The following is a 57671-nucleotide window of genomic DNA, read 5'->3' on the forward strand; positions in this document are numbered from 1 at the left end:
GGAAGGGAGCTTTCCTGGACAAGCATCGAGTTCAAAGCCAGGTGCCTTTCCTCTCCCCCGTCGATCGGGGGAGAGGTGGCTCGGCGAAGCCGAGACGGAGTGGGGGTCGACCGGCGCTGCGCCACACGGTGCCGGTGCGCGCCCGTACGCCACAAGGTCACCCCCGCTCGGCCTGGATCCTGTTGTAATCGTGGATCGTCCGGCTCAACCTCCGGCGCAGGAAACTGGAGATGTTGTCGAAGATGAAGACGACCAGCAGGATCAAAAGCACCATGTAGAAGACGTTGGCCCAGTTGGAGTTGGTGCGCATGGCTTCCCACAGTTTCAGGCCGATGCCGCCGGCGCCGACGGCGCCGATGATGGTGGCGCCTCTGGTGTTGGATTCCCACTGGTAGAGCGTCTGGCTGATGAAGATCGGGATCACCTCGGGCATCACGCCGTAGCGCTGCACCAACAGGCCGTTGGCGCCGGTCGAAAGCACGCCCTCGCGTGGCTTGTCGTCGATGTTCTCAAGCGCCTCCGAGTAGGTTTTGCCGAGCGTGCCGATCTCGGTGAAGAAGATCGCGGCGCTTCCCGCCAGCGGGCCGGGGCCGAAGGCGCGCGTGAAGAACAGCGCCCAGATCAACATGTCGACCGAGCGCATGAAGTCGAAGAAGCGCTTGAGCACCTGGCTCAGCACGCCGCTCGGCGTGATGTTGCGCGCGGCGAAGAAGGCGAGCGGAAAGGCGACGATGCCGCCGAGCAGCGTGCCGAGGAACGCCATGACGATGGTCTGCAAAAGCTTCGTCCAGACGTCGCCGTGCTGCCACTGGGCATTGTTCCAGATGTTGTCGGCGGCGAGCGCGAGGTTCGATGTGCCCGGCTTGAGTTCAGGGCCCGACATGATCAGCGAGATCACCTCGCCCGCCGGCTTGCCGAAGAAGGGCGAGCGGGTGTCGAAAACGAAGTTTGCCCAGCCGAGGAAGCGCTTGCGCACCTTGACGCGGTCGACGGTGACACGGACCTCGCCGACGAAGCCCATCTTGGCGACCACCTCGTCGTCATGCGCGGTGACCCAGTCCGGCACCGGGCCCTGGACGAGCGGCTTGCCGCTTGCCAGCGAGACGGGAACCGTCTGGCCATTGGCGGTGATCGTCGCCTGCGTCTTGTCGAAGACGACGGATTTCGCCGGCCCGTCGATCAGGATCGTAAAGGTGCCGTCCGGGTTCTTGATCACCCAATCCGGGTTCGGGTTTTCGCCCAGTGCCGAGAAGCGCGGATATTTCGGCGTGATCTGCGGCTGGTCGAGGCGGAATTCCGGCTGCAGGTCGTAGCTGATCCACTGCGTCAGGAAGAGCGGCAGGCGCTCCCAATGCGATTCCCGCAGCACCTGGGGCAGGTTGAAGAACCAGAGGACATAGACGAGGTAAAGCAGAATGCCGGTAAACAGGAGCAGCGGCGAGAAGCGCTTGTACAGCGGCCGCCGGAACACTTGCGGGTAGCGCTCTTCGATCGACAGGATCTCGTCGGCGGTCATCGAAGCCATGTCAGGCACTCATCAGGAAGGCTTGCTCGCCAACCAGTTTGCGGCGCAGCCAGGCGGAAAACTGGTCGATGATGAAGATGGTCGTGAACAGCAGCAGCACCAGCGCCAGCGTCTTGGCGCCGAAGCCGCGCGAGATGGACAGTTTCAGTTCCTCGCCGATGCCGCCGCCGCCGACGGCGCCGATGATGGTCGAGGCGCGGACGTTAATCTCGACGCGCAGCAGCGTGTAGGACATGAAATTGGGCAGCACCTGCGGTAGGTCGGCGAACCGCACCCGCTCGAACCAGTTGGCGCCGACCGCCCGCAGACCTTCCTCGGCGCGCATGTCGATGTTCTCGTTGATCTCGTAGAACAGCTTGCCGAGCGCGCCGATCGAATGCAGGCCGATGGCGATGATGGCCGCGATCGGGCCGATGGAGACGATTGCAGCGAAAAGGCCGGCGATGACGATCTCGGGAAAGGCGCGCAGCAGTTCCATGAGACGTTTGACGATGAGCCTCAGCGCCGGATGAGGCGTCAGGTTGCGCGCGGCGATGAAGGAAAACGGCACGGCGAAGGTGAAGCCGATGAAGGTCGAGACCAGCGCCACGTTCACCGTGGTCAGCATCAACTCGAAATATTCGGGGACGTAGAAATCACCCCAGACATAAACCCGCCCGAGCGGGAAATTGTATTCCTGGGTGCCGGTGTCATGCGGCGAGGCAATGTCGAACAGCGCCCGCCAGACGTCGTTCCAGTCCTTGGGGACCAACCAGCTCAGGAAATCCAGGATATGCGGCAGCCGGTCGAAGAAATGGCCGGCATTGGCTTCGTCGGCGAACCACATGCTGGCGAACATGGCAGCGAGCAGCAGGCCGATGCCGAGCACGGTATAAAGGCGACGCAGCGACGTCTGGCGTCGCCAGGCATCGGCCATCTCATGAGTGGTGCCGGAGGGGGCTGTCACGGAAAGGGTCATGATGGGAGATGCAAAAAGGGCGGTACCTCAGGTACCGCCCCTTGCGATTTCGCCGTTAGCCGCCGATGGCTGCCTTACGAGCTTCGACGATGACGTTGTAGAAGTCTGGCTTCACCGGCACATAGCCGGTAAAATCGCCGCCTTCGACGCCTTCGAAGCAAGCCTTGTCCTTGGTGGGCAGTTCGGTGAAGAAGGCAGCGAGCTTGGCGGTCATGTCCTCGCCGAGCGCCGTGCGCACGACCAGCGGGCCGTTCGGGATCAGGCCCGAGCGCCAGACTTCGACGAAGTCGTTCGGGTCGACGGCGCCCTTGGCGACGACCTTGTGGAAGGTGCCGGAGGTGAAGCCGTTCTTGAAGTCGCCGATGCCGGAGGAATCGTCCACCGCCACGTCGACCTTGCCGTCGCGCACGGCCAGGATGTTGTTCTCATGGCCGCCGTTGAACTGGGTCGAGGCGAAGAAGGTCTCGTTCGAGGCGCCGGTGTCCTTCGGAATCTGGGTCAGCGGGATCAGGTAGCCCGAGGTCGAATCCGGATCGGCATAGCCGAGCTTCTTGCCCTTGGCCGACTTGATGTCGGTGATGCCCGAGGTCTTCAGCGCCAGGCCGATCGAATAATAGCCGGTGGAGCCGTCGGTCTGCTTGGTGGTGAGGATCGGGGTAACCGCCTTCGGGTCCTTGAGATAGACGCTGGCGTAGCCGGAGGCGCCGAGTTCGGCGAAGTCGAGCGTGCCGCCAAGCAGACCCTGGATGACGCCGTCATAGTCGGCGGCCGGGAACAGCGAGACCTTCTCGAAGCCGAATTCGGCCTTCAGGTGGTCGGCCAGGCACTGGTAGTTGCGCAGGCGGTCGGATTCGTTCTCGCCGCCGAGAATGCCGACGCGGAATTCCTTCATGTCGGCCGCGTGGGCCATGCTGGTGGCCATCGCGAGCACCGAAACGGCGCTCAATACCATCTTCCTGAACATTGATGTCTCTCCTGTAAGTTCCGGCCCCGCGCCGGAGACGTTCTTGATCCTGACGATTGCCCTTGACGCGGGCGGACGATCCAGGCTGCTCGTTATCGGCCCATACGGGCTCAGTATCCCGGAAATGCGGGCTCGAGCGGTCCGGCGGATGCGGCGATTTTCTGCTTGAAGGAAACGCTGGTGGAGGTGATGGCCTCGGAAATGTCGGTGCCGCTGGCATCGGCGCCATAGACGAGGCGCACAGCCTCGCGGTCGAGCGCTTCGGGCGGTCCGTCGAAGACCACCTTGCCGGCGGCCATGCCGATGATGCGGTTGCAATAGGCGCGCGCGGTATCGAGCGTATGCAGATTGGTGACGACGGTGATGCCTTCGCGCAGGTTGATGTCCTGCAGCGAGTCCATCACCACCTTGGCGTTGAGCGGGTCGAGCGAGGCGATCGGCTCGTCGGCCAGGATCACCTTGGGCTGCTGCATCATGGCGCGCGCGATGGCGACGCGCTGCTGCTGCCCGCCCGAGAGCGTGCCGGCGGGCTGAAGCGCCGTGCGGGCGATGTCGAGCCGCTCGAGGGCGGCGACGGCTTCCGCGCATTCAGCGCGGGAAAACATGCCGAGAAGGTTGGACAGGGTCGAGCGGTGGTTCAGCTTGCCGAGCAGCACGTTGGTCAGAACGTCGAGGCGCGGCACCAGGTTGAACTGCTGGAAGATCATCGCGCAGTCGCGCTGCCAGCGCCGCAACGGCGAGCCGCGCAGCTGGGAAACTTCGGCGCCGTCAAAAAAAATCGACCCCTGGCTGGGGTCGACGAGACGATTGATCATGCGCAGAAGGGTCGATTTGCCGGCGCCCGAACGGCCGATGACGCCGACCATCTGACCCTGCGGGATCGAGATGTTGACATCGCTGACGGCAGTGTTCTTGCCAAATCGTCGGCTGACACCGCGGATTTCGAGCGTTGCAGAGGCTGCTGACATAGGCAGGTTCCAGTCCGGACCATATTGATCGTCAGCTTCTCGCCTATCGCAGCCACATGAACCTGCCGTGTCGCGAGCGTGTCAGTTTTGTTACGCTCCACAGACGCGGCGGACCCCGCCTGCGAACGGTCATGCGAGCACGAGCAGTTCCTCGAAATGCTTCATGTCGCGGAAAGCGCAGAAGGCGGGTGCCTTGATCTCGATCACAGGAGCCTGACGCTGGAAAAGCGCCAGGCAATCCTCGAACAGCGCCTGCCATGCGGCGGCCCTGTCATCGGCAAGGCGCTGAATCTGGTAGGCGAAGGTGATGTGGAAGACGTAGGTATCGTGATCGGGATGCCGGTATCCGAACGGCACCGCGAGCGCATCGCGCCATTGGCGCATGATGCGCACATCCTCATCGGTCGCCCCGGCAACGGTGAGGCCGGTCGGAACGACCTCCACCACCCTGATGTTGAAGGGGCCGGCCCCCTGGAAACCTTCGAGGCGCTTGAGATAGAGACGCGTCATGGCATCGATGCCGGTATCCAGCGGCACGTCGTGCGGCCAGTAGGGCAGCCGGCGGCGGTATTCGATAATGCCCTGGAACAACGTCATGTGCAGGCTGGAGACGGGCGTGAAGGCGAGCCGGTCGGCATCGGGCATTGCCATCATCCGATCGCGCACGGCAAGCACCACGGCCTCGGACGGCGAACCGCCGACCAGGTGGCTGACGACGGTGTTGCCCGGCTCGGTCAGGAAATTGCCCGAAGTGTCGTAACGCGTACCGAGATGCACCGGCGCGGTCGGATTGGACCCGGCAAAGAATCCGGCGAGCGAAGGTTTGATTACATCGGGCATGGCAATCTCCTTGGGGAGATGGCGTCCTGTCCGAGTCCTGTGTCAGGGATATGAAACAGACTGCCCACTGACAGGCATAATGGGCCTATCCGGCGTGCTTCTCCAGGAACGCCTCCGCCGAAAGCTCGCGAAAATCATCGAGCGAAGCGCGCAGCCTGTTATGGTCCCAATCCCACCAGGCGAGCGCCTGGTAGCGTTCGGCTGTGCGGCGGTCGAAGCGTTCGCGGATCGGCTTGGCCGGCACCCCCGCAACGATCGTGTAGGGCGCCACGTCCTTCGAAACCACCGCCCCTGCACCGACCGCGGCGCCGTCGCCGACGGTGACGCCGGGCAGGACAGTCGAGCCGTGGCCGAGCCACGTGTCATGGCCGATGGTGACGCGCTTGGCGCGGCGTTGAGCGAAGAACTCGCTTTCGTGTTCGGCGTCGTCCCAGTAGTCCGAGGCGCGGTAGGTGAAATGGTGCAGCGTCGGCCGCCAGGTCGGATGGTTGGTGGCGTTGAGGCGCACGCTTGCGGCGATGTTGGAAAACTTGCCGATCGTCGCGCACCAGACGGCGCAGTCCTGCATCATGTAGGAATAGTCGCCGAGCTCGCTTTCGGAAACGCGGCTGCGGTCGGCGATCTCGGTCCAGCGGCCAAGCGTCGAATTGTGGACCTCCGCCGTCGGATGGACCAGCGGTGTCTCGGACAATTTCCTGGTCATGCGGCGAGTTTTCCCGGTGCGAAGGCGGTGACGTCGATGACGCGGTCGGCAACCGCCTCGCGCACCTCGTGGTCATGGAAGATACCGAGCAGGGCGACGCCGGCGGCTTTCTTGGCGGCGATGAGCTCGATCACCACGTCGCGGTTGGTGGCGTCGAGCGAGGCGGTCGGTTCGTCGAGAAGCAGGATCGGGTGCCCGGTGATGAAGCCGCGCGCGATGTTGACGCGCTGCTGCTCGCCGCCGGAGAAGGTCGCCGGCGGCAACGCCCAAAGCTTTTCCGGCAGGTTGAGCCGCGCCAGCAAGGCGCGCGCCTTGCCTCTCGCCGCCTCGCGCTCCTCGCCGCGTTCCACCAGAGGCTCGGCGACGACGTCGAGCGCCGAGACACGCGGCACGGTGCGCAGGAACTGGCTGACATAGCCGATCGTTTGCCGGCGTATGGCAAGGACCGTGCGTGGGCTGGCATGAGCGAGGTCGACAAGCCCGTCCTCGTGCTTGACGATGATCTGGCCTTCGTCGACGGCGTAATTGCCGTAGAGCATCTTCAGGATCGAGCTCTTGCCGGCGCCGGACGGGCCGCCGAGCACCGTGCATTCGCCGGCCTTGATCGAGAAGGAGACGCCGGCCACGACAGGAAGCTTGATGCCGTCGCGCAGATGCATGGTGAAGCTCTTGGCGACGTCAGAAACAACGAGGGGGGTCGGCATCGTCAAACCTGCAAGATCGAGGAAACAAGCAATTGCGTGTAGGGCGCCCGCGGATCGTCGAGCACGCGGTCGGTGAGACCGCTTTCGACGACGCGGCCATCCTTCATCACCATCATGCGCTGCGACAGAAGCCGCGCCACGGCGAGGTCGTGGGTGACGACGATGGCCGCGAGGCCGAGATCGGTGACCAGTCCGCGCAAGAGGTCGAGCAGGCGCGCCTGCACCGAGACGTCGAGACCGCCCGTCGGTTCGTCCATGAACACCAGCCGCGGCCCGGTGACGAGGTTGCGGGCGATCTGCAGGCGCTGGCGCATGCCGCCCGAGAAGGCGCGCGGCTCGTCGTCGATGCGGTCCTCTTCGATCTCGACGCGCGACAGCCAGTCGACGGCGGTGGCGCGGATCTTGCCGTAGTGTCGGTCGCCGACCGCCATCAGCCGTTCGCCGACATTGGCGCCGGCCGACACGGTCATGCGCAGGCCGTCCGCCGGGTTCTGGTGGACGAAGCCCCAGTCGGTGCGCATCAGGAAGCGGCGTTCGGCCTCGCTCATCCGGTAGAGCTCGCGGAACTGGCCATCGCGCATGCGGTAGCTTGCCGTGCCGGAAGAAGGCAGCAGCCGCGTCGAGAGGCAGTTGAGCAGCGTCGTCTTTCCCGAGCCGGATTCGCCGACCACAGCCAGGACTTCGCCCGGCCACAGGTCGAACGAGACGTTGTCGCAGCCGACGCGTGAGCCATAGAATTTCGACAGCGCCGAGACGCGCAGCAACGGTTCGTCGGTCATTGCGCCGGCTCCATGTTTTCCGAGGCAGGATGGGTATCAGGGGCAAGATGGCCGCGATGGCCGTCGGCGCGCCGCTTCTCGCAATGATCGGTGTCGGAGCAGACGAACATGTGGCCGCCATGGTCGTCGAGGATGACCTCGTCGAGATAGACGTTCTCGGCCGCGCACAGCGCGCAGGGCTGGTCGAAGGTCTGGACCTCGAAGGGGTGGTCCTCGAAGTCGAGGCTGACGACATCGGTGAAGGGCGGCACGGCGTAGATGCGCTTCTCGCGGCCGGCGCCGAACAGCTGCAGGGCCGGCGAACGGTGCATCTTGGGATTGTCGAATTTCGGCGTTGGAGAAGGGTCCATGACATAGCGGCCCTCGACCTTCACCGGATAGGCGTAGGTGGTGGCGATGCGGCCGTGCTTGGCGATGTCCTCGTAGAGTTTCACATGCATGAGGCCGTATTCTTCCAGCGCATGCATCTTGCGCGTTTCGGTCTCGCGCGGTTCGAGGAAGCGCAGCGGTTCGGGAATCGGCACCTGGAAGACCAGCACCTGGCCAGCGGTCAGCGGATGCTCGGGGATGCGGTGGCGGGTCTGGATGATGGTGGCGGTGGCGGTGTCGGTGGTCACCGCGACATTGGCGACCTTCTTGAAGAAGGCGCGGATCGAGACGGCGTTGGTGGTGTCGTCGGCGCCCTGGTCGATGACCTTCAGCACATCATCGGGACCGATGATCGAGGCGGTGACCTGGACGCCGCCGGTACCCCAGCCATAGGGCATCGGCATTTCGCGCGAGGCGAACGGCACCTGGTAGCCGGGAATGGCGATGCCCTTGAGGATCGCGCGGCGGATCATCCTTTTGGTCTGTTCGTCGAGATAGGCGAAGTTGTAGGTGGCGATGTCGGTCATGATGCGACCTCAAATCCCTTGGCGTAGCGCTTCAGCCGCTCATCGAGCGTGCCGGTGTGCAGTTCGAACATGTGGTTGTCGTCGTCGTAGAAATAGATTGATCTGCCTTCGCCCTCGACGCGCGGACGCGGCGGACGCATGCCCAGCCCGAGCTTGGCGACACGCTCGGCGTAGCGGTCGAAATCGGCGTCGTCGATCTTGAAGGCGATGTGGTTGTAGCTGCGCTCGGGAAGCCTCTCGCCCTCCATGATGGCGATCCAGATGTCGCCGATCAGGAAGAATTTCTCACGCGACAGCGAGAATTGCGTGGCGTCGCTGGCATAGACCTCGCGGGCGTCGAACACGCCCTCCAAAATCTCGGTCATCCGGTCGAGGTCGCGGACGATGAAGGTCATGTGGGACAGGCCCTCGATCATTCGGCGGCCTCCCGCTCTTCCTGCGCCTTGGGGAGATTCTCGCGGGCCTCGTATTCGGCGCGCATGCGGCGCACGAGGTCGAGCTCGGCCTGGAAGTCGACATAGTGCGGCAGCTTCAGGTGCTCGACGAAGCCGGTCGCCTGGACATTGTCGGAGTGCGAGATGACGAACTCCTCGTCCTGGGCGGCGGCGACGATGTCCTCGCCGAGTTCGGAGGCGCGAAGGGCCCGATCGCACAGCGCCATGGCCATCGCCTTGCGCTCGCTCTGGCCGAAGACGAGACCATAACCTCGGGTGAATTGTGGCGGCGCCTTGGCAGAGCCCTTGAACTGGTTGACCATCTGGCATTCGGTGACCCGCACCGTGCCGAGCGGCACCGCGAAGGGGAGTTCGGGGACGTCGAGCTCCAGTTCCACCTCGCCGATGCGGATCTCGCCGACAAAGGGGTGGTTGCGGGCATAGCCGCGCTGGGTCGAATAGCCGAGCGCCAGGAGAAAGCCCTCGTCGCCGCGCGACAGCGCCTGCAGGCGGATATCGCGCGCCATCGGGAATTCCAGCGGCTCGCGGGTGATATCGCCCGGGACGTGATCCCCGGGCATTTCGCCATCCGGTTCGATCAGGCCTTCGCGGGCGAGGATCGCCGAGACGCGGGGCATGGCCTGCGCTTCCGCCTCGCGCCGCAAGGGTTCGGCGACATCGGCGCCGGCGGCAAGCTCGGGGTCGAGCAGGCGGTGCGTGTAATCGAAGGTTGGGCCAAGCAACTGGCCGCCGGGCAGGTCCTTGTAGGTCGCCGACACGCGCCGTTCGACCAGCATGGCGCCGGTATCGATCGGCTTGGTGTAGCCGAAGCGCGGCAGCGTGGTGCGATAGGCGCGAACGAGGAAGATCGCCTCGATCATGTCGCCGCGTGCCTGGACGATGGCGAGTGCCGCCAGTTCCCGGTCATAGAGCGAGCCTTCGCTCATCACCCGGTCGACGCCGAGCGCCAGCTGCTCGACGATCTGGTCGAGGCGCAACGCCGGCACCGAGCGATCGCCACGCCGGCGGTCGGCAAGCAGGCTGTGGGCGTTGGCAATGGCGGCCTCGCCGCCTTTAACCGCGACATACATTCTATGCCTCCAACATCTTGATGCGCGTGGTGCGCGGCAGGCAGGCCAGCGCTTCTGGGGAGGCGAGGATGATGTCCACGCCGCGCGGAAAACGCTTGTTGTTCTGCTTCCACTGCTCGACGAAGTGACGCGGCATCTGTGCCGGCGCGATCGTGGCCGTGGTTTCGATACCCGGGCCTTCGAGCAGCAGCGGGGTGCCCGAGGTGAGATCGGCGACCTGCAGGATCAGCGTCGTCGAGCGGTCTGGATAGTCCTGCGTGCCCTGCGAAAAACCGTCCAGCGCCATCATCTCGGCGGGCGTGGCGACAAACGCGAAATGCGCGTCGGCGGGCGTGTTGGCCAGCGGCGCGCCGGAGTGAAAGCCGAGCCAGGAGATGACCGCGGCCGAGGCGTGCAGGGCCGGGTCGAGCCACACCGGCGCGTCGTTGTCGCAAAGGGCGAGCGCGATGGCGCCCGATGTGGCCGAAAGCGGCGCCGGCGGTCGGGCGAGGGCGGGCAAGGGCTGTACGCTGCCTGGCCGCGCCATGGCGTCCATGACCGCGCGGAACACGGCCTGGGCGTTGAAGACCGGATCGGCGAAACCGCCTTCGATCGATTGTACCGCGATATCCATCAATCCTCTCCGCGAACCATGGTGAAGAAGTCCACCTTCGTGGCCGCCGTTTCCGCGCGGCGCTTCTCCTGGGCCGAGCTCAGGGCCGACCTCAAAGGCGCGATCAGCCCGGCTTCGACCTGGGCGCGCCGGGCAGGGTCCTGCCACAACGCGTCGGCGATGGCCGCCAGCTTTGCCTTCTGCCAGTCGCGGCCAAGCGCGTAGCAGTGGCCGACCTGTCCGGACGGCACGCGCACCGTGGCGCGGGTGACGGTCGCCTCGCCAACATTGAAGGGCGCGCCGCCGCCGCCGATACGGCCGCGCAACGTCACGAGCCCGGTCTCGGGACCGCGCAGCAGCTCGGCTTCCGCCGGCAGGCCGGCCTCGTTCCAGAGCCGGACGATGTCGTCGCCGCTGGATTGCGCCAGCGTCGCCATCGCGGCCTTGCGCTCGGCCTGTTCGCGGGCTTCCTGTCCTCGCATCGCTTGTCGTCCTCTTTGCCAAACTTGTCTATTGATATAGACAACTATACAAATTATACATACTACGTAGCGCGAGTCCATGACGGGTGCATGACAGGCGCGGAATGCCGGGGGCGGCACAGGCCGGGGACAATTCATGATCGGGCGGCAAGGCGTGGACAGCATCGAGAGGCGCAGCGGCGTATCGCTGTGGCGGCAGATCGCCGACAAGATCCTGCATGCGATATCGACCGGCGACTTCGCCGAGAATGCAGCGCTGCCGCCGGAAATCGCGCTGGCCGAGCGCTATGGCGTCAACCGCCACACGGTGCGCAGCGCCATTGCGGCACTGGTACAGGAGGGTGTGCTGCGCGCCGAACAGGGGCGCGGTACTTTCGTTCTGTCGCGCAAGCGGCTCTCCTATCCGATCGGCGCGCGAACGCGCTTTTCGACTGGCCTGCAAGGGCAGACGTCGGAACGGCACATCGTGCTGCTCGCTTCATCGATCGAGCCGGCCGGCCAGCGGGTCGCCGAGGGGCTGGGACTGACCCGGGGCACCGAGGTGATAAGACTGGAGACACGCGGCGAGGCCGATGGGCGGCCGATATCGCGCGCCACTGCGTGGTTCGATGCCAGGCGCTTCGCCGGCATCGACAGGGTGATGGCCGAGACCGGATCGATCACGGCGTCGCTCAGCCGCCTGGGTGTAGACGATTATCTCCGGCAATCGACCGTGCTGTCGGCCCGCCATGCCGATGCGTCCGACCTGGCCGATCTCGACCTGCAGCCGGGCGCCATCGTGCTGGTCACGGTCGCCGTCAACGTCACGCCGGACGGCCAGCCGATCCAGTTTTCGGAGTCGCGCTTTCCGGCCGAGCGGATCGAGTTGAAGCTGTCAGCGCTCTGAGCCAGCCTCATACGAGACCGTGGTTTATCTGAACTCACGCTGATATCAGACCAGCCCTGTTGCACTTACTTGTCAGCGACGGCGCATTCGAGGACCGGCTTCCCCCCACTCCGTCTCGGCTTCGCCGAGCCACCTCTCCCCCCTCCGGAGGGAGAGGAAGCGAGCTAGCTGGAGTAAGCTCGCGCCTTTCCTCTCCCCCGTCGATCGGGGGAGAGGTGTCGAGCGAAGCTCGGCGGAGTGGGGGTCGACCTACGCTGGTTGTCACCGCATGCCATGTTATGCCCCGATTTCGATGACAGCCTTGATCAGCCCGGCTTTCTCATGCGCCCAGCGGGCGAGGTCGCGCGGCGCGCCAGCGAGCGTGGTGCGGTGGGTGACGAGCTTGTCCAGCGGCACGGCGCCATTGCGGATCGAGGCGGCGACGTGGTCGAAGTCGGCGCGCAAGGCGTTGCGACTGCCGACCAGCGTCATCTCGCGTTTGTGGAATTCCGGATCGGAAAAGACGATGTCGTCCTTGACGACGCTGACCAGAACCAGCGTGCCGCCATGCGCCACATGGGCAAAGGCCGACTGCACCGACTGCGTGTTGCCGGTGGCGTCGAAGACCACGTCGAAACCTTCGCCCGCGGTGGCCTCCCTGACCAGGTCGGGCGCGGCAGCGCGCGAGCCGTCGAGGATGTTGAAACCGAGCTCAGCCGCCGCGAAGTCCAACCTTTCGCTGCTCATGTCGAGGAGTGTCACGTCGAGCCCGGCAATGCGGGCGAAGATCGCGGTGCCGAGCCCGATCGGACCGGCGCCGACGACCAGTGTGCGGGCGCCTTGATCGGCGCGGGCGCGGCGCACGGCATGCGCGCCGATGGCCAGGAACTCGACCGCCGCGGCGTCGGCCAGCGACAGGCCGTTGGCCGGGTAGAGATTGCCTGCCGGCACCAGGATCTGGTCGCACATCGCGCCGTCGCGATGCACGCCCAGCACCTCGATCCTGACGCAGCAATTGGGCTTGCCGTGCCGGCAGGCGATGCATCTGCCGCAGGCGAGGTAGGGGTTGATGATGACAGGCTCACCGATCGCGAGATCGACGCCGTCTCCGGTCCCAACGACGGTCCCCGACACTTCATGGCCCATGATGCGGGGGTAGGCGAGGAACGGATGCTTGCCTTCGAAGATGTGGTAGTCGGTGCCGCAGATGCCGACATGGCTGACCGCGACCAGCGCCCAGCCGTGGGGCGGCGACCCGGGCGCGGGGCGGTCTTCCAGGACAAGGTCGCCGGGTGAACGGCAGACGACGGCTTTCATGTTCGATCCAGTTCTGTTCATGAAATCGCCGGTCCGCATGAGGTGGCGGACGGGTGATGGATTTGAGGTGGCTACTTGCCGCCGCGCCTGCGCAAGCCATCGAAATAGACGATGACGATGATCAGCACGCCGGTGATGATGCGCTGCCAGAAGGCGTTGACGTTGAGCAGGTTGGCGCCGTTGTTGATGGTCGCCAGGATGAAGGCGCCAAGCAGCGGACCGTGCACGGAGCCGACCGCGCCGAACAGCGAGGTGCCGCCGATGACCGACGAGGCGATCGCCTGCAGTTCCCAGCCCTCGGCCTGCGTCGGGTTGCCGATGCCGATGCGCGAGGCGAGCAGCACGCCGACGAAGGCGGCGCACAGGCCCGACAGCGTGTAGGCCATGTAGATGGTGCGCTGGACATTGACGCCGGACAGGCGCGATGCCTCGGCGTTGGAGCCGACCGAAAAGAGATAGCGGCCCCAGCGGCTGTGGTGAAGGAAGACATAGGCCGGAATGCCGACCAGGATGACCATCCAGAACAGGTTGGGGACGCCGAGGAAGGAGTTGCGCGAGAATTCCTGGAATGCGTCGTTGTTGATCGAGATCGAATTGCCGTTGGTCATCAACAGGCCGATGCCGCGCAGCGAGGTCAGCGTCGCCAGTGTGATGATGAAGGGTGGCAGGCCCATCTTGACGATGCCGAAGCCGTGGAACAGGCCGATGGCGACACCGACCAGCAGCGTGAGCAGGATGGCCAGGAAGACCGGCACGCCGGCATTGATCAGCATGGCGGCAATGACGGTGGCGAAGCCCACGACCGCGCCGACGGACAGATCGATGCCGCCGGTGATGATGACGAAGGTCTGGCCGACCGCCAGGATGGCGATCATCGATCCCTGCCGCAGAAGGTTCGAGATGTTGTTGGCCGAAGCGAAGCTCGGCGTCGCCACCGACAGGATGACCCAGAGCAGCACCAGCAAAGCCAGCAAAGTCAGTCCGAACAGGGCGTTGTAATTGCGCTTCGGCTTTTCGGCGGGGATAGCCTCGATGCTCATGTCTTTCCTCCCAGCTTTTCTTGTTTCTCGGCCAGCGCCTGTGTGAGAATTTCCTCGTGGTCGGCGGTGCGGAAGCCGTGCGTGGCCACAAGCTTGCCGCGGCGGAACACATGCAGCGTGTCGGCGAGCTCATAGACCTCGGGCAGGTAGGACGAGATCAGGATGATGCCGGCGCCCTTAGACAGGAGAGTGCCGAACAGGCGGTAGATCTCGGCCTTGGTGCCAACATCGACGCCGACCGTCGGCTCGTCGAAGATGAAGAGCTTGGCGCCATGCGCCAGCCACTTGCCGATGACGATCTTCTGCTGGTTGCCGCCCGACAGGCTGGAGGCCAGTGCGTTGCGTGTCGGCGTCTTGATCCTGAGATCGGCGATCTGGCGGTCGGCCTGCGTCTTTTCCTGCGCGCCGGAGATCAGCAGATTGTTGGAGATGCGCTTGTAGATCGGCAGGTTGAGGTTGAGGCCGACAGGCAGGTTGAGGCAGAGGCCCTGATCGCGGCGGCTTTCCGGCGCCAGCGCCATGCCGAGCTTGATGGCGTCATGCTCGGAATTGACCTGGACTTCGCTGCCCTGCCACAGGATCTGGCCCGCCGATTTGCGGTGGCGGCCGTACAGTGTGGTGACGAACTCGCTGCGGCCGGCGCCGATCAGGCCATAGAGGCCGACGATCTCGCCGGCGCGAACCGTCATGGAGACATTCTCGAAGCCCTTGCCCGACAGGTTCCTGGCCTCCACGATCGCGGCGCCCGGAGTGAAGTGCTCCTTGTGGTAGACCTGCTCGATCGAACGGTTGATCATCAGCTTGACCAGTTCGGCGTCGTTGGTCTCGGCGATGTTCCTGGTGCCGACCAGCGTGCCGTCGCGCAGCACGGAGACACGGTCGGCGAGCTCGAACACTTCCTCCATGCGGTGGCTGATGTAGATGATCGTCACGCCTTCGCTCTTGAGCCGGCGGATCAGGGTGAAGAGCTGGTCGGCCTCCTTGCGGGTAAGGTAGGCCGTCGGCTCGTCGAAGATCAGGAATTTGGTACCGCGCACGGTGGCGCGGGCGGCGGCGATCAACTGCTGCTGGCCGATGGTGAGGTCGCCGAGCACGACATGGGCGGGCAGGTCGAAGCCGAGATCGTCGATGATCTTCTGCGCCTGCCTGACCATGGCGCGCTGCTGCAGGATGCCGAAGCGCGCAGTCTCCTCGCCCAGGAACATGTTGGCGGCGACCGTCAGGTGACGGCACAGCACGACCTCCTGGTGAACGGCGTTGATGCCAAGCGCCATCGCCTCATGCGGGGTCGCAAGCGCGGCGGGCCTGCCTTCCCAGACAACCTCGCCCGAGGTCCGCGGCATGACGCCGGTCAGGAGTTTTATGAGGGTGGATTTGCCGGCGCCGTTCTCGCCGACGATGGCGTGGATCTCGCCGGCCCTGAAGGCCAGCGTCACTGGTTTCAGCGCATGGGTGCCGGGATATTTCTTCTCCAGGCCGCGCAGTTCGAGGATCGTCCGGCCGGGCTCCAGCACGGGGGCGGGATGCAGGTCTTGCGCCGTCGATGTCATGACAATCCTCCCAGATTGATCTCCCGGCTTGGCTCCCACGAGTTGGCCACGACTTGGCACCAAGACGAGGCTTTCGAGGCGCCTGCCGGCAGCCTAGTCCAGACCGCCGGATTTCCAAGCGATATGATGTTTCCGGGGCACGCGGCCCCGGAAACCGTGCGACGCGACGATGCTCAGTTGAGCTTCGGGTTGAGCAAGGCGTCGATCTTGGGGTCCTTCATGTTGGCCTTGGTGACGAGATTGGCGCCGGTGTCGACATTGGCCTCCACCTTCTCGCCCTTCGAGGCGGCGAGCGCGGTCTTGATGCCGTCATAGCCCATCCGGTACGGATCCTGGACGACAAGGCCGGAGATGACGCCGTCATTGAGGAACTTGATCAGCTTCTCGTCGCTGTCGAAGCCGATCAGCGCGACCTTGCCGGCAAGCTTGTTCTCGGCGACCGCCTGGCCGACGCCCTGCGCCATGATCAGGTTGGAGGCGAAGATGCCCTTCAGGTCCGGATTGGCGGTGATCAGGTCGGTGGCGATGTTGAGACCGGTGGTGGCCTGGCCGTCGGCATATTTGTCGGCGATCAGTTCGAGGCCGGGATATTTGGCCTTGAGCTCTTCCTTGAAGCCCTGGGCGCGCTGCTCGAGCGAACCGGCGCCGGGAAGGGCGGTGATGAGCGCAACCTTGCCCTCGACCTTGCCGCCATTGGCCGCGCCGATGGCCGCTGCGAGACCGTCCGCCGCGACGCGGCCGCCCTGGACGTTGTCGGTGGTCAGGAACGAGGTGAAGGCCTTGGAGTCGGCGCTGGAGTCGATGCCGATGATCTTGACCTTGGCCGCGGCTTCGTCGATCGGCTTGCCGAGCGCCTTGGCTTCGGTCGGCGCGATGACGACGGCGGCCGGATTGCCGGCGACGGCGTTCTCGAGGATGGAGATCTGGCCGTTGACATCGGTTTCAGCCTGGGCGCCGAGCTCCGGCACGTTGACGCCGAGATCCTTGCCGGCCTTGCGGGCGCCGGCCAGAACGATCTGCCAGTAGAAGGACGTGGTGTCCTTGACGATGATCGGGATCGTCACATCCGCCGCCGATACCGGTGCGGTGTGCATGACGCCGGTGAGCATAGAGGCAGCCGCGAGTGCCATGACGGCGCGGCGGTTGAGAATGCTGGTCACGAATTTCATTAGGATCCTCCCTAAGTCGCCCTGTGAACGTTACGGAAGCTCTGTCCGGTCAGGCGCGGCCCAAACAGAACTTTATCAATAAAAAACATTTACCGTATTTTGATAGTGCATCGGCCTAACCGATGCAAGCGGTGTTTCGGGCCACTCCTCTCGAGGCCTCACGGGTCCGCGGCGCTGCTCCTCCCTTGCCCGTGGCCAACACTTCCGTTCCGTTCGACAAGATAATGGAATGTTAATTCCACCAATTAGTCAATATGGAATGTTCATTCTTTTTTTGGATCGCGCTTTTGTGAAGCCGATCTCCGCCTCACCCCAATTCCTGCTCCACCGTGAAGGGACGATATCTGGCGTACTCCGTCGCCGGTATGTCTATGTCGAGCAATTCCAGGTTACGTGTCAGGTTCGCCAGTTTTGCGGTGCCGGTCAGGACGGTGGCGACGGCAGGCTCGCGCAAGGGGAACTTGAATGCGGCGGCGGCCAGGGGATAGCCGCCTTCGCCGGCGATCTTCTCCATCGCGTCGACCCGGTCGAGCATGTCACGGCTGGCGGGCTGGTAATCGAAATGCGCGCCTTGGACCGGGCCTGTCGCCAGGATGCCGGAGTTGAAGACGCCGCCAATGACCAGCGAGGTCTGCCGCTCCCGGCAAAGCGGCAGCAGTTCGGCTTCGGCGCTGCGGTCGAGCAGGGAATAGCGGCTGGCGAGCAGGATACAGTCGAGCGGCGCGCGGCGCATCACGTCGAGGCAGATCCGGACCTCGTTGACGCCCAGCCCGTAGGCGGAGATCGTGCCGGCGCGCTTCAGCTCCTCGAGCGCCTTGAGGCCGCCATCCATCAACTGGCGAAAGTGCAGCTTGGTCTTCTCGACGCCATGTGTGTAGGCGCCGATATCGTGGACGTAGAGGATATCGATCCGGTTCAGGCCGAGCCGCGCATAGCTGAACTCGACCGAGCGCATGATGCCATCATAGGAATAGTCGTAATCGAGCGTGAAGGGCAGCGGATCGACATAGGAATGGTCAGGCACCTGGTCTTCCGGCACCGGGCGGAACAGGCGTCCGACCTTGGTCGACAGCACGTAGGATGAGCGCGGCTTGTAGCGCAGGAAATCGCCGAAGCGCCGCTCCGACAGGCCAAAGCCGTAGAACGGAGCGGTGTCGAAGTAGCGCAAGCCAGCATCCCAGGCGCCCTGCAGCGTCTCCATCGCCGCCTCGCGCGGACAGGCCCGGTAGAGGCCGCCGATCGCGGCGCCGCCGAAACTGACTTCGGTGACTTCGAGCGCCGTCTGGCCGATGCGGCGTTTTTCCATGCAAAGCCTCCCCGTTGCCAGCCGCTTTCCGGCCGGGCCTTTCTACCAGATATCAGTTGTATTTAGAGCGTCGCGCCGAGATGCCAGGGCACGAACTCGTTGTCGCCGTAGCCAAAGTCCTCGCTCTTGGTCTTGCGGCCGGAAGCCGTCTCGACGATCAGTTCGAAAATCTCGCGGCCCATGCCGGCGATGGTCTTTTCGCCCGAGGCGATGACGCCGCAATTGACGTCCATGTCTTCTTCCATCTGGTGGTACATGGTCGAGTTGGTGGCGACCTTGATCGAAGGCGTCGGCCGGCAGCCGAAACAGGAGCCGCGGCCGGTGGTGAAAACGATGACATTGGCGCCGCCGGCGACCTGGCCGGTGGCCGAGACCGGGTCGTAGCCGGGCGTGTCCATGAACACCAGTCCGTTGCCGGTGACTTTCTCGGCATAGCCGAACACACCGTTGAGCGGGGTCTGGCCACCCTTGGCCACGGCGCCCAGCGACTTTTCGAGGATGGTGGTCAGCCCGCCGCGCTTGTTGCCCGGTGAGGGGTTGTTGTCGATGGAGGCGCCGTGCTTGGCGACATGATCCTCCCACCATTTCACATAGCCATCGAGCTTCTTGGCGATTTCGGGCGTCGCCGCGCGATAGGCGAGCAGGTGCTCGGCACCGTAGATTTCAGTCGTCTCGGAAAGGATGCCGATGCCGCCGACGCCGGCCAGGATGTCGACCGCCGCGCCGAGTGCAGGATTGGCGGTGATGCCCGACATGCCGTCGGAGCCGCCGCACTGCAGGCCGACGACGATTTCGCTGACCGGGATCGGTTCGCGCTTCAACTGGCCGACCTCCTCGGCGATCTCGGCCAGCACGCCCATCGCCTTCTCGACCGATTTGCGCGAGCCGCCGGCGTCCTGGATGTTGAAGTGGCGTTTGCCGGCGGCGGCACCCTTCTGGCCGTAGAGGGTGAGCTGGTTGACCTCGCAGCCGAGGCCGACCATCAGCACGCCGCCGAAATTCGGATGGCGGGCGTAGCCAGCCAGCGTGCGATGCAGCACCATCATGCCGTCGCCGGTGCCGCTCATGCCGCAGCCCTGGCCGTGGACGATCGGCACGAAGCCGTCGATACCGGGATATTTGGGCAGCAGGGTCCGGTTGGCCGTGTCGGCGATGGAATGGCAGACGGTGGCCGAACAGTTGACGCTGGCGATGATGCCGATGAAGTTGCGCGTGCCGGCTCGGCCGTCGGCGCGGCGATAGCCCATGAAGGTGCGGGCGCGATCGGCCTCGGTCGCGTGCTCGGCTTCGCTCGGCGGCACCACCGGCAGGCGGCCGGCCTCGAAGACCAGATTGTGCGAGTGGACATGCTCGCCGGGCGCGATGTCCTGCGTGGCGCGGCCGATCGCCTGGGCGTACTTCACCACGGCTTCACCCGCGGCGATCGGCTTGATCGCCACCTTGTGGCCGGGCTCGATGACCGCCGTGGCGGTGGCGCCGCCCGGCAGCGCGGTGCCGGTCTCGACGCGGCCGTTGGCGACGGCGACATTGTCGGCGGGGGACAGGAGGATGGTGTTGGAGGCGTTCACGGGCGTTTCCTGGGTGATCCTGGGATGCGCGCGGATTGACACGCGCCTGTTAAGAGTTAATGTCTTTTATCGTGAAAAAACATTTTTGCGTCAATTGTTTTTTCGCAGGCGGTTGCGCGTGCTCCCGGGCATGACGGCGCTGCTGACAACGAACCAGGCCGGCGAAAGCGATTCCTGCTTCTCAGGGGCATGGGAACGTCATATTGCGCTTCGAGCCGGCCGCCGCAAGCGCCGGCATGGATGGGGCAGGGGATGTCGAAGAGCAACAACGTCTACAAGGATGCCTACAACAGGTGCCTCAGGCTGCTTGACGAGACGCGCAGCCTGCCATCCGAACCGGAACTGGGCGCGCTGCTCGGCGTCAGCCGCACGACGGTGCGCAGCATCCTGGCGCGCATGGAGGAGACCGGGCTCATCGCCTGGAACAAGCGCGCCAAGACGGTGCTGCGCGATCCGCATCCCGACGACTTCTTCCCCGAGGAAGAGACCGATACGCTGGCCGAAATCATCGAGCGGTCCTTCATGCGGCGGCTGCTCGCAGGTGGCGCGGAGGCCGGCATGCAGATCAACGAGCTCGAACTGGCGCGCGAGATCGGCGTCGGCACCACCAGCGTGCGCGAATTCCTGATCCGGTTCTCCCGCTTCGGCCTGATCGAGAAACGCCGCAACAGTCATTGGGTGCTGAAGGGCTTTACCCGGGCCTTCGCGCTCGAACTCACCGAGATCCGCGAGATGTTCGAGCTGCGCTCGGCGGCTGCCTTTGCGGCCCTGCCGCAGGACAGCCCGGTCTGGGCCGATCTCGACCGGCTTGAGGATGAGCATCGCCAGCTGGCCCGCGACATCGCCACGCGCTTCAACGAGTTTTCCGAGCTGGACGAGCGCTTCCACAGGCTCATCCATCGTGCCTCGCACAACCGCTTCATCGTCGATTTCTACGACGTCATCGCCATGATCTTCCATTACCACTACCAATGGAACAAGGCGCAGGAGCGCCAGCGTAACGAAGTCGCGGTCGGCGAGCATCTTGCCTATATCGAGGCGCTCAGGTCGCGCGACCTCGGCAAGGTAGATGCCGCCTGCCGCAAGCATTTGAAGTCGGCGCGCCAGACGCTGCTGACCTCGATCCCGGAGAGCAGGCAGCCGGCGCGCGCCTGATCGCGCCGCGTTGCCGCAGCATCGATTTGGCGATTTTCCGCCTCCCTTTCGCGTGATAAGTATCGCGCCAGTAGCTTGAAGAGGCCGATCGTTTGAAAAGCCGGGGGAGACGCTGGAGCATGCCGGCCGCACTTGTCGCGGCCTATTTGCTGTTGCTCCAGTCGACCCTTGGCGCCTTCGCCTTCGGCGTGCCGAACGCGGCGCAGCTCGATGCTTTCGGCAACGTCATCTGCACTCACGACGGCGCCACCCAGCTTCCGGACGGCGACCAGCATCCCTCGCATCCGCCGGCCTGCTGCACGCTTGGCTGCAGCATGTTTTCATCGGCCTTCGCGCCGCCACCCGATGCCGGGATCGCGCTGGGCAATTTTTCCTTCCAGACGGTCGCCTTCGTCTTTCCGGCGAGCATCCATCTCGGCTTCGCGCGCGAACGTTCGCCGTCGAACCCGCGCGCGCCGCCGCTCGCGGCCTGAGCCGGCGCGCCCGGCGGACCCTTTTACGGGCGCACCCATCCAAAGATCAAAACGTCTCGCGGCCGGCGACGGCGCGATCGTCATTTCATGGAGCAACCATGTCTCATTCTTCCTCTATGGCGGCACGCAATATGTTCGGCCGTTTTCTGTCCCGCTTTCAGCACCTCGGCGCTTTCGCGCTGGCCCTTGCCCTGGCATTCGTCGGCGTCCACTCGGTCACCGCGCATGAGTTCAAGGTCGGTGATCTCGAGATCGAGCATCCCTGGTCGCGCGCCACGCCTGTCGGCGCCAAGGTGGCCGGCGGCTATTTCACCATCATCAACAAGGGCAGTTCGCCGGACCGGCTGCTGTCGATTTCCTCCGATGTTTCGGAGAAGGCCGAGCTGCACCAGATGGGCGTCAAGGATGGCGTCATGACCATGCGGCCGGTCGAGGGCGGCCTGGACATTCCCGCCGGCGGCAAGGTGGCGCTGGCGCCCGGCAGCTATCACCTGATGTTCATCGGGCTGAAGCGGCAGCCCAAGCAAGGCGAAAAATTCGCGGCCACGCTGACCTTCGAGAAGGCCGGCACAGTCAATGTCGAATTCGCCGTCGAAGGCATGGGTGAGACGGGCGGCATGGACATGGATCACGCCAACTGATCGCGCCAGCCCGCAATTTTTGAAATCAGAGGGACCATCATGAACAAGTATCTTTTGACGGCCGGCGCGCTTCTCGTGCTGGGGACCAATGCCGCCTTTGCGCATATCACGCTCGAAACCCAGGAAGCGGCGGTCGGCTCGACCTACAAAGCGGTGCTGCGCGTGCCGCACGGCTGCGACGGCAAGGCGACGACCGCCGTGCGCGTGCAGATCCCGGAAGGGGTGATCGCGGTGAAGCCGATGCCGAAGCCGGGCTGGACGCTGCAGACCAAGAAGGGCAAATATGAAAAGTCCTACCAGCTTTACGGCCAGGCGGTGACCGATGGGGTCAAGGAGGTCGACTGGAGCGGCGGCAATCTGCCGGATGAGTTCTACGACGAGTTCGTCTTCCGGGCGACGCTGACGGCGGACCTGCCCGTCGGCCAGAAGCTCTACTTCCCGGTGGTGCAGGAATGCGGCGATGCGGCCGAGCGCTGGATCGAGATTCCCGCGGCCGGACAGGATGAAGACGCGCTGGAGACGCCTGCGCCCGGCATCAAGCTGACGCCCAAGAAATGATCTTCCGGCGGCGCGCCCGCTGCGAACGGCGCGCCGCCAGTTCTCCGGCGATGACATGAACGCGATGCTCGAATTCAACAAGGCCTTCATGGCCCGCAGACGCCGCGGTTGGGCCGCAGGCGGGTTGCTGGCCATGATCATGGGGCTGATGGTCATGGCCTCGACAGGCCACGCCCTTGCCCATGCGGCGCTGATCAAGACCGATCCGGCCGACGGTGCCGTCCTGGCGCAGGCGCCGGCGCAGTTTTCATTGACCTTCAGCGAACCTGTCTCGCCGCTGGTGCTGACCTTGGTGAAGCCCGACGGGACACCTGTCGCCCTGACCAGTTTCCGCCTCAGCGACCAGACCGTCGAGATCGACAACCGCCAGGCGCTCAAATCCGGCACGCATGTGTTGAGCTGGCGCGTCATTTCCGCCGACGGCCATCCGGTCGGCGGCTCCTTGCTGTTTTCGATCGGTGCGCCAAGCGAGCCGCCCGCCGTATCCGAAGCGGTCGACTGGCCGCTCCGCTCGGCGATCTGGATCGGCAAGATCCTTCTCTACACGGGGCTTTTCCTCGGTATAGGCGGTGCCTTTGCGCTTGCCTGGCTGGCGGGGAATGGCCGTGACGGCCAGCGCTTCGTGATCGCCGCCATCTTGTGCGGGCTGGCGGCGGCGCCAATGTCGTTGGGTTTCCAGGGATTGGATGCGCTTGGAGCTCCGCTGTCCCATCTGGCGCAGCCGGTGGTCTGGCGGACCGGCCTTGGCACCAGCTTCGGCTGGACGGTGCTCGCCGCCCTGATCGCCTTCGGGCTCGGCCTGCTGTCGCTGGCCGGACCGCGTGCCCTGGCCAGGACGTTTGCGCTCGCCGCCATGGCCGGCGTGGGCGCGGCACTTGCCGCCAGCGGCCATGCCAGCGCGGCCGAGCCGCAATGGCTGACGCGACCGATGGTGTTCCTGCACGGCGTCGGTATCGCCTTCTGGGCCGGTGCCCTGGCGCCGCTCGGCCTGGCGCTGAAACGTCAAGCAGCCGGCGCCGTTGCCTTCCTGCACCGCTTCTCCTTGGCGATCCTGCCTGTCGTGGCGGTGCTTGCCGCGGCCGGCATCGTACTGGCGGTCATCCAGGTGCAGACGCCTTCGGCGCTTGTCGGCACGGCCTATGGCCGGCTGCTGCTGATCAAGCTCGCGCTGCTGGTCTTCCTGTTCACGCTGGCCGCCGTTAATCGCTGGAGGCTCACGGCCTCGGCCGAGGCGGGCGCGACCGAGGTGCAGCGCAGGCTCACGCGTTCGATATCCGTCGAGGTGCTGATCGTGCTGGCGATCTTCGGCATTGCCGCGGGCTGGCGCTTCACGCCGCCGCCACGTGCGCTGGCGATCGCTGCCGCGCAGCCGGTTTCGGTCCACATCCATGCGCTGCAGGCGATGGCCGATCTCAGCATCACGCCCGGCCATGCCGGGCCGGTCGCCGCCTCGATGATCATCATGACCGGGGATTTCGGGCCGCTCGACGCCAAGGAGGTGACGCTGGTGCTGTCGAAGCCCGATTCCGGCATCGAGCCGATGAAGCGGGCGGCGACGAAGCCGGGCGACGGAACATGGCGCGTCGACAACCTCGTCATTCCCGTGCCCGGGCGGTGGACGGTGCGCATCGACATCCTGGTTTCGGACTTCCAGATCGTGAAGATCGAAGCGCCCGTGGACATCAGGCCGTGATGGTCTATATGGCCGCTTGCGAAGCGAGGCGGTTGACGTGGCGCTGAACGCTCGTCAATCATCCGACAAATCGCGAGCTCCACAACAAAATCCGGAAGCAGGGAAGAAACGATGGAAAAAGCCGAAATCGGCCTGATCGGCCTTGGCACGATGGGCTCCAATCTGGCGCTCAACATCGCCGAGCACGGGCACCGCATCGCCGTCTTCAACCGCAGCAGGGCGCGTACGGACGCCTTTGTCGAAAATGCCGGTGCCCTGAAGGACATGGTTGTCCCCTGCTACAGCCTCGAAGAGCTTGCCGCCGCGATCCGGCCGCCGCGCCCGATCATCATCATGGTGCTGGCCGGCAAGCCGGTCGACGAGCAGATCGAAGCGCTGCGCGGCGTCCTGTCCAACAACGACATCGTCATCGATGCCGGCAACGCCAATTTCCGCGATACGATGCGGCGCTTCTCGGAGCTTTCCGGCTCCGGCCTGACCTTCATCGGCATGGGCGTGTCCGGAGGCGAGGAAGGCGCGCGCCACGGGCCGTCGATCATGGTCGGCGGCACCGAAGACAGCTGGAAGCGTGTCGAGAAGGTGCTGACCGCCATCTCCGCCAAGTTCAAGGACGAGCCCTGCGCGGCGTGGCTCGGGCATGACGGCGCCGGCCATTTCGTCAAGACCATCCATAACGGCATCGAATATGCCGACATGCAGATGATCGCCGAGATCTACGGCATCCTGCGGGACGGCCTTGGCATGGGGCCGAAGGAGATCGGCAAGGTCTTCGACACCTGGAACAAGGGTAGGCTGAACTCCTACCTGATCGAGATCACCGCCAAGGTTCTGGCCGCCGACGATCCGAAGACCGGCAAGCCCGTGGTCGACATCATCCTCGACCGCGCCGGCCAGAAAGGCACCGGCAAATGGTCTGTCATCGAGGCGCAGCAGCTCGGCATTCCTGCGACCGCCATCGAAGCGGCGGTCGCCGCGCGCGTGCTGTCGTCGATCAAGGACGAGCGGCAGGCTGCCGAGAAGGCGTACGGCAACATCGCCGTCGAGAAGATTTCGGGCGACAGGGCGGCGCTGCTGAAAGATCTCGAACTGGCGCTGTTTGCCGGCAAGATCGCGGCTTACGCGCAGGGTTTCGCGGTGATGAGCGGCGCTTCGAAGGAGTTCAACTGGAGCCTGCCCATGCCGACGATCGCCAAGATATGGCGCGCGGGCTGCATCATCCGCTCGCAGATGCTGGATACGATGGCCGAGGCCTTCAGCAGCGGCGGCGCCTCGACCAATCTCCTGATGGCGCCGGCGTTCATCAGCCTGATGCAGGAGGCACATCCGTCGCTGCGGCGCATCGTGGCGAGGGCTTCCGAAGCCGGTTCGCCGGTGCCGGCGCTGTCTTCCGCGCTCGCCTATTTCGACAGCTACCGCCAGGGCCGCGGCACCTCGAACCTCATCCAGGCGCAGCGCGATTTCTTCGGCGCGCACGGCTTCGAGCGCATCGGCGAGCAGGGGGCGTTCCACGGACCGTGGGGCAGCGGCGCGGGTCACTAGAGCGGTTCAGCGTTTTACGGAAACGCCGAACCGCTCTAAACCTTTGTTTTTACGCAATTCCGGACGGAAAACCGCTACGCACTTTTCCTGGATTGCTCTAGCCCCGATAGGGCAGAACCTCTCCCGGCTTGCTCAGTGACTGCAGCGAGCCGGGCTCCGCGCCGCCCACCCAACCCAGCACCGCACGGGCGAGTTCGGAGCCGGCCAGGCGAAAACTCTCGTTGACGACGAGCAGTTCCCGCCGGAACAGATGCAGGAATTCCGACGATTGTTTCGACACCACGTCGACATCGCGGCCGAGCTTCAGGCCGGCATCCTCGATGCCGGCCACGATGGCAAGCGTGGACGCGGCGGCGCTGCTGACGAAACCGTCCGGCCGGTCGCTGCGTCGCATCAGCTGCGCGGTTCGCATCCGGATCTGCTCGATGGATTGGTCGATGGTGACGGTGTTGAATGGCACCTCGCTGGCGCCGACCTCGCTCAAGGCGTCGGTAAAACCGTTGACGGTGTGGCCATGATAAGTCAGCCCGATGGGCGGCGCCAGCAAGGCAAGCCGGCGTCGGCCGATGCCGGCCAAATAGCGCACAGCTTCGCTGGCGAAGGCATAATTGTCGAAGTCGTGATAGGGATGCACCAGGCCCATGTCGGTGCGGCCGTGGGTGGCAAAAGGAACGCCGTGCTCCAGCAGGTAACGGGCGCGCGGATCGTTGGGCTGCGTGCGTGAGATGATGATGCCGTCGGCCGAACCCGTTTCCACCAGATAGCGAACCGGGTCGAGCGGATCCTGCGAGCGCGAGTAGGGCGTGACGATCAGGTGGTAAGGCGTGTCGGCAATCACGGCGGTAACGCCATAGATGATGTCCGAGACGAAGCTCATCAGCTCGTGCTCGGTGTTGAGCACCAGGCTGATGACATTGGTCTTGCCGGTCCTGAGACGGACGCCGGCGCGGTTGGGCCGATAGCCGATCTGCTTGGCGACGAGCTGGACGCGGCGCTTGGTCTCGGCGCCGATCTCGGGCGCATCCTTGAGGGCGCGCGAGACCGTGGTGACGCCGAGCCCGGTCATGAAGGCAAGCGTCTTCAACGTCGGCCGCTCCCGCGCCGACCTTTCATCGTCCATTTCAGTGCGCTGTCTGTTCATTGGTCCCGCCCGTCAGGCGCATAGCAGCCACAGGCCGGGTCGGCAATCGCCGCACTCCGCAACATGATGTGATTTCAGGCCCGGTGCCGGGCCAATATACTGAAACGTTACAGGTTGCCAATACCGCGATATCGCCCTGCCATATCGCCAGGGGAGGCGGTCGCCGAATTCCCTCAGGAATTCAAGGCGAAGTGCCGTTTTACAATTGCCTTGCCGGCTTTTGTTAGCAGATCGCTATTTTGCAGTGCGACGAAGGCGTGTTGCGGCGCAATACGGAAGGTTGGGTATGTGAATTTATTCGCGCCTCGAAAAAATCTGAATGCATCGAAGCGCCCGGGGTTGCACCATCGGCGCAATTGCCGTATCGAAAATCTGTAACGTTTCAGATTTCTGGGAGGAAGCCGAAATGCGATACAAAGTCCTGACCGCCGCCTTTGCCGCGACGGTTGCGCTCAACGTTGCCGGGCCCGCGGCCGCGACCGATCTCGAAGTCACCCACTGGTGGACCTCAGGCGGCGAAGCGGCAGCGGTCGCCGAACTTGCCAAGGCATTCGACGCGACGGGCAACCACTGGGTGGACGGCGCCATTGCCGGATCCGGCGGCACGGCAAGGCCAATCATGATCAGCCGCATCACTGGCGGCGACCCGATGGGCGCCACTCAGTTCAATCATGGCCGGCAGGCCGAGGAACTGGTGCAGGCGGGCCTGATGCGCGACCTCACCGACGTCGCCACCAAGGGCAAATGGACGGAGGTCGTGCGGCCGAAGAGCCTGCTCGACAGCTGTACCATCGGCGGCAAGATCTATTGCGTGCCGGTCAACATCCATTCCTGGCAGTGGCTGTGGCTGTCGAACGAAGCCTTCCAGAAGGCCGGCGTCCCCCTGCCGAAGGACTGGAACGAATTCGTCGCCGCGGCTCCGGCGCTGGAGAAGGCGGGAATCGTTCCGCTGGCGGTGGGCGGCCAGGCCTGGCAGTCGTCCGGCGCATTCGACGTGCTGCTTGCCGCCGTCGGTGGCACCGATACCTTCCTCAAGGTCTACAAGGACAAGGATGCGAAGTTCGCCGCCGGTCCCGAAGTCGGCAAGGTGTTCAAGGCCGCCGACGACGCGCGCAAGATGGCCAAGAACACCAATGTGCAGGACTGGAACCAGGCCACGAACATGGTCATCACCGGCAAGGCCGGCGGCCAGATCATGGGTGACTGGGCGCAGGGCGAGTTCCAGGTGGCCGGCAAGGTCGCCGGCAAGGATTACACCTGCCTTCCGGGGCTTGGCCTGAACGAAGTCATCGCCACCGGCGGCGACGCCTTCTACTTCCCGCTGCTCAAGGATGCCGACAAGTCCAAGGCGCAGGAAGTGCTGGCCGAGACCTTGCTCGATCCCAAGACCCAGGTCGCCTTCAATCTCAAGAAGGGATCGCTGCCGGTGCGCGGCGACGTCGACCTGAACTCGGCCAATGACTGCATGAAGAAAGGTCTCGCCATCCTTGCCAAGGGCGCCGTCATTCCGTGGACGGACCAGCTGCTTTCGCAGGACAGCCAGAAGCAGAAGGAGGATTTGTTCTCCGAGTTCTTCGCCAAGCCCGAGATGACGGTGGAGGAGGCGCAGAAGCGCTTCGCCGATATCATCGCCTCGGCCGATTGATATCAGGCGCCCCCGCCGGCTCCCGGCCCTCCCGTCGAGGGTCGGGGGCGTGATGTTTCTCATTGTCCCAGCCCGATTGCCGAGATGAGCAAGAGCGAACGTCCAAACCAGATATTCCGCAATCTCAACGCGAAGATCGCCTCGATCCCGATGGTGCTCACCGCGCTGGTGGTTTTCGTCGGCGGCACCGCGTGGACGGTGCTTTACTCCTTCACCAATTCGAAGCTGCTGCCGAGGCTGAATTTCGTCGGCCTCGACCAGTATTACCGGCTGTGGGCGACGCCGCGCTGGCTGGTCTCGATCGAGAACCTGCTGATCTACGGGGTGCTGTCGCTGGTGTTCTCGCTGGTGATCGGCTTTCTGCTTGCCGCGTTGCTCGACCAGAAGATCCGCTTCGAGGACACGTTCCGCACCATTTTCCTCTATCCCTTCGCGCTCTCCTTCATTGTCACCGGCCTGGTCTGGCAATGGCTGCTCAATCCCGACTTCGGCGTTCAGAGCGTGGTACGCGCCCTTGGCTGGACAAGCTTCAGCTTCGATCCGCTCTACAATTCCAGCATCGTCATCTACGGCATCCTGATCGCCGCGCTCTGGCAGGGCACGGGACTGATCATGTGCCTGATGCTGGCCGGCCTGCGCGGCATCGACGAGGACATCTGGAAGGCCGCGCGCGTCGACGGGATACCGACCTGGAAGACCTATCTGTTCATCATCATCCCGATGATGCGGCCGGTCTTCATCACCACGCTGGTGATCATCGCGTCGGGCATCGTCAAGGTCTACGACCTGGTCGTCGCCCAGACCAGCGGCGGGCCCGGCATCGCTTCCGAAGTGCCGGCCAAATACGTCTACGACTACATGTTCTTCGCCCAGAATCTCGGCCAGGGTTTCGCCGCTTCGACCATGATGCTGTTGTCGGTGATGATCGTCATCGTGCCGTGGGCCTATCTCGAATTCGGAGGCCGGAAACGTGGCTGATCATGCCGTTCCCGCCGCAACGCCGTCCGGCGTCGCCCGTGCCGACGCTTCGGGACCGAGCGGGCCGAAGCCGCGGCACGTGTTCTCGCGCCGCAACATCTTCCTCTATGGCACGCTCATCGTGGTGGCCGTCTACTACCTGCTGCCGCTCTATGTGATGGTCGTCACCTCGCTGAAGGGCATGCCGGAAATCCGCCTCGGCAACATCTTCTCGCCGCCGCTGGAGATCACCTTCGAGCCCTGGGTCAAGGCATGGTCTCAGGCCTGCACAGGTCTCAACTGCGACGGGCTTTCGCGCGGGTTCTGGAATTCGGTGCGCATCACCGTGCCGTCGGTGATCCTGTCGATCGCCATCGCCTCGGTGAACGGCTATGCGCTGGCCAACTGGCGCTTCAAGGGCGCCGATACGTTCTTCGTCATCCTGATCGTCGGCGCCTTCATTCCCTATCAGGTGATGATCTACCCGATCGTCATCATCCTGCGCGAGATCGGCCTCTATGGCAGCCTCAGCGGCCTGGTGATCGTGCACTCCATTTTCGGCATGCCGATCCTGACGCTTCTGTTCCGCAATTACTTCACCTCCATGCCGGAGGAACTGTTCCGCGCGGCGCGTGTCGACGGCGCCGGCTTCTGGGGCATCTACCTGCGCATCATGCTGCCGATGTCGCTGCCGATTTTCGTCGTCGCCGTCATCCTGCAGGTGACCGGCATCTGGAACGACTTTCTGTTCGGCGTCGTCTACACCCGCCCCGACACCTATCCGATGACGGTGCAGCTCAACAACATCGTCAATTCGGTCCAGGGCGTGAAGGAGTACAACGTCAACATGGCCGCCACCATCCTGACCGGGCTGGTGCCGCTGGTCGTCTATTTCATTTCCGGCAAATTGTTCGTGCGCGGCATTGCCGCCGGCGCGGTGAAAGGGTGATGGCGATGGCGGCGAACGGCACCAGCGTATCGATCCAGGATCTGTCGCTGAATTTCGGCGCGGTCTCGGTGCTGCAGACGCTGAACCTCGATGTCGCCGAGGGCGAATTCATCGTGCTGCTCGGCCCCTCGGGCTGCGGCAAGTCGACCTTGCTCAACTGCATCGCCGGCCTGCTCGACATTTCGGAAGGCCGCATCTTCATCAAGGGCAAGAACGTCACCTGGGAAGAGCCCAAGGACCGCGGCATCGGCATGGTGTTCCAGTCCTACGCGCTCTATCCGCAGATGACGGTGGAGAAGAACCTGTCCTTCGGCCTGCGGGTCGCCGGCGTGCCCAAGGACGAGATCACCAAACGCATCGCGAGGGCGGCCGAGATCCTGCAGATCGAGCCGTTGCTGCAACGCAAGCCGGCCGCGCTTTCCGGCGGCCAGCGCCAGCGCGTGGCGATCGGACGCGCGTTGGTGCGCGACGTCGACGTCTTCCTGTTCGACGAGCCGCTTTCCAACCTCGACGCCAAGCTGCGTTCCGAACTGCGCGTCGAGATCAAGCTCCTGCACCGCAAGCTGCAGAACACGATGATCTACGTCACGCACGACCAGATAGAGGCGATGACGCTGGCCGACCGCATCGCGGTCATGAAGGGCGGCGTCATCCAACAGCTCGATGCCCCGCAGACCATCTACAACCGGCCGGTCAACCGCTTCGTCGCCGGATTCCTCGGCTCGCCGGCGATGAATTTCGTCGAGGGGCAGCTGGAAGCGGGCGCGCCTGCACTGTTCAAGAGCGGAAGCGTGTCCATACCGCTCGACCGCTATGCTTTCGACGGCGCGGGCAGCAAAAGCGGGGCTTGCGTGTTCGGAATCCGGCCCGAGCACATCGCCTTTGGCGAGGCGGCGAACTCGATGCCCTTCGCCACCGATGCCGCCGTCGAGATCGTCGAGCCGATGGGATCCGATACGCTGGTGTGGACCAAGCTCGGCGCCCACAATTTCTCCTTCCGCGTCGAGGCGGAGAAGACGCTGCGCAATGGCGATCCGGTGCGGATCGGCTTCGATCCCGCCCGCGCCTCGCTGTTCGACAGCCAATCCGGCAACCGAATGTAGCCCCCAAGAGCCATCTTTACCCCCAGCCCTTTCAAGACCATCCCCCAAGCAGAACGGACAGAGACGATGAACTGGTCATTCCAACTCTACAGCGCCCGCAATTTCCAGCCCTGGGAGGGCGTGCTCGCCACGCTCGGCAAGCTCGGCTACACCGAGGTCGAGGGTTTTGGCGGCGTTTACGAAAATCCCAAGGCCTTCCGTGCCGAACTCGACAAGAACGGCCTTTCCATGCCGACCGGGCATTTCTCGATCGATGCGCTGGAAAATGATTTCGACGGCGTGCGCAAGATCGCCGAAACGCTTGGCATCAAGCTTCTCATCTGCCCCTACCTGATGGCCGAGGACAGACCATCGGATGCCGCCGGCTGGCGCGGTTTCGGCGAACGCCTGGCCAGGGTCGGCGACACTGCCTCGAAGGCCGGCTACGGCTTTGCCTGGCACAATCATGATTTCGAGTTCAAGGCACTCGCAGACGGTTCGGTGCCCCAGGACCATATCCTGTCCTCGGCGCCCGGCATCGGCTGGGAGATGGATGTCGCCTGGGTGATACGCGGCGGCGCCGATCCGCTCCCCTGGATCGAGAGGCACGGCAAGCGCATCGTCGCAGTGCACGTGAAGGACATGGCGAAGCCGGGCGAGGGGCTCGATGAGGACGGTTGGTCCGATGTCGGCCACGGCACGATCGACTGGGCCGGCCTGATCAAGGTATTGCGGGCCAGAAGCGCGGCGAAATACTTTGTCATGGAGCAGGACAATCCCAACGACATCGAGCGCTTCGCGCGCCGCTCGATCGCAACCGTCAAGACCTACTAGGAACAATCACAATGGCTAAGAAACTGGGTATTGGCGTCATCGGCTGCGGCAACATCTCGAAGGCGTATTTTTCGCTGGCGCCGCTGTTTCGCGGTATCGAGATGCGCGCCTGCGCCGACATCAACATGGACGCGGCCAGGGCGCGGGCGAAGGAATTCAAGCTGCGCGCCGAGACGGTCGAGGACCTGCTCAAGGCCGATGACATCGACATCATCGTCAATCTGACCATCCCGGCCGTGCACTACGAGGTGTCGAAGCAGGTGCTCGACGCCGGCAAGCACGTCTATTCGGAAAAGCCGTTCGTGCTGTCGCTCAAGGAGGGCCAGGACCTCAAGGCGCGAGCGGAAAAGAAGGGGCTGCGCATCGGCTCGGCACCCGACACCTTCCTCGGTGGCGCGCATCAGCTGGTGCGGGAACTGATCGACGAGGGCAAGCTCGGCAAGATCACCAGCGGCACCTGCCACGTCATGGGCCACGGCATGGAGCATTGGCACCCCAATCCGGACTTCTTCTTCCAGCCGGGGGCCGGGCCGGTGCTCGATATCGGGCCGTACTACATCACCAACCTGATCCAGCTGATCGGGCCGGTGAAACAGGTCGCGGCCTTCGCGACGACCCCGGCCAAGGAACGCACCATCACCTCGAAGCCCCGCGCGGGCGAGAAGATCCCGGTCAATACGCCGACGACCATCCATGGACTGCTGGAGTTCGAGAACGGCGCGGTGGTGACGCTGAATACGAGCTGGGACGTCTGGGCGCACGGACATGCGCCGATGGAACTCTATGGCGAGGCGGGCACGGTGTTCGTTCCCGATCCGAACTTCTTCGGCGGCGACGTGCGCTTCACCGAAGAGGGCAAGCCGGTCAAGAAGCTGCCGAAATGGAAGCATCCGCTTGGCGTGCCCAATGAAATGCACGGCCACGGCATGATGGCCAACTACCGCACCGCAGGGCTTGCCGACATGGCGCAGGCCATTGTCGAGGGGCGGCCGCACCGCTGTTCGATGGAACTGGCGCTGCATGCCGTCGATGTCATGACCGGCATCCTGCGTTCGGGCGAAACCGGCAAGTTCGTCGCCATGCAGACCACGTGCGAGCGGCCGGCCGCGCTCGGTGTCAAGGAAGCCAAGGATTTGCTGGCCAAGAAGAAGTAGGCTGGATTATCGATAATTTCGTTTATCCCTCTCCCCGTTTCGCCGGGGAGAGGCTAAGGGTGTGGCGCAGGGCCGGCATCGCATTCGCGATTTGCCGCCCACCTGATTCCACTTCGAGGATTTGTCCATGCCCTATGTCGCCGCCGAAAACCGCTATGAGAAAATGATCTACAACCGTTGTGGGCGCTCCGGCCTCAAACTGCCGGCGATCTCGCTCGGACTCTGGCACAATTTCGGCAACGACACGCCGCACAAGACCAAGCAGGCGATCGTGCGCCGGGCCTTCGACCTCGGCATCACGCATTTCGACCTCGCCAACAATTACGGCCCGCCGCCCGGCTCGGCCGAGACCGCGTTCGGCGAAATCCTGCGCACCGATTTCGCGGGATATCGCGACGAAATGATCATTTCGACCAAGGCCGGCTACGAAATGTGGGCCGGCCCCTACGGCGAATGGGGCGGCCGCAAATACATGCTGGCCAGCCTCGACCAGAGCCTGAAGCGGATGGGGCTCGACTATGTCGACATCTTCTATTCGCATCGCTTCGATCCGGACACGCCATTGGAAGAAACGATGGGTGCGCTCGACCATGCGGTGCGTTCGGGAAAGGCGCTTTATGCCGGCATCTCTTCCTACAATTCCCAGCGGACGCGGGAAGCCGCCGATATATTGAAGCAACTCGGCACACCCTGCATCATCCACCAGCCAAGCTATTCGATGCTGAACCGCTGGGTCGAGGAAGACGGATTGCTCGATACGCTGGAAGGGCTCGGCGTCGGCTCCATCGTGTTCTCGCCGCTGGCGCAAGGCATGCTGACCGACAAGTATCTCGGCGGCATCCCCGATGGCAGCCGGGCTTCCCAGGGAAAATCGCTGAAGACGGATTTCATCAACGATCGCACAATCGCCAACATCAAGGCCCTCGACGCGATCGCCGGCAAACGCGGCCAGACCCTGGCGCAAATGGCGCTGGCGTGGGTGCTGCGCAGGGGCAAGGTGACGTCGGCGCTGATCGGCGCGTCCAGGCCCGAGCAGGTCGAGGACTGCGTCGGCGCGTTGAAGGCGCTGGATTTCAGCGATGCCGAACTGGCCGAGATCGATACTTACGCGCGCGAATCCGACATCAATCTGTGGGCTGCTTCTGCTGAGCGCGAGGGACCGCCTAGGAAGTAAGTGCGCCGGCAAGACGGTGAACAAACGGCGGGACATGTCCCGCCGTTTTATGTGAAGGCAAAAGGCCGCGCCTCAGGGCGTTTTCGGCTTCTGGGCGGTGCCCAGGCCGGGCTTGGGCTTCTCCGGCGCGGGAGCCGGCGTCTTCATCTTCGCGTCGATCCAGCCGGTATAGTTGGCCAGCCGCGTGTAGATGCCATAGGCGTCCTTGTGGCCACAGGCGGCACTGCCGTCGGCCGGGCCTTCACCCCAACTGACGACGCCGATCTGAACCGGGCCGCCGGCGCCGGTCATGAACAGGGGCCCACCGCTGTCGCCATTGCAGGCATCGCGCACGCCGCTGGTGGTGCCGGCGCATATCATGTTGGCGGTGAGCGGATCGGTCATGTCGGCGGCGATCGCATTGGCGGCGGCATCGATGCCTTTCTCGGAATAGCGCATGCGGTGGGAGAGATCGCCGAGAGCCTCCTTCAGATCATGTGCGTAGATGGCCTTGATGCCGCTGTTGCAGGCGCTGTTGGGATGCAGATCGAGGTCGGCGACCATCAGCGTGGTCGGGAACGTGCCGTCCTGCATCTTGCCCCAGCCGGTAACCGTGGTCTTGCCCGTGTCGGGCGTCTTATCGCGGGTGAGCTTGATGGTGGGCGCATCCGCCGGTTCGGCGAGCCGGAGCAGGCCGAGGTCGTTGTCGAGCGTCTGTTCGCTATAGCCTTCGTTGACGATGACCTCGATGACCTTGTGGCGCTTGCCTTCGCTGAGATCCGTGGCGCCGGTCAGCACGGTGACCGAATTCGCAGAGATCGGCTTGCCCTTGTCGTGGAGGCAGTGCGCCGCCGTCAGCACCCATTGCGGCGCGATCAGGCTGCCGCCGCAGAATTGCGCATTGGCTTGGGAGGCCGGGTTCTCGTCGAGCCTGGCGGTGGTGAGCAGCGCGACCTGGAACGGATAGGCGCCCTTCTCGGCCTGGTTGCCGCCATAGACGCGATCGGCGCCATCGGGGTTCTCCGCGGCCGCCTTGGCCCTGGCATCGTTGACCCGCTGCATCGGCGAGATCGCGGCTTCCGGCCTCACCGTGCCGTCCTCGGCCCGGCTGATACTGATTGAAGTAACGATGGCGGCGATGCCAAGCAGCGAAGCGGCAACGACCGGCCCGAACCGATTTGTTATCTGCACCCGAACCTCCTGAGACAATTCTCCCGCGCGGGCTCGGCGTCGGGCATTGCGCAAGGAGGCGACGTCGGCTCAAGTGAACCGGATGCGCGCCGCCAACCGGCGCGATCGGTCACAAAACCGAATCCCACTTTTGCTAACCGTGCCCGCGAGCAAAACCCGCACAAAACCCTATAGCCCCCCACGGGCTACGTGGAAGCGATTTGTCATTGCCAATCTTGGATTATTTTAGGCAGTATAGAGCGGCAGAATTTTTTTGGCGGGGGCCTTGAAAATGACAGCCTAGAACAACGCTCGGGGGGAAGGCCGGTGAGTAAACTCATTTTTCGGCATCACCACGATCTCGACAATATTTCTGTATTTTGATCCAGTCCTTGCTGACTTTTGGGAGAGTCTCACCATGACAAAACTGACAAACACCATCATTGCGTCCGCATTGCTTTCCACGGCAATGTGGGCGGTCCCAGCTTTCGCCGCAGACCCTGGCTCCGCCAGTGCCGGCAATGGGGAAAGCATGCGGGACGTTACTTCGGGCGACTTCAAGCCCGGGCGGGCAAAGCCTATCGCGCCGCCGAAGCTTACCGACGAAGACAACCGCGCGGCGCCGCTCACCGACGAGGCAACGGCTGTGAAGTCCTATGGCATCATCGGGCGTTCCGCGGATGGCAAGGAAATCAAGATCGAGCCGAGCGAAGCGCTGCGCGATCTGATCATCAAGCAGCTGAACGCTCCGGCCGACGGCCCGGAAGGAACGCAGCGCAAGACGGAAGATCCGGACCTTGGCGAGGGCGAAGCCGGGCGCCAGGTTTTCGGCACCGACGATCGCGTGCAGGTCAAGAACACCAAGACCTATCCGTTCTCGGCCATCGGCTACCTCGAAGCCAAGTCGCCGAAGACCGGCAGCTATGGCAGCTGCTCGGCAACGCTGATCGGCCCGCGCACCGTGCTCACCGCGGCGCACTGCCTCTACAGCCATGAGGACAAGGACTGGCTGGCCGACTACCTGTTCGTGCCGGGCCTCAACGGCAGCACGGCCGACGATGCTCCGTTCGGCGCCTTCAGCTATGAGAGCGCCTATGTGCTGCAGGGGTTCATCGACAATTATCAGGGCTATTACGGCTCGGTCATCCCCTGGGATCTCGGCATCATCACGCTGAAGCAGGATGTCGGCACCAACCTCGGCTGGCTGGGCTACGCCAATTATGACGATCTCGGCGACTTCACCGCCAATCTCGTCGGCTACCCCGGCGACAAGCCGATGGGCACGATGTGGAAGGCCAGCTGCGAAGTGCATGCCGAAAACATCGCTCCGGAGTATTTCCAGTACGACTGCGATACGTTCCCGGGGTCGAGCGGCAGCTCGGTCTATGCCTATGACAACAATTCCAAACAGCGCATCATCACCGGCGTCAACGTGGCGGAAAGCCCCGAAGCGAATACCGCGGTGCGCCTCAACGCCGCCAACGTGCAGTGGATCAACAGCCTTTATAAATAATCCAGGCTGGGTTCGAACGGAATGCGAAGGCGGCGGGTCAATTCCGCCGCCTTTTTCATGCCGACGCTTCCTGCGCGGCTTCTCTTGCACGCGGCCAGCTCGCCGACTACGCTCGATTTGCCAAGGGGTTGAGGCATCCAAGAGGGCTCAAAGGATGGCGCGGGCAAGGGCAGTGTTCGGGGTCGCGGCCGCATCGGCGCTGACCATGCTGATGCTTTCGACGGCGTTCGCCGATCCGGCCGCCGCCCCTGCCGGCGGTGCCTGGTCGGAACGGGTGCAGATCCTCTATCAGGCGGACACGCGCTCGGTGCTGCGCAGGGCGGTGCGCGTCTGGGATTTCCATCCGGAAAAGAACCTCGACTTCGTCTGGGAGCCGGCCGCGGGGCAGTCGCCTGACAGGACGATCGCCGAGGACGGCACGATCAACGGAAAGGGCAAGCTGGTGTGGCGGGTGCGCGGCTCGGCGAGCTATGACCCGAAGACCGTCTATTCCAGCTATTTGGGCGACATGAGGAATGGCCGCCCCGACGGCCAAGGCCGGCTCGAGCTGCGCTCGGGCGAGGTGTTCGAAGGGCGTTGGCTAGCCGGAGAACTCAACGGCAAAGGTATCCACATCGATGCCGACGGCAACCGCTATGAGGGGCAATTCGTCGCCGGCATTCCAAACGGCCTGGGCAGGCTGCTGTCGAAGACCGGTGAAATATTCGTCGGCTCATTTGTCGGCGGCTTGAAGAACGGCAAGGGCCAGACCCGGCTTGCCGGCGGCACCGTTTATGCATCGCAATGGGCGATGGGCAAGGAGGTCGGCGGCACGCGGCCCGATGTGCTGGCCGATGCCAGGGTGGGCGGCCTCCTGAAGGCGCAGGCCGGCGGCGGCGATGCGGGCAAGGTCGAGATCGGCGTCATCGTGGACCAGCGCATGACGCAGCAGGCCGACACCAAATACCAGCATCTGGTGCGCGACGAGGACATCGCGATCTATCCGGAAGACAATCTCTACAACGACGCCTGGAACGGCACCGGGACGATCAACACGAACAATGTCTATGAAGGTCCGAACTGGGAAGACACGCCGGCCTTCGCCGAGGTCAACCTGAACACGACCGACCAGTCCAAGGTCAAGCTCGACAGCCTGGAGATGAAGGTCGCGGCCAGCGACGCCTATCGCAAGCCGATGCTGTCGCTCTCAGAGCATTTCGGCTGCATCGGCTTCCGGCCGGACTTCTCGGTCATCAACAATGGCTGGGGCGACGCCAAGGACATGAAGATGTCGATCCAGTTCACCACGGTGGACGAGGAGGGCAACCCGACCGGGCAGCCGAGCCGGATGTTCACCAAGGATATCGGCGATTTCGGCGACGGCGTCGACGTTTCGATCAAGAGCGTCCTCGATGAGGCCGGCGTCGACACGTCAAGCCTGGAGACGGGGCGTTTTCCCTGTCCTTCCGTCGACAGTCTCAATGTCTGCCGCAGCCAGCTCACCAACAAGATCAAGTTCGGCGAGGTCGCGGACTATCTCGGCAATTTCAATCAGGCCATGACGCTGAACGCGATCGGCAAATTCGATTATTCCTGGGCGGACGATGAGGGGCATGTCTACCAGCAGACCGAGCCATTTCGCGTGCAGATGACGATGGCGGTGTTCGAGGTTCCCGAATCGATGGCCGAATGCGGTGACGGCGGCGGCGGCAGCCCCGAGGCCATGCGCTACCAGAACATCGAGTTCCCGATCGGCAAACACGACTACACCATCCCCATGCCGGTGCGCGGCAACAAGACCGTCAGCGCCTACACGGCACGGCTGAAGATGTGGTCGGCCATGTCGTCGATCCATCGCTTCAGCATCGCCGCGCATTTCGCCGACGGTAGCGTGCGCGAGAGCAAGCCGGTCAGCTTCTTCTATTTCCGGCCGAAGCAGTCATTGTTCGAAACCAGGACCGAACCGGCGGCGTGCTATCTGCCCCGCCAGATGATGGGCTGCGGCTAAGGTATATCGATATTCAGGTAAGGCCGGCCTGCGAGCGGTTGGTCGAAAAACTATTTACGGCCCATCTCGAAATAGTTGGGCAGCGGGATGAGGCGTGTGAAAATCGTGCCCTGGGCAAAGACGCGCAATTCCAGCATCGATCCGGACGAGCGCTCGGCTTTCTGGTCGAACAGGAAATTGCCGAGCGAGTAGACTTCCGCCACATCGCCGCCGGCGAGCGGTACGATCGCCTCGCTCGAGACATGCGGATGGCCGCCGACGATGGCCGAGACGCCGCGCAGCCGCATCTGGTCGGCCAGCATGTCTTCACGCGCCGACGGCTCAGTCTTGTATTCGCGGCCCCAGTGGACGAAGGCGACCACCGGACGCTCGGCATTCTCGTGCAGAAGCCGGTCGAGCAAGGCAGGGGTGAGCAGGTCGGTGTTCTTCGAGCCGTTGGTATCGATGTCGGTCAGGCCGACAAGGTCGAGCTCGTCGAGCGCCAGCGTCTCGCCCTGGCCGAAATGCGGAATGCCGGCTTCCTTCAGGGCGCGCAGCGTCTCGGCATAACCCGAAGGTCCCAGGTCATAGGCGTGATTGTTGGCAAGGCTGACGCCGGCGACATGCAGCCGCTTCAGCATGTCGGTGGCCAGGCCTTCCGGCATCGCCAGCGTCATGTCGTCGATCGCCTCGGGCACGTTGGGCAGGATGACGCCTTCGAGATTGACGATCAGCGGCCGTGCGCCGGTCAGCGAGAGGATGGCGTCGACGATCCTGTCGGCAACCCCGTCGCGCAGCAGGATCTTCTTCATGGCACGGCCGAAATTCACGTCGCCGGCGAGATAGTAGATCCTGTCCTTTGGTCGCGCCGGGTTGTTGAAGCCGGGGCCGAAGGCGCCGAACAGCGCCACCACGTAGCTGGTGGTGCGGTCGACATAGTCTGATGTGTGTTCCTGCGAGTTCTCGTTGGCGACGACCAGTGGCTGGGCACCGAACAGTTCGCGCTGCAGCCTGGTCTGGATATAGAGTGCGCCGACGGAATCGGCGTGATCGGGCTGGCGCAGGGCCGCGATGCCGTCGAGCGAACCGGCGGCCAGCATGTTGAGCGACTGCTGGTCGAAACGGCGTGCTTCGTGCTGCGGCAGGTAATGCGAGAAGTCGGTGGATTCGACGATCAACGTGTCCTGGTCGACGATCGGTTTCAACGCTTCGGCCAGCCGATCCCAATCGCCGCGCTTGGCCTTCACCGACATCGCCACCGGCACGATCTTCGCCTCGGGGAAATAATGGTGCAGGAATGGCAGCATGGCGCGCACGCCATGCTCCTTGTCGAACAGACAGGACTCCTCGACCATGCCGCTGTTCTTTTCCAGCAGGCGCACCGCATCGGTATCGGCCGCCACTGGGCCAAGCACGGTGTCGAAACCGCGCTGCGACGTGGCGTAGAGCTTGTGCGTCTTGTGGAAATGATCCGGCGACAGGATGACGACGCGCTTGTAGCGGAAGCCCGACGCGGCGTGGAACCCGAGTGCGACCAGATCGGCGGCCAGCAGATGATGCGGCACCGTGATGCCCGTCAGCCGCCGGTTGGACGGCTGGATGTTGGCGACGCCGGCGATGGATGTCTTGAACAGTGTCGCGTCGTCGTAGAAGGGCGGGAAGTTCTCGGTGCCGGGCGGGCAGATGACGGGAGCGGCGAAGCTGAGGTTAGGTGAGAGGAGGAGCGCAACTGCGAAGATCAACGCAATGCCGGTTTGCGCCCAGGCACCCCCCTCTGTCCTGCCGGACATCTCCCCCGCAAGGGGGGAGATCGGATGTCGCCACTGTTTTCGCCAATTTCTAACGTTGGAAAGTAGGCGTATCCGCTGAAGCTGCCAATCTCCCCCCTTGCGGGGGAGATGTCCGGCAGGACAGAGAGGGGTGCCTGGACGCAGAGGCCTCACGGCTCGGCCAACACGATGTTCTCGACACCGCCGACATAGTAGAACGGCTTCTGCTTCGACGCCGTCAGCCGCACCACCTCGCGCGAGATGAAATCGGCGAGGCCGAACAGGGTGACGCCGCCATCCGAGGTTCTTGCCTTGCCGCGCAGGCCTTCCAGGATCGAATAGGTGAAAACGCCGTGGCCGAGTTCGGGCAGTTCGGCGGCGGTGTTGTTGGCGGCGGTTGCCGAGAAGACAACGATGCGCGCGTCCTGCGCGTCCTTTTCCAGGCGCGGGTTGAAGGCGTTGGCGGCGTGGCAGGTGTCGAGCAGCATGAAGCGCATGCCCTTGGCCCGCTCGACCGATTTCTGGATGTCCGACCAGTCGACCAGCGAGGAGCGCTTCCAGCGGTCCGCGTCCTGTTTGCGGCCATCGGTCGGGATAAAATAGTAATCCTCGTCGATGTTGATGCCGTGGCCGGCGACGAAGACGATCGTGGTGTCATGCTCGCCCGGCCTGTCGAGGAAATCGGCGAGCTGGTCGTCGATCGTGTGCGAATCCGGCTCCATGATGTTGTCGGCGCTGGCGACCGTGTAGGTCTGCTGCGCCTTGTCGGAGTTGTCGTCGAGCGCTTCCCGGTTGACCAGCACCAGCGTTTCCATCGACGAGAACAGCGGCGCCGATTTCTGCGCAATCACCTTAAGGAATTCGGTGGCGTCATCGACCGGATAGCGAAGGTCGCAGGCGTGGCCCGAACAGGCGTCCTTGAGGAACGGATATTTGTCGACACCGATGACGGCGACGTAGAGCTTGCCCTTGGCTTCGGTTTTCTCGGTTTTCCTGGCGATTGCCGTGACGCTGCGCTCGGTCAAGTAGCCATATTCGTTGCTGCCGGTGATACGGATGGTGTTCTGGCCATTCTCGACCGGCACCTCGACGATGGTCTTGTCGCCATCGGCCGAGCGCGTGGCGATGTTGCCGACATTGCGGCTGTTCGACAGGATCGAGAAGCCGGCGACATCGGCTCCGGCCTCCCGGGCGCCCGATATCTCCACGGCGACGTAACCTTCGCGGACCTTGCTCTGGTCGTCGGCGAGGCGAATGCCGAACTCTGGCGGCTTGCGCTGGAGCAGCTTCTGCAGCTCGTTGTCGACGCCCGGCCGCATCTCCTTGACCGCTTGCCTGGCGCTGCGCAGGATGATGGCGCGGCGCACCATTTCCGGGCTCCAGAGATATTTCTTCAACTGGCCGGCGCGAATGAAACGGCCCTCATGGTCGCGGCCCTGGTTGACATGCCAGCCGATCAGCTTGTCGCCCTCGTCGGAAGAATAATAGTAGCCCTGCGGCATCCAGGCGATCCATTGCGAGCCGGCAAAGAACATCGACACGATCAGCTCGTGCGTCTGCAGGTTCCACAGCCTCAATGTCTGGTCGGCGCTGCCGGTGACCAGCAGGCCGGCTTTCTGCGACGCCACCATGGCGTTGATCTCGCCGGTATGCCCGGTGAACTCGCCGGAGACCCTGGCGGTCGCGGTCTTGTACTCCAGCAGCGTGCCGTCATTGCCGCCGGTGATCAGCCCGAGCCCGTCGTCGATCAGCGTGAAGGCTGAATGGGCAAAGCCGTTGGTGGCGTCGTTCTCGATGCGGCGCACGACCTGGCCGCCATGGCCGATCTCCAGCACGGCGTTTTCGAGCGCATCCTTGCCGCCCGCCGCGGCATGGAGCGACCATTGGCCGTCGGTGATCGCCGCGCGGGCGAACGGGCCGGATCCGGTCAGCGGCTGAGGGTCGTCGAAGAAGCGCTCGGCGGTCGGCAGGTCGAGCTTCCTGTCCAGCGCGCCCAACTCCTCCGGACAGGCCACGCGCTCGGGGCACGGGTTGGCGCTGCCCCAGGCGATGATGCCGTTCGCGGCGTCGATGCCGACAGCGGTCACCGGCTCGCCCGATCCCTGCAGCAGGGCCTTGCGCTCACCCGTCGCAGGATCCCAGACCTGGATGGCGTTGCGGGTGCCGCCCGCGGTCGCCACCAGGGAGCCATCGGCATTGGCGGCGCTGGCATAGACCGTGCCGTCATGGCCGTCATAGGCGCGCGCCTTTTCGCCGGTCTCTGTGTTCAGGACCACGGAGCGGTGCTTGTCGGCGCAGCGATAGCCGCAGGAGGCGACCAGCAGCCCGCCCTTGGCGAAAGTCAGCGAGCCGATGAGGAAATCCTGCCTGGGCATGGCGCGCGCCAGCGCGCCGTCGGCGGCGCGCCAGAGCTGGATCTGGCCGTCCTTGCTGCCGGTGGCGAACAGGCTGCCGTCCAGCGAGGTGGCGAGCGCCATGACGCTGACATCGCGCAACGGCTCGGCTTGCGCGGGCAGGGCGATCTCCTCGCCTTTGGCGACATCCCAGAGCCGGATACCGTTGTCGGTGGTGGTCGCCGCCAGCCGGGTTCCCTGCGCGGCGAAGGCAAGCTTGTCGATATGCCAGGAATCGGCGTCGAGCTTCTTGTCCAGCGTCCAGCCGGTGGTGGACTGACCGTCCGGCTTCCAGAGATAGACGACGCCGTCGCCGCCGCCCGCGGCAAGGACCTTGCCATCTGGAGAGAAAGCCAGGTCATAGATCGCGTAGTCGGCGCCCTTGAGCACGGCCTTCATCTTGCCGGTGGCGAGGTCGAACAGCCTGATATCGCCATAGGGTGGCTTGTCGCCGATGCCCGGGCCGAAATAGCCGCCGGCGGCGATCGTCTTGCTGTCCGGCGAAACGGCGATGGCGAAGACCTTGCCGTCGTTGCCATTGCCGAGATAGCCGCGGATGGTGCGCAGGCTCACGCCGCTCTGCCAATCCCAGATGCGGATGGTCTTGTCATCGGATGCCGAGACGAGGTCTTGGCCGTCCGGCGTGAAGGCGAGATCGGTGACTTGCGCGCTATGCCCGCCAGTGTCGAGATCGAGGTGGAAATCAGGGGCGTCCTGCGCCCGTACGGTTGGGGCGCTCAGCAAGGCACCGGCCATGGCCAGCCAGCGGCAGGCGTGCAGGAGCCGGACGCTGATCCATGCCGCTCCCATCGCTATTTGACTTCAGCCGCGGGCTGGCCATTGCGCACATAGGCCTCGATCGCCGTCGCGAAGGTCGGCGATCCGGCCTTGCGCTGTTTGTCGACATAGCCGGCAAAATAACTCCAGAATGAGACCGCGTAGTCGCGGAAATACGCGTCTGTCACCTTGCGCGAGCACAGATTGCCGTCGATGCAGAAAGACAGGCGGTTCAGGAAATAGACGATGCGGTCGAAGTTCTCGTTGAAATCGGCGAGCGGCATGTCGCCGCCGGCGGCGGTCATGGCCTCGATGCCGATGCGCTGCCGGAACACCTGCTCCTCGGTCGGCGAGGGATTGGCGCTGAGCAGATTGTCATATTTGGCGTTGAGGGCAGCGAGGCGATCCTTGAGCGCACGTTGCGCCTGCTGGTAGTCCTTGGTCTCCCAGAGCTCGACCAGCGACATGGTCTGTTCGACGCGCTTCTGCTCCTGGTTGGCCAGGAACTGGTAGATCGAGAATGCCAGGGTGAAGATGATGGCGAAGCGCACCAGCATGCCCGACCAGGCATAGACCAGCATGCGCCAGTCACGATCGGTGAAGGGGTTGCTCTCCTTCTTGATCTCGTGGCTGCTTGGCCAGGGAAAACCTTCCGTGGTTTCTGGCAGCGTCTGCTTTGCCGAAACTTTCGCTGGCGCGGCCGCCGTCTGTTTGGTGGTGCCCCCCGGCTTCTTCATTTGCAGCTGTCCAGCTTGATGGTCGCCGAGGGGTCCAGCACCACGCCGGGCGCCTCGAGCTGTCTTTTCAGGCATGCCAGCTGCGGGCGCGAAACAATGAACTGCATATCGGGTTCCGCCGGCGCCTTGTTCGGCGACGGCAGCGCTTCGACCACGCCGCGCGAGGCGCAGCTCGAGAGATCGACCACCACGGCGTCACTGCTGGTCTTGGCGAATTGGTCGTACTGATCGAGGAAGCAGGTCGCGAGCTCCGAATTGATGACCACCTGTTTGGCGCAGAGGCCACAGGCCTCCTGCGCCGACGCATTGACGATCAGCAACAGGCCGCCAGCAAGGCCGGCAACCATCGCGCGCCAGGGAAAAACACTGTTCCTCAAGACCGATCCTATCTGCTTTGCCCGCCGCTGGCCTTATGGCCGCGGCCGGGAATGTTCTCATATCGCGCCAAACGCGCAAGACCCGGCGCTACAGGGCCATGCGGCCCCGGCGCCAAGGCTCAGGCGCGGGGCACTGTCTCCATCGGGAAGATCATCACCGCGCCCTTCGGGCCGCTTTTGTCGCCAAGCCGCATCACCGAGCGGGTCGATGGCGCCATGCCGATGTCGGCCAGCATGTCGGAGAAGCTGGCGGGTCCGAGCCCGCGCGTCATCGATGCGACGCCGTCCTGCGCCAGGAAGCTCAGATCCTCCTTCTCGCTCTCCGGCGGGGCCTCGGTCAGCACCGCGATCATCCGCTCCATGCCGAATGAGGTATCGGTGAAGGCGAGCAGCCCCTCCTCCAGCGTCGCCTTCGGAGCAAGGCGCTCGGCGACGATGTGGGTGATGGAATAGTCGCTGCCGACATAGAGCACGTTGATGTCGACCAGCTGGTCCGAGCTGTTCCTGGCCAGCACATGCACTTCGTCGCCGGGCGAGACGCGCGGCACGGCGGATGCCTGCAAGGGCTCCAGGCCGTCCTTGTCGCGGCGCTTGATCTGGAACTGGACGTCGACATCCTCGGGCTTATAGTCGGAAGCCGCCGCCAGCCGCGACAGGCCGGTGGCACGGAAGATGGTGCGCAGGTTCGTCGTTGTCGCGTCGACCAGCCGTTTGCGGTCATCCGAGTGGATGATGATCAGCGGCGGCTTGCTGCGATCCTTCAGGGTCATGTCGCCCGATGCCGGCAGGAACCACAGCGCCGGTTTGTCCGAGGCATTCTTGGCGGCCCCTGCGATGGCGTTCTCGCGCAGGACCGCGAGGCGAAGTTCCGCACTCTTGCCGGGATCGGCCAGTTCTATGTTGAAGCCGGTGTCCTTGGCGGCGGCCAGCTCGTCGAGAACCGAATTGACGAACGCTGTTTCCTTCTCCAATCCCTTTGTCGGGGCGGGCCGCGCCACCGCGAGCTTGTAGTCCACGGCAATCTCCGCCACCCGCGCATAGGCGTGCGCGGGGATGTCGGCCAGCTTGAGCGCCGGCTTCTTGTCGAACTCGACCGGCGTGACGTGGCTTTCCAGGTTCTTCGCCGATTGCACTTCGAGATAGCCGACGGCATCGGTGAGCGACGACAGCGCCGAGGGCAGGATGGCGAGCTTGCTGCCGGGGGTGAGGCGATGCAGCAGGCCGGCGCCTATCGTTGCCTCGCCGTCCTTGACGACGATGGGCCATTGCATGACCGCATCGGTCTTGTCGGTGCCGAAGACGCGCGCGTCGAGTTCACCCTCGAACAAGGGCGTCGGCCGGTTGCGGCTGTCGGCCGAATATTGCTGCAGCACCGCCTGGCCAAGCTGGCGGTAGGTGACGTTGGGGTTTTCGGCCAGCTTCTGCAGGATTGTGAAGGTGAACAGGCCGAAGCGCGGGGCGTCCGCCGTGCCCTTGGGCAGCGGCATCTCCGGCGTGGTCTCCACCGTCTGCGCGGCATAGAAGGCGACCAGCTTGCCCTTGGTGATCGGTTCGCCGCCGGTCGGCGTCATCAGGTTGAAGGCAGGCTTGCGCTGGCCATTATCGTCAAGGCCGCGCGACGCGCTGGCGACCGTGTCGTCGTAGGTCTTGATGGCCGCCGCCCGGGCTGCTTTGTCGCCGCCGACAAGGTCGGCGAACTCGATCTTGCGCTCGAACTCGTCCTCCACGTCCACGGCGCGCGTCATCGTGCCGGAATGGCAGCAGTCGAAGACGGCCCAGATGAAGGCGCCCTTGTCCCGGATGGCGTCGAAGGCGGCGCCAATCTCGTTGTCGATCAGCGCGTTGGGCACGCCGGCATCGCGGTTGACCCACTTTTCGATGTCGACAGGCAGGAAGATCTCGTCGAGCCCGTCGGTCTCGTCGCCCTTGATCATCTCCGGCTGCTGGGCGCCGTGGCCGGACAGATGCAGGTAGACGAAATCGTCGCGCTGCACCTTGGCGGCGAGGTCCGCGAGGGCCGCCTTGATCCCCGCATGGGTGGGCAGGCCCTTGGCGCCCGGCACATCCTTGGCCAGCAAGGTGACGTTCTCCGGTTTGAAGCGAACCGGGTCGGGCACGTTTTTAAGAAGGTATTCGTGGATCAGGCCGGCATCGTTCTTCGGCCCGATCAGCCAGTTCCTCTGCGGCAGAGCCGGATATTCTGTGCAGCCGACTAGCAGCGCATGGTAGGTGCGCGAAGCGGCCCGCGCCCGGAACGACATGGTTCCGGCCGCCATCAGCGCGGACGTGCCGACAAGCAGCGTCCGGCGTGTCAATTTGATCATAATTGCTTCCCCAAGCCCGATCGAATTTCCCAAGCGCGTCAAACTTCGTCGAGAATTTTGTCAGTATTTTGAATGTGGCCGGACCAGTCAACCCGTGGCCAAAGAGCGGCCTGGTGGTTTTGGCACTGATGAGGCTGACGGAAATAGTGGCAAAGATGCCGGTTCGTCGCTATTTCAGGGAGACTGAAGCCGTCTGCGTGCGCAAATCACCCCGCGAACGGCGCAACAAGCGGAAGCAGGATCATGGCGGCAAGGGATGTGCTGACGAAAAACCAGCTGTGTGTGCTGGAGAAGCTGGAGACGGCCAGCGGACCGCTTAGCGCCTATACCTTGCTGGACCAGCTGCGCGAGCGCGGTTTCCGGGCGCCGCTGCAGGTCTACCGGGCGCTCGACACGCTGGTGAAGTCAGGCTTCGTGCATCGGCTGGAAAGCATCAACTCCTTCGTCGCCTGCGCCGAGCCGCACGATCACAGCCATTCGATGACGGCTTTCGCCATCTGCGACAATTGCGGACAGGTGACGGAGATGTCCGACCACGATGTCGACCACCGGCTGAACGAATGGGTCAATTCGACAGGCTTCGCCGCAAAGAAGGCGGTGATCGAGTTTCGGGGTGTTTGCGCCAAGTGCAGGGCAGAGGCGGCTTAAGATCAGGCCAGCCAACCTATTGATGTTGGTGTGAAGGATCGCGGCGTTGCTCGAGGGCGCTCAGTGCGCCTCGTCCCAGTTGCTGGCGGCGCGGGCATCGACATGCAGCGGCACCGACATCGAAACCGCCGGCATCGGCGCGTTTTCCATGACCTTGCGCACCACGGGGAGCGTCGCCTCGACCTCCTCGTCGACCGTCTCGAAGATCAGCTCGTCATGCACTTGCAGCAGCATGCGGGCCGACAGCTTTGCCCTGTCGAGCGCTTCTTCCATATGCACCATGGCGCGGCGAATGATGTCGGCGGCGGTGCCCTGAAGCCTGGCGTTGATCGAGGCACGCTCGTTGAAGGCGCGGATCGAGGGGTTGGACGACCTTATCTCCGGGTAGTGAATGCGCCGGCCGAAGATGGTTTCGACGAAGCCGTTCTCGCGCGCATAGGCCTTGGTCTCCTCGATATAGTCGCGGATGCCGGGAAAGCGTTCGAAGTAGCGCTTGATATAGGCGCTGGACTCTTCGCGCGGGATCGACAGCTGGTTGGCCAGGCCGAAGGCCGAGATGCCGTAGATGATGCCGAAGTTGATCGCCTTGGCGCGCCGGCGCACTTCCGAAGGCATGCCTTCGACCGGCACGTTGAACATTTCGGAAGCGGTGATGGCGTGGATGTCGGCGCCGTCGGCGAAGGCCTGCTTCAGCTGTGGGATATCGGCGACATGCGCCAGCACGCGCAACTCGATCTGGCTGTAGTCGGCCGAGACCAGCTTGTGGCCTTTTTCGGCGATGAAGGCGGTCCTGATCTTGCGGCCTTCGGCGGTGCGTACCGGAATGTTCTGCAGGTTGGGATCGGAAGACGACAGGCGTCCCGTTGTGGTGGCGGCGAGCGCGTAAGAGGTATGGACGCGATTGGTGTCGGGATTGATGAAGCCGGGCAGCGCGTCGGTATAGGTCGATTTCAGCTTGGTCAGCTGGCGCCAGTCGACGATCTTGCGCGGCAATTCATGGCCCTCCGCCGCAAGCTCCTCCAGAAGCTGCGCCGAGGTCGACCATTGGCCGGTCTTGGTCTTCGAACCGCCCGGCAGACCCATTTTACCGAACAATATGTCGCCGAGCTGCTTGGGCGAGCCGATGTTGATGCGCTCGCCGACAATGCCGTAGATCTCCTCCTCGGCGCGCGCAGCGCCCTGCGCCAGCTCGCCGGACAGGCGCGACAGGATCTGCCGGTCGACCGAGATGCCGCGCTGTTCCATGCGTGCCAGCACCGGCACAAGCGGCCGCTCCAGCCGCTCATAGACCGAGACAAGGCCCTTGGCGGCAAGCCGGGGCTTGAGCACCTGCCAGACCCTCAATGTCAGATCGGCCTGTTGGGCGGCGTAGAGGGTTGCCCGTTCAATGTCGACCTGATCGAAGCCGATGGCGTTCCTGCCAGACCCGGCAAGCTCCTTCTTGGAGGCCGGCGCATGGCCGAGCCACTTTTCGGAAAGTCCGGCGAGATCGTGATGTCCGACAGTGCCGGCGTCGAGCACATAGGAGATCAGCATCGTGTCGTCGAAGGGACCGACTTCGACACCGTGCCGGCTCATCACGACGATGTCGTATTTCATGTCCTGGACGATCTTGAGGACGGACCTGTCCTGAAGCAGCGGCTTCAGGAGCGCCAGGGCCTCGCGGACCGGGATCTGGTTTTCCAGCTGGCCGCCGCCGAGCAGATCGCCATTGCCGCTCTTGTGGGCAAGCGGCACGTAGACGGCGCGGCCGGGTGCGATGGCCATGGAAAGCCCGATCAGATCGGCCTGCATCGGATCGGACGAACTGGTCTCGGCGTCGAAGGCAAGGGTACCCGCGTCCCTGGCCTCGGCGATCCAGGATTTCAGCGCTGCGGTATCGCGAATGGCCTGGTAGGCCGACATATCGATCTTGCCGGACGACGTCCGCTCCAGCCGCAGCGCCGAAAGCAGGGAAGGGGTGTCGCCCTTCGAAGGTGCGCTTTCCGCCTTTGCCGGTCCGTCCGCTGTCTGCGCTATCGTTCTGGCGACAGCGGGCGCGCCTGCGCCGACATCGGGGCCATGCGCGGTGTCGGCGCGCTCGACGGTGACGGCGGATGCCTTGACGTCGCCGATCTCGGTGGCCGTGGCCTCGGCGACGCGGCGCGTCAGCGTGGTGAATTCCATCGTCTTCAGGAAGCCGATCAGCTTCGGCCCGTCCGGGGGCTGCAGCACCAGCTCGTCCAGCCCTTCCTGCATCGCGATATCGTTCTTCAGCGTCACCAGCTGGCGCGAGATGCGTGCCTTGTCGGCATTGGCGATGATGGTTTCGCGGCGCTTGTCCTGCTTGATCTCGGTGGCGCGCGCGAGCAATCCATCCAGATCGCCGAACTGTTCAAGAAGCTGGGCCGCGGTCTTGGGGCCGATGCCCGGCACGCCGGGCACGTTGTCGACCGAGTCGCCGGTCAGCGCCTGCAGGTCGATCATCTTTTCCGGGGGCACCCCCCACTTTTCGATCACTTCCGGAATGCCGATCTGGCGGTCCTTCATCGGGTCGTACATGCCGACAGTCGGGCCGACGAGTTGCATGAGATCCTTGTCGGAGGAGATGACCGTGGTGTCGGCGCCGGCCTCACAGGCAAGCCTGCAATAGGTGGCGATGATGTCGTCGGCCTCGAATCCCTCCATTTCGATGCAGGGCAGGTTGAACGCGACCGTTGCCTGCCGGATCAGGCCGAATTGTGGGATGAGGTCTTCCGGCGGCGCCGAGCGGTTGGCCTTGTATTCGGGGTAAAGCTCGCTGCGGAAGGTTTTCGAGGAATAGTCGAAAATGACGGCGAAATGCGTCGGCACCACACCTACACTGGTGTTGCGGGCGTCCTGCATCAGTTTCCAGACCATGTTGCAGAAGCCGAGCACAGCATTCGTCGGCAGGCCGTCGGATTTGCGGTTCAGCGGCGGCAGCGCGTGATAGGCGCGGAAAATGTAGCCGGAGCCGTCGACAAGAAAGAGATGATCGCCTTTTTTCATGCCGGCAGGGATAGCGCGGCGCGATGGCTTGGTCCATGCCAAACACATCGCCCGGGTCGGGTTCCACCAACACCCTGACAATTCAGGACATCGGCCCGCTCACGGCCACGTTACAAAAGTGTAACGTTGGTGCCCTTGAATCGCCACGTTCACAGACCCAAATACAGGTCATCGGCAGTTTTCGCCGAAGTCCGGAGCAAGGCCCGTCCCCCGCCTATACCGGACATCTGCGGCAGCCTATCCCCCCCTCTCCGGGCTGCCGCATCGTTTCGAGTAGAGGCCGCCGTGGTTCCCCCTCCACCACGGCGGTCTTTTTTGTCTTGGACGGGACCCTCGCGTCCTTGGTCCAATAATCCCGGGCTTTCCGTTTTCCCGTCCTGCCTTTACGGTTCCGGCACTGAATCGAAAGGCTTGCCAATGTCCGCAATTTCCCCCGTCCTCGACCGTCTCGACAAGAATCTCGACCAGAGCCTGGAACGGCTGTTTGGTCTGCTCAGCATCAAGTCGATCTCCACCGATCCGGCCTATGCCGCCGATTGCCGCAAGGTGGCGGAGTGGTTGGTGGCGGAACTCAAGCTGATCGGCTTCGACGCCAGCGTGCGCGACACGCCCGGACATCCGATGGTGGTCGCGCATCACGAAGGTCCGGCGGGCGCGCCGCATGTGCTGTTCTACGGCCATTACGACGTGCAGCCGGTCGATCCGATCGAATTGTGGGAGAACGATCCCTTCGCGCCCGCGCTCAAGGAAGTCGGCCCCGACCACAAGGTCATCACCGGACGCGGCTCGGCCGACGACAAGGGCCAGCTGATGACCTTCGTCGAGGCTTGCCGGGCCTGGAAGCAGGTGCATGGCAACCTGCCGTGCCGGATCACCATCCTATTCGAGGGCGAGGAGGAATCCGGTTCGCCATCGCTGAAGCCGTTCCTCGAGGCCAATGCCGAGGAGCTCAAGGCCGATTTCGCGCTGGTCTGCGATACCAGCATGTGGGACCGCGACACGCCGTCCATCTGCGTGGGACTGCGCGGGCTGGTCGGCGAAGAGATCACGGTCAAAGCCGCTGACCGCGACCTGCATTCGGGCCTCTATGGCGGGGCGGCGGCCAATCCGATCCGCATCCTGGCGAGGGTCCTGGCCGACATTCACGACAAGGACGGCCATATCACCGTCCCCGGTTTCTACGACGGCGTCGAGGAAACGCCCACCCAGGTGCTGAAATCCTGGGAGACGCTCGGCGAGACCGCCGAGACCTTCCTCGGGCCCGTCGGCCTGTCGATCCCGTCGGGCGAGAAGGGCCGTTCGGTGCTGGAGCTGACCTGGGCCCGGCCGACGGCCGAGTTCAACGGCATCATCGGTGGCTATACCGGCAAGGGCTTCAAGACGGTGATCGCCGCGGAGGCGTCGGCGAAGGTCTCGTTCCGCCTCGTCCACAAGCGGGATCCGAAGAAGATCCGCGCGGCCTTCCGCAAGTTCGTCGAGGAGCGCATTCCGGCCGATTGCTCGGTCGAATTCCACGCCCATGGCGGCTCGCCGGCCATCCAGCTTTCCTACGACTCGCCGTTCCTGGCCAAGGCGAAGACCGCCCTGTCGGACGAATGGCCCAAGCCCGCGGTGACGACCGGCAGCGGCGGTTCGATCCCGGTGGTTGGCGATTTCCAGACCTATCTCGGCATGGAATCGCTGCTGGTCGGGTTCGGTCTGGATGACGACCGCATCCATTCGCCGAACGAAAAGTATGAGCTCAGCTCCTTCCACAAGGGCCAGCGCTCCTGGGCACGGATCCTCGACGCACTGACCCGTTGAGCGCGGAAAACGAGTTTTCCTGTTGATTTTTCACCGGATCGCGGCGAGGACGGTTTACGCCGCGACCGGAGAAGACAATGCCCGACATCCGTTTCCACAAGAATGACCTGCCCGATCTCTCGCACTACAATGTCGATGCGGTCGCCATCGACACCGAGACGCTGGGGCTCAATCCGCATCGCGACCGACTCTGCGTCGTGCAGATTTCGCCCGGCGACGGCACCGCCGACGTCATTCAGATCGCGCCGGGCCAGAAGAAGGCGCCGAATCTCGTCAGCCTGCTGAGGAACCGCGGCATAACCAAGCTGTTCCATTATGGGCGCTTCGATCTCGCGGTGCTCTACAACGCCTTCGGCGTGATGCCCGAGCCGGTGTTCTGCACCAAGATCGCCTCGCGGCTGACGCGCACCTATACCGACCGCCATGGGCTGAAGGACATCTGCTTCGAGCTTCTCGGCGTCGGCCTGTCCAAGGCGCAGCAATCTTCGGACTGGGCAGCTGAAACATTGTCGCCCGAACAACTCGAATACGCCGCTTCCGATGTTCTTTATCTGCACCGGTTGCGTGAAGTGCTGGCGGGGCGGCTGGCACGCGATGGCCGCGCGAAGGAAGCCGATGCCTGCTTCCGCTTCCTGCCGACGCGGGCCAAGCTTGACCTGATGGGCTGGGACGAAGAGGATATCTTCGCCCATAGCTGACGACCCCCGCGCCGACGCGCGCCGTCGGGGCCGGTCTGGAACCAGATAGCGCGAGCCGCGTTTCTGTCGGCTCGAACAGGGGGATGAGATGGCGGACAGAAAGCCGATATCGACCGCGCCGACCGACGGTTCCAAGGTTACCGTCACCTGGAAGGACAGCGACGGGGTGCTCAACGAGTCCATCGCGCAGTACCGCGACGACGGCTGGTGGGTCTACACCGACAGCCATACGCAAAAGAAGGTCGAGCCGACCAGCTGGCGGCCCGCCGCCAGCGACGATGACGACCAGTGAGTGCGCCGCTGGCGATGGCGGCTGCTTTCGAATAGCCTGAAGCCGTTGATATCGGGGCCGATTCGGAGCCTTCCGCTCCGTGCTCGCCCTCTTGCTCGGAGGAAATCGCTATGGGTGTCGAAAGTCTTCTCGTCTTCATCATCATCGGTGCCATTGCCGGCTGGCTCGCCGGCCTGATCGTCTCGGGCTTCGGTTTCGGCCTGATCGGCAACATCATCGTCGGCATCGTCGGCGCGTTCATCGCCGGCTGGCTGTTCCCGCGGATCGGATTTTCGATCGGCGGCGGCATCCTCGCCTCCATCATCCACGCCACGATCGGCGCCATCATCCTCCTGGTGCTGGTCAAGGTGCTGAAGCGAGCATAGGGCTCCGACAATCAAGGGCGCGCCATGAAACAGAATACGCTCTATCTCGTCATTGGCGCGCTCGTCGTCGTGGTCATCGCGCTCGGCGTCTATGTCTACCACGAGCAGACCAAGCCGAAGGGCGTCGAACTAAAGATCGACGACAAGGGCATTTCGATCCAGCAGAACTGACCCCGCGACCGAGCGGGGATGCAGGAGCGCGACATGGGGGCTGGCGACGCGCCGCAGGGCGGTGAAGAGCCCAAGATCAGTGTTGCCGAGTGGGAAAGGCTGAACAGGCCGCCGAGACGCGAGGCCTGGCTGCGTTATGTCTGGCGCACGTTCCGCTTCCTCAGGACCGCCGCGCCGGTCAGTGAGTTGCATGGGCAACAGCGGGCCTTCGGCGACGCCGTCATCGCCAGCGTGGCCTTCAACCGGCCAGACGTCATTGAATGGCAGATCCATCTCGTGCGCCGGTATCTGGCCGAGCACCAGAGCTACATCGTCTTCGACAACTCCAAGAAGGAGGAGGCGAGGACGGCGATCCGCGACCTCTGCCGCCGCCTGGAAGTGCCCTATGTCGCGTTGCCGAGAAACAGGCTCGTCGTCAGCAGGTCGCACGGCCAGGCGCTGAACTGGATCGTGCGTAATTTCGTCACCGGTTTTGGCCCGAAACTCTTCGGCTTCATCGACCACGATATCTTTCCCACGCAACCGTTCTCGATCCGCGAAAGGCTGGGGGGCAGGCTTGCCTATGGCAGCCTGCGGGACGACACGCCGACGCCGGGCGGCTGGTTCCTGTGGCCCGCCTTCTGCTTCTTCGACGGAAGCCTGTTGCGGCAACGCCTGGATTTCGCCCCGAGCTACAGGTTCCATATGGATTCCGGCGGCGGCAACTGGCCGCTGCTCTACCGGTCGATCGACCCGGCACAGGTCAGGTTCACCGAAAACAAATTGCTGGCCTTCGGAGATGGAAAAAATCCGCATGAGGATCATTTCATGTCGGTCGACGGCTGGCTGCATGTGACGAACGCATCGAACTGGCGAAAGCAGCCGGCCGACAGGCGCGAGTATCTCGCCGCCTTGCTGCGGCAGGCCGGCGGCCCCGACCAGCCTGACGTGAAGTTCGAACCGATCTGAAGCAAGGTCGGGGCGGAGCAGCCCTCCGATCGGCTTGACCACGAAGGTGTCTTGGGGCTTAGTCGCGACCTCAAGGCGGGGCATGCACTTTTCAATGGGCTGGGACGGCGGGACAACTCCCGATCCGTATGATCATTCGGTTCCCGGGGGCGGAGAACCGATGATCGCGCGGATCGACTTCAAGGCGAGCGAGGCAGTGCGGGCGGCGCTTTCGGCGATCGGGCGTACCGAGGATTTGCGCTTTTCGCCCGACAATCGTCTGCTGGTGATTGCCGGCTATGCACGCAAGCGCCTGCTGGTGCTGCGCGTCGACATCGAGGCTGGAGGTCCCTCCGTCGCGGTCCGCGACTTCATGGAGCTGACATCGGGCGATATGGGCGAAATCCACGGCCTGGATTTCATCGACGACCGCACGCTGGTGGTCGGCAACCGCGACGGCCACGTCGTGATCTTTGCCTTGCCAGCCGAAGAGCCGACCGGCCAGAGCCACGAGATATCAGCCATCCGTCGGGTGAAGGGCAAGGGGCTCTGCAGACTGAATTCGCCGGGCTCCCTTGCCGTCAAGGCCGAACCGCATGGCCGCGTCAGCCTGCTGGTCTGCAACAATTACACCCACATGGTCACCAGGCACGTGGTGAACCGTTGGCTTGGCTATCGGACGACGAGCAACCGTCGGCTGCTGGCGCGCGGTCTTGATATACCCGACGGCATCACTCTTAGTCATGACGGGCGGTGGATCGCGATCAGCAGCCATGGCACCCAGGACGTCAAGCTCTATCGGATTTCCCCATCGCTGGGCCCCGAAACCGAACCCGCCGGCGTTCTGACCGACGCCGGCTACCCGCATGGCGTGCGCTTCACCGCTGACGACCGGCACATCCTTGTCGCCGATGCCGGCAGCCGGGTGGTGAATGTCTATGCCGGCGATGGCGGCTGGAGCGGACGCCGCGCGCCGGTGCGCTCGCCCGAGGTCATCGACGAGGAAGCCTTCCTGCGCGGCAGGGCGAACGTCGAGGAAGGAGGGCCGAAGGGTCTCGACATCGACCGGTCGAACAACGTGGTCGCCATCACCTGCGAGGAGCAGACGCTGGCGTTTTTCTCCCTGGCATCGATGATCGGCTCGGCGAGCGCCTCCTCCTCCTGGCCATCTCTCTGATCGGCGGCAACGCCGCTTCGCTCGGGTTCAATGGGCCGAAGGCGGAACTCAACCCGAAGTGCGTTAAATTCGCGAGAGGCGCTTAACTTTAAGAATAGAAGATTGTGCGATGCATGGCGCATAACCCGTAGGGTACCGACGATGCGCACATCTGCAGCCTTGGTCATAGCACCGCTCCCGGCGATGCTCATGTCGACGGTTTTCCTGCATCAGCACAGGCCCCAGTATGGTCTTCTGGCCGCCTTCGTATGGCTGATGCTCATCGCATATGCTTGGGAATTGGTCATAATCCTGCCAGGCCATCTGCTGCTTTCGCGAGCGAGGAACGGATCTCTGATCGACTACCTGCTACTTGGGTTTCTAGGGTTCGCGCTGCCCATGCTGGCGTTCATGATCTACAAATCACCGAGCATAGTTGGGCGAGAGATCATCGTGGCAAGCTACTGGGGAATCCTCGGCGCAAGCGCCACTTGGCTGTTCTGGCTTCTGAGGAAACCCCTCAGCACGCGCTCGGTTGTCAGTTAACTCAAAGACCTTCCCACCTTCACGTCGCAGCAAGCCCGCTGCCGTCCGCGGGCCGCGCCCACAGACGGTGGATGAGCAGCTCCGGGCCAGGAGTTCGGTCCTTCGCTGACGATGCGCTTCCTGGAGGCGGCAGGTTGGCTCCACAGACACCAGAATGAAGAGAGCCGAAGCAGACCGGTAACGGCGACTGGGCGGAAGAGACAAGCGCTTGATTAAACAGCACTTCAATTTTTTCCCACTTAACCCGCCCTTAAATCGCCGCATCTAGTCTTCAACCGGAACGCCATTGGCACCGGGGATAGCAA

Annotated in this window: 52 protein-coding genes; 25 read left to right on the forward strand and 27 right to left on the reverse strand. The window is 63.9% G+C overall.

Translation table 11 applies throughout. The features are described 5' to 3' along the window. Positions 1–157: 157 nt before the first annotated feature. The 13 genes from phnE (FFS37_RS20165) to phnG form a co-directional block, all read right to left on the reverse strand. The gene (gene phnE / locus FFS37_RS20165) at positions 158–1525 is read right to left on the reverse strand and encodes a phosphonate ABC transporter, permease protein PhnE (protein ID WP_137932730.1); all 1368 of its coding nucleotides are present in this window, start codon (positions 1523–1525) and stop codon (positions 158–160) included. Position 1526: 1 nt separating this feature from the next. After that, complete coding sequence (gene phnE / locus FFS37_RS20170) at positions 1527–2483, reverse strand: phosphonate ABC transporter, permease protein PhnE (RefSeq protein ID WP_137932731.1); 957 nt, start codon at positions 2481–2483, stop codon at positions 1527–1529. Between the two features lie 55 nt (positions 2484–2538). Next, positions 2539–3447, reverse strand: coding sequence for a phosphonate ABC transporter substrate-binding protein (gene phnD / locus FFS37_RS20175; protein ID WP_137932732.1), 909 nt, complete (start codon positions 3445–3447; stop codon positions 2539–2541). Positions 3448–3557: 110 nt separating this feature from the next. After that, positions 3558–4415 (reverse strand): phosphonate ABC transporter ATP-binding protein, encoded by an 858-nt coding sequence (gene phnC / locus FFS37_RS20180; protein WP_137932733.1) that lies wholly within the window; start codon positions 4413–4415, stop codon positions 3558–3560. A gap of 129 nt (positions 4416–4544) precedes the next feature. After that, entirely contained in the window at positions 4545–5255 is a 711-nt protein-coding gene (locus FFS37_RS20185; RefSeq protein WP_137932734.1) for a DUF1868 domain-containing protein, read from the reverse strand. Positions 5256–5340: 85 nt separating this feature from the next. Continuing rightward, entirely contained in the window at positions 5341–5958 is a 618-nt protein-coding gene (locus tag FFS37_RS20190; protein WP_137932735.1) for a DapH/DapD/GlmU-related protein, read from the reverse strand. Beyond that, a complete protein-coding gene (gene phnL, locus FFS37_RS20195; RefSeq protein ID WP_137932736.1) occupies positions 5955–6662 on the reverse strand; it encodes a phosphonate C-P lyase system protein PhnL in 708 nt (235 codons plus the stop codon). The genes FFS37_RS20190 and phnL overlap by 4 nt, the downstream gene beginning before the upstream one ends. Before the next feature lie 2 nt (positions 6663–6664). Continuing rightward, on the reverse strand, positions 6665–7441 hold the full coding sequence (phnK, locus tag FFS37_RS20200; protein ID WP_015315654.1) for a phosphonate C-P lyase system protein PhnK: 777 nt from the start codon (positions 7439–7441) through the stop codon (positions 6665–6667). Continuing rightward, positions 7438–8337: an alpha-D-ribose 1-methylphosphonate 5-phosphate C-P-lyase PhnJ gene (locus FFS37_RS20205; protein ID WP_137932737.1), complete on the reverse strand. Its 900-nt coding sequence runs from the start codon at positions 8335–8337 to the stop codon at positions 7438–7440. Before FFS37_RS20205 ends, phnK begins: the two co-directional genes overlap by 4 nt. Next, on the reverse strand, positions 8334–8753 hold the full coding sequence (fosX, locus tag FFS37_RS20210) for a FosX/FosE/FosI family fosfomycin resistance hydrolase (RefSeq protein ID WP_137932738.1): 420 nt from the start codon (positions 8751–8753) through the stop codon (positions 8334–8336). Before fosX ends, FFS37_RS20205 begins: the two co-directional genes overlap by 4 nt. Continuing rightward, positions 8750–9862 carry a carbon-phosphorus lyase complex subunit PhnI gene (locus FFS37_RS20215; protein ID WP_137932739.1) on the reverse strand — a complete coding sequence of 371 codons (1113 nt, stop codon included), beginning with the start codon at positions 9860–9862 and terminating at the stop codon, positions 8750–8752. The genes fosX and FFS37_RS20215 overlap by 4 nt, the downstream gene beginning before the upstream one ends. A gap of 1 nt (position 9863) precedes the next feature. Beyond that, positions 9864–10475 carry a phosphonate C-P lyase system protein PhnH gene (gene phnH, locus FFS37_RS20220; protein ID WP_137932740.1) on the reverse strand — a complete coding sequence of 204 codons (612 nt, stop codon included), beginning with the start codon at positions 10473–10475 and terminating at the stop codon, positions 9864–9866. Then, complete coding sequence (gene phnG, locus FFS37_RS20225) at positions 10475–10936, reverse strand: phosphonate C-P lyase system protein PhnG (RefSeq protein WP_137932741.1); 462 nt, start codon at positions 10934–10936, stop codon at positions 10475–10477. The genes phnH and phnG overlap by 1 nt, the downstream gene beginning before the upstream one ends. Before the next feature lie 136 nt (positions 10937–11072). Between phnG and phnF the strand changes: the two genes are divergently transcribed. After that, positions 11073–11822 carry a phosphonate metabolism transcriptional regulator PhnF gene (gene phnF / locus FFS37_RS20230; RefSeq protein ID WP_137932742.1) on the forward strand — a complete coding sequence of 250 codons (750 nt, stop codon included), beginning with the start codon at positions 11073–11075 and terminating at the stop codon, positions 11820–11822. 276 nt (positions 11823–12098) lie between these two features. Here phnF and FFS37_RS20235 read toward each other — a convergent pair whose 3' ends face one another. From FFS37_RS20235 to FFS37_RS20260, 6 genes are all read right to left on the reverse strand, one after another. Beyond that, the gene (locus tag FFS37_RS20235) at positions 12099–13118 is read right to left on the reverse strand and encodes a zinc-binding alcohol dehydrogenase family protein (protein WP_137932743.1); all 1020 of its coding nucleotides are present in this window, start codon (positions 13116–13118) and stop codon (positions 12099–12101) included. A gap of 71 nt (positions 13119–13189) precedes the next feature. Next, a complete protein-coding gene (locus tag FFS37_RS20240; RefSeq protein WP_137932744.1) occupies positions 13190–14158 on the reverse strand; it encodes an ABC transporter permease in 969 nt (322 codons plus the stop codon). Next, a complete protein-coding gene (locus FFS37_RS20245; protein ID WP_137932745.1) occupies positions 14155–15708 on the reverse strand; it encodes a sugar ABC transporter ATP-binding protein in 1554 nt (517 codons plus the stop codon). The genes FFS37_RS20240 and FFS37_RS20245 overlap by 4 nt, the downstream gene beginning before the upstream one ends. Before the next feature lie 173 nt (positions 15709–15881). After that, on the reverse strand, positions 15882–16877 hold the full coding sequence (locus FFS37_RS20250; protein ID WP_137932746.1) for an ABC transporter substrate-binding protein: 996 nt from the start codon (positions 16875–16877) through the stop codon (positions 15882–15884). Between the two features lie 307 nt (positions 16878–17184). Further along, complete coding sequence (locus tag FFS37_RS20255) at positions 17185–18183, reverse strand: aldo/keto reductase (RefSeq protein WP_137932747.1); 999 nt, start codon at positions 18181–18183, stop codon at positions 17185–17187. Between the two features lie 62 nt (positions 18184–18245). Next, positions 18246–19751 carry a UxaA family hydrolase gene (locus FFS37_RS20260; protein WP_137932748.1) on the reverse strand — a complete coding sequence of 502 codons (1506 nt, stop codon included), beginning with the start codon at positions 19749–19751 and terminating at the stop codon, positions 18246–18248. 252 nt (positions 19752–20003) lie between these two features. Here FFS37_RS20260 and FFS37_RS20265 point away from each other — a divergent pair, with 252 nt between their 5' ends. The 6 genes from FFS37_RS20265 (at position 20004) to gndA (ending at position 25810) form a co-directional block, all read left to right on the forward strand. Next, a complete protein-coding gene (locus tag FFS37_RS20265) occupies positions 20004–20906 on the forward strand; it encodes a GntR family transcriptional regulator (protein WP_137932749.1) in 903 nt (300 codons plus the stop codon). A gap of 119 nt (positions 20907–21025) precedes the next feature. After that, entirely contained in the window at positions 21026–21379 is a 354-nt protein-coding gene (locus FFS37_RS20270; protein ID WP_137932750.1) for a DUF2946 family protein, read from the forward strand. 98 nt (positions 21380–21477) lie between these two features. After that, positions 21478–22020 carry a copper chaperone PCu(A)C gene (locus tag FFS37_RS20275; protein WP_137932751.1) on the forward strand — a complete coding sequence of 181 codons (543 nt, stop codon included), beginning with the start codon at positions 21478–21480 and terminating at the stop codon, positions 22018–22020. 39 nt (positions 22021–22059) lie between these two features. Beyond that, the gene (locus FFS37_RS20280) at positions 22060–22578 is read left to right on the forward strand and encodes a YcnI family copper-binding membrane protein (RefSeq protein WP_137932752.1); all 519 of its coding nucleotides are present in this window, start codon (positions 22060–22062) and stop codon (positions 22576–22578) included. A gap of 55 nt (positions 22579–22633) precedes the next feature. Then, the gene (locus tag FFS37_RS20285) at positions 22634–24271 is read left to right on the forward strand and encodes a copper resistance CopC/CopD family protein (protein WP_137932753.1); all 1638 of its coding nucleotides are present in this window, start codon (positions 22634–22636) and stop codon (positions 24269–24271) included. A 111-nt stretch (positions 24272–24382) separates the two neighbouring features. Beyond that, on the forward strand, positions 24383–25810 hold the full coding sequence (gene gndA / locus FFS37_RS20290; protein WP_137932754.1) for an NADP-dependent phosphogluconate dehydrogenase: 1428 nt from the start codon (positions 24383–24385) through the stop codon (positions 25808–25810). Positions 25811–25907: 97 nt separating this feature from the next. Here the strand turns inward: gndA and FFS37_RS20295 are convergent, their stop codons facing one another. Beyond that, positions 25908–26951: a LacI family transcriptional regulator gene (locus FFS37_RS20295; protein ID WP_137932755.1), complete on the reverse strand. Its 1044-nt coding sequence runs from the start codon at positions 26949–26951 to the stop codon at positions 25908–25910. Positions 26952–27357: 406 nt separating this feature from the next. Between FFS37_RS20295 and FFS37_RS20300 the strand changes: the two genes are divergently transcribed. The 7 genes from FFS37_RS20300 (at position 27358) to mgrA (ending at position 34746) form a co-directional block, all read left to right on the forward strand. After that, the gene (locus FFS37_RS20300; protein WP_137932756.1) at positions 27358–28596 is read left to right on the forward strand and encodes an ABC transporter substrate-binding protein; all 1239 of its coding nucleotides are present in this window, start codon (positions 27358–27360) and stop codon (positions 28594–28596) included. Between the two features lie 84 nt (positions 28597–28680). Continuing rightward, positions 28681–29574 (forward strand): carbohydrate ABC transporter permease, encoded by an 894-nt coding sequence (locus FFS37_RS20305; protein ID WP_137932757.1) that lies wholly within the window; start codon positions 28681–28683, stop codon positions 29572–29574. Beyond that, positions 29567–30502 carry a carbohydrate ABC transporter permease gene (locus FFS37_RS20310; RefSeq protein ID WP_137932758.1) on the forward strand — a complete coding sequence of 312 codons (936 nt, stop codon included), beginning with the start codon at positions 29567–29569 and terminating at the stop codon, positions 30500–30502. Before FFS37_RS20305 ends, FFS37_RS20310 begins: the two co-directional genes overlap by 8 nt. Positions 30503–30507: 5 nt before the next feature. Next, complete coding sequence (locus FFS37_RS20315) at positions 30508–31605, forward strand: ABC transporter ATP-binding protein (protein ID WP_137932925.1); 1098 nt, start codon at positions 30508–30510, stop codon at positions 31603–31605. 66 nt (positions 31606–31671) lie between these two features. Continuing rightward, positions 31672–32418: a sugar phosphate isomerase/epimerase family protein gene (locus FFS37_RS20320; RefSeq protein ID WP_137932759.1), complete on the forward strand. Its 747-nt coding sequence runs from the start codon at positions 31672–31674 to the stop codon at positions 32416–32418. Between the two features lie 11 nt (positions 32419–32429). Further along, positions 32430–33572: a Gfo/Idh/MocA family protein gene (locus tag FFS37_RS20325; protein ID WP_137932760.1), complete on the forward strand. Its 1143-nt coding sequence runs from the start codon at positions 32430–32432 to the stop codon at positions 33570–33572. 127 nt (positions 33573–33699) lie between these two features. Then, complete coding sequence (gene mgrA / locus FFS37_RS20330) at positions 33700–34746, forward strand: L-glyceraldehyde 3-phosphate reductase (protein ID WP_137932761.1); 1047 nt, start codon at positions 33700–33702, stop codon at positions 34744–34746. A gap of 72 nt (positions 34747–34818) precedes the next feature. Here mgrA and FFS37_RS20335 read toward each other — a convergent pair whose 3' ends face one another. After that, positions 34819–35916 (reverse strand): S1 family serine peptidase, encoded by a 1098-nt coding sequence (locus tag FFS37_RS20335; protein WP_137932762.1) that lies wholly within the window; start codon positions 35914–35916, stop codon positions 34819–34821. A gap of 397 nt (positions 35917–36313) precedes the next feature. Between FFS37_RS20335 and FFS37_RS20340 the strand changes: the two genes are divergently transcribed. Next, positions 36314–37408: a trypsin-like serine peptidase gene (locus FFS37_RS20340; protein ID WP_137932763.1), complete on the forward strand. Its 1095-nt coding sequence runs from the start codon at positions 36314–36316 to the stop codon at positions 37406–37408. A gap of 154 nt (positions 37409–37562) precedes the next feature. Then, on the forward strand, positions 37563–39395 hold the full coding sequence (locus FFS37_RS20345; protein ID WP_137932764.1) for an MORN repeat-containing protein: 1833 nt from the start codon (positions 37563–37565) through the stop codon (positions 39393–39395). A 50-nt stretch (positions 39396–39445) separates the two neighbouring features. Here FFS37_RS20345 and amrB read toward each other — a convergent pair whose 3' ends face one another. The 5 genes from amrB to FFS37_RS20375 form a co-directional block, all read right to left on the reverse strand. Next, complete coding sequence (amrB, locus tag FFS37_RS20350; protein WP_232375723.1) at positions 39446–41164, reverse strand: AmmeMemoRadiSam system protein B; 1719 nt, start codon at positions 41162–41164, stop codon at positions 39446–39448. 149 nt (positions 41165–41313) lie between these two features. After that, a complete protein-coding gene (locus tag FFS37_RS20360; RefSeq protein ID WP_232375724.1) occupies positions 41314–44346 on the reverse strand; it encodes a caspase family protein in 3033 nt (1010 codons plus the stop codon). A 2-nt stretch (positions 44347–44348) separates the two neighbouring features. Beyond that, positions 44349–45050, reverse strand: a complete 702-nt coding sequence (locus FFS37_RS20365; RefSeq protein ID WP_137932765.1) for a DUF4760 domain-containing protein — start codon at positions 45048–45050, stop codon at positions 44349–44351. Continuing rightward, positions 45047–45370, reverse strand: a complete 324-nt coding sequence (locus FFS37_RS20370) for a hypothetical protein (RefSeq protein WP_232375725.1) — start codon at positions 45368–45370, stop codon at positions 45047–45049. The genes FFS37_RS20365 and FFS37_RS20370 overlap by 4 nt, the downstream gene beginning before the upstream one ends. Before the next feature lie 176 nt (positions 45371–45546). Further along, positions 45547–47751, reverse strand: a complete 2205-nt coding sequence (locus tag FFS37_RS20375; RefSeq protein ID WP_137932767.1) for a caspase family protein — start codon at positions 47749–47751, stop codon at positions 45547–45549. Positions 47752–47994: 243 nt separating this feature from the next. Here FFS37_RS20375 and FFS37_RS20380 point away from each other — a divergent pair, with 243 nt between their 5' ends. Continuing rightward, positions 47995–48399 (forward strand): Fur family transcriptional regulator, encoded by a 405-nt coding sequence (locus tag FFS37_RS20380; protein WP_137932768.1) that lies wholly within the window; start codon positions 47995–47997, stop codon positions 48397–48399. Positions 48400–48459: 60 nt separating this feature from the next. Here the strand turns inward: FFS37_RS20380 and polA are convergent, their stop codons facing one another. After that, positions 48460–51408 (reverse strand): DNA polymerase I, encoded by a 2949-nt coding sequence (gene polA, locus FFS37_RS20385; RefSeq protein ID WP_171026350.1) that lies wholly within the window; start codon positions 51406–51408, stop codon positions 48460–48462. A 417-nt stretch (positions 51409–51825) separates the two neighbouring features. Here polA and FFS37_RS20390 point away from each other — a divergent pair, with 417 nt between their 5' ends. The 8 genes from FFS37_RS20390 (at position 51826) to FFS37_RS20425 (ending at position 57366) form a co-directional block, all read left to right on the forward strand. Beyond that, complete coding sequence (locus FFS37_RS20390) at positions 51826–53211, forward strand: M20/M25/M40 family metallo-hydrolase (protein WP_137932770.1); 1386 nt, start codon at positions 51826–51828, stop codon at positions 53209–53211. Positions 53212–53288: 77 nt separating this feature from the next. After that, positions 53289–53909, forward strand: coding sequence for a ribonuclease D (locus FFS37_RS20395; protein ID WP_137932771.1), 621 nt, complete (start codon positions 53289–53291; stop codon positions 53907–53909). Positions 53910–53997: 88 nt separating this feature from the next. Then, positions 53998–54201 (forward strand): hypothetical protein, encoded by a 204-nt coding sequence (locus FFS37_RS20400; protein WP_137932772.1) that lies wholly within the window; start codon positions 53998–54000, stop codon positions 54199–54201. A 110-nt stretch (positions 54202–54311) separates the two neighbouring features. Next, positions 54312–54566, forward strand: a complete 255-nt coding sequence (locus tag FFS37_RS20405) for a GlsB/YeaQ/YmgE family stress response membrane protein (RefSeq protein ID WP_056594910.1) — start codon at positions 54312–54314, stop codon at positions 54564–54566. A gap of 24 nt (positions 54567–54590) precedes the next feature. After that, positions 54591–54737, forward strand: a complete 147-nt coding sequence (locus tag FFS37_RS20410) for a hypothetical protein (RefSeq protein ID WP_137932773.1) — start codon at positions 54591–54593, stop codon at positions 54735–54737. A 33-nt stretch (positions 54738–54770) separates the two neighbouring features. Beyond that, positions 54771–55685: a hypothetical protein gene (locus FFS37_RS20415; RefSeq protein WP_137932774.1), complete on the forward strand. Its 915-nt coding sequence runs from the start codon at positions 54771–54773 to the stop codon at positions 55683–55685. A 160-nt stretch (positions 55686–55845) separates the two neighbouring features. Further along, positions 55846–56841, forward strand: coding sequence for an SMP-30/gluconolactonase/LRE family protein (locus FFS37_RS20420; protein ID WP_137932775.1), 996 nt, complete (start codon positions 55846–55848; stop codon positions 56839–56841). Positions 56842–57030: 189 nt separating this feature from the next. After that, positions 57031–57366 carry a hypothetical protein gene (locus FFS37_RS20425; RefSeq protein WP_137932776.1) on the forward strand — a complete coding sequence of 112 codons (336 nt, stop codon included), beginning with the start codon at positions 57031–57033 and terminating at the stop codon, positions 57364–57366. The last annotated feature ends 305 nt before the right edge of the window (positions 57367–57671 follow it).

The organism is Mesorhizobium comanense (assembly GCF_005503535.1).
Classification (GTDB): domain Bacteria; phylum Pseudomonadota; class Alphaproteobacteria; order Rhizobiales; family Rhizobiaceae; genus Mesorhizobium; species Mesorhizobium comanense.

Bases quoted from the DNA above. Each gene is read 5' to 3' on its own strand.
- phnE (WP_137932730.1), bottom strand. From the start codon at position 1,525: ATGGCTTCGATGACCGCCGACGAGATCCTGTCGATCGAAGAGCGCTAC.
- phnE (WP_137932731.1), bottom strand. From the start codon at position 2,483: ATGACCCTTTCCGTGACAGCCCCCTCCGGCACCACTCATGAGATGGCC.
- phnD (WP_137932732.1), bottom strand. From the start codon at position 3,447: ATGTTCAGGAAGATGGTATTGAGCGCCGTTTCGGTGCTCGCGATGGCC.
- phnC (WP_137932733.1), bottom strand. From the start codon at position 4,415: ATGTCAGCAGCCTCTGCAACGCTCGAAATCCGCGGTGTCAGCCGACGA.
- FFS37_RS20185 (WP_137932734.1), bottom strand. From the start codon at position 5,255: ATGCCCGATGTAATCAAACCTTCGCTCGCCGGATTCTTTGCCGGGTCC.
- FFS37_RS20190 (WP_137932735.1), bottom strand. From the start codon at position 5,958: ATGACCAGGAAATTGTCCGAGACACCGCTGGTCCATCCGACGGCGGAG.
- phnL (WP_137932736.1), bottom strand. From the start codon at position 6,662: ATGCCGACCCCCCTCGTTGTTTCTGACGTCGCCAAGAGCTTCACCATG.
- phnK (WP_015315654.1), bottom strand. From the start codon at position 7,441: ATGACCGACGAACCGTTGCTGCGCGTCTCGGCGCTGTCGAAATTCTAT.
- FFS37_RS20205 (WP_137932737.1), bottom strand. From the start codon at position 8,337: ATGACCGACATCGCCACCTACAACTTCGCCTATCTCGACGAACAGACC.
- fosX (WP_137932738.1), bottom strand. From the start codon at position 8,753: ATGATCGAGGGCCTGTCCCACATGACCTTCATCGTCCGCGACCTCGAC.
- FFS37_RS20215 (WP_137932739.1), bottom strand. From the start codon at position 9,862: ATGTATGTCGCGGTTAAAGGCGGCGAGGCCGCCATTGCCAACGCCCAC.
- phnH (WP_137932740.1), bottom strand. From the start codon at position 10,475: ATGGATATCGCGGTACAATCGATCGAAGGCGGTTTCGCCGATCCGGTC.
- phnG (WP_137932741.1), bottom strand. From the start codon at position 10,936: ATGCGAGGACAGGAAGCCCGCGAACAGGCCGAGCGCAAGGCCGCGATG.
- phnF (WP_137932742.1), top strand. From the start codon at position 11,073: ATGATCGGGCGGCAAGGCGTGGACAGCATCGAGAGGCGCAGCGGCGTA.
- FFS37_RS20235 (WP_137932743.1), bottom strand. From the start codon at position 13,118: ATGAAAGCCGTCGTCTGCCGTTCACCCGGCGACCTTGTCCTGGAAGAC.
- FFS37_RS20240 (WP_137932744.1), bottom strand. From the start codon at position 14,158: ATGAGCATCGAGGCTATCCCCGCCGAAAAGCCGAAGCGCAATTACAAC.
- FFS37_RS20245 (WP_137932745.1), bottom strand. From the start codon at position 15,708: ATGACATCGACGGCGCAAGACCTGCATCCCGCCCCCGTGCTGGAGCCC.
- FFS37_RS20250 (WP_137932746.1), bottom strand. From the start codon at position 16,877: ATGAAATTCGTGACCAGCATTCTCAACCGCCGCGCCGTCATGGCACTC.
- FFS37_RS20255 (WP_137932747.1), bottom strand. From the start codon at position 18,183: ATGGAAAAACGCCGCATCGGCCAGACGGCGCTCGAAGTCACCGAAGTC.
- FFS37_RS20265 (WP_137932749.1), top strand. From the start codon at position 20,004: ATGTCGAAGAGCAACAACGTCTACAAGGATGCCTACAACAGGTGCCTC.
- FFS37_RS20270 (WP_137932750.1), top strand. From the start codon at position 21,026: ATGCCGGCCGCACTTGTCGCGGCCTATTTGCTGTTGCTCCAGTCGACC.
- FFS37_RS20275 (WP_137932751.1), top strand. From the start codon at position 21,478: ATGTCTCATTCTTCCTCTATGGCGGCACGCAATATGTTCGGCCGTTTT.
- FFS37_RS20280 (WP_137932752.1), top strand. From the start codon at position 22,060: ATGAACAAGTATCTTTTGACGGCCGGCGCGCTTCTCGTGCTGGGGACC.
- FFS37_RS20285 (WP_137932753.1), top strand. From the start codon at position 22,634: ATGAACGCGATGCTCGAATTCAACAAGGCCTTCATGGCCCGCAGACGC.
- gndA (WP_137932754.1), top strand. From the start codon at position 24,383: ATGGAAAAAGCCGAAATCGGCCTGATCGGCCTTGGCACGATGGGCTCC.
- FFS37_RS20295 (WP_137932755.1), bottom strand. From the start codon at position 26,951: ATGAACAGACAGCGCACTGAAATGGACGATGAAAGGTCGGCGCGGGAG.
- FFS37_RS20300 (WP_137932756.1), top strand. From the start codon at position 27,358: ATGCGATACAAAGTCCTGACCGCCGCCTTTGCCGCGACGGTTGCGCTC.
- FFS37_RS20305 (WP_137932757.1), top strand. From the start codon at position 28,681: ATGAGCAAGAGCGAACGTCCAAACCAGATATTCCGCAATCTCAACGCG.
- FFS37_RS20315 (WP_137932925.1), top strand. From the start codon at position 30,508: ATGGCGGCGAACGGCACCAGCGTATCGATCCAGGATCTGTCGCTGAAT.
- FFS37_RS20320 (WP_137932759.1), top strand. From the start codon at position 31,672: ATGAACTGGTCATTCCAACTCTACAGCGCCCGCAATTTCCAGCCCTGG.
- FFS37_RS20325 (WP_137932760.1), top strand. From the start codon at position 32,430: ATGGCTAAGAAACTGGGTATTGGCGTCATCGGCTGCGGCAACATCTCG.
- mgrA (WP_137932761.1), top strand. From the start codon at position 33,700: ATGCCCTATGTCGCCGCCGAAAACCGCTATGAGAAAATGATCTACAAC.
- FFS37_RS20340 (WP_137932763.1), top strand. From the start codon at position 36,314: ATGACAAAACTGACAAACACCATCATTGCGTCCGCATTGCTTTCCACG.
- FFS37_RS20345 (WP_137932764.1), top strand. From the start codon at position 37,563: ATGGCGCGGGCAAGGGCAGTGTTCGGGGTCGCGGCCGCATCGGCGCTG.
- amrB (WP_232375723.1), bottom strand. From the start codon at position 41,164: ATGTCCGGCAGGACAGAGGGGGGTGCCTGGGCGCAAACCGGCATTGCG.
- FFS37_RS20360 (WP_232375724.1), bottom strand. From the start codon at position 44,346: ATGGGAGCGGCATGGATCAGCGTCCGGCTCCTGCACGCCTGCCGCTGG.
- FFS37_RS20365 (WP_137932765.1), bottom strand. From the start codon at position 45,050: ATGAAGAAGCCGGGGGGCACCACCAAACAGACGGCGGCCGCGCCAGCG.
- FFS37_RS20375 (WP_137932767.1), bottom strand. From the start codon at position 47,751: ATGATCAAATTGACACGCCGGACGCTGCTTGTCGGCACGTCCGCGCTG.
- FFS37_RS20380 (WP_137932768.1), top strand. From the start codon at position 47,995: ATGGCGGCAAGGGATGTGCTGACGAAAAACCAGCTGTGTGTGCTGGAG.
- polA (WP_171026350.1), bottom strand. From the start codon at position 51,408: ATGAAAAAAGGCGATCATCTCTTTCTTGTCGACGGCTCCGGCTACATT.
- FFS37_RS20390 (WP_137932770.1), top strand. From the start codon at position 51,826: ATGTCCGCAATTTCCCCCGTCCTCGACCGTCTCGACAAGAATCTCGAC.
- FFS37_RS20395 (WP_137932771.1), top strand. From the start codon at position 53,289: ATGCCCGACATCCGTTTCCACAAGAATGACCTGCCCGATCTCTCGCAC.
- FFS37_RS20400 (WP_137932772.1), top strand. From the start codon at position 53,998: ATGGCGGACAGAAAGCCGATATCGACCGCGCCGACCGACGGTTCCAAG.
- FFS37_RS20405 (WP_056594910.1), top strand. From the start codon at position 54,312: ATGGGTGTCGAAAGTCTTCTCGTCTTCATCATCATCGGTGCCATTGCC.
- FFS37_RS20410 (WP_137932773.1), top strand. From the start codon at position 54,591: ATGAAACAGAATACGCTCTATCTCGTCATTGGCGCGCTCGTCGTCGTG.
- FFS37_RS20415 (WP_137932774.1), top strand. From the start codon at position 54,771: ATGGGGGCTGGCGACGCGCCGCAGGGCGGTGAAGAGCCCAAGATCAGT.
- FFS37_RS20420 (WP_137932775.1), top strand. From the start codon at position 55,846: ATGATCGCGCGGATCGACTTCAAGGCGAGCGAGGCAGTGCGGGCGGCG.
- FFS37_RS20425 (WP_137932776.1), top strand. From the start codon at position 57,031: ATGTCGACGGTTTTCCTGCATCAGCACAGGCCCCAGTATGGTCTTCTG.